The following is a 56164-nucleotide window of genomic DNA, read 5'->3' as shown; positions in this document are numbered from 1 at the left end:
CCACACCCGGCCCACGCCCGCGCCCACCGCACCCACGAGGCCCTCCAGCGGATCAGCGACCGCCACGCCGGCAACGACAACCAGCGGGGCCGCTGGGCACACCCGTACGTGCTGGACCCGTGGGAGGCCGTCGCCCTGGTCACCGCGTTGGCCGCCGGCGGAGCGGAGCGGGAGCCGGCCGAGGAGCCGATCGACGCCGCCGACCTCACCGCCGCGCTGACCCTGCTGCCCCACGTCCGCGCCGAGCTGGACGCCCTGGAGGCGGGGCTGCTGACGCTGGCCCGCGACCGCGGGCTGACCTGGCAGGCGATCGCGTACGGCCTGGGGCTGGGCAGCGCGCAGGCGGCCCGGCAGCGCTACGAGCGGGTCGCCGCCCGCTCCGCCGAGCAGAGCGCCTGACGGCCGCGCTCGACCGTGTCAAGATCGTGCTCGTCAGTGCTAGATCGCACTCGAACACGGATGTAGTGGCCTCGACCGTGGCGGAGGCCACTGGATCGTGGATCCAGCACGATCTTGCGGCGCGGGGCGGCGCGGGGCGGCGCGGGGCGGCGCGGGGCGGCGCGGGGCGGCGCGGGGCGGCGCGGGGCGGCGCGGGGCGGCGCGGGGCGGCGCGGGGCGGGGCGGCGCGGGGCGGGGCGGGTAACGCGATCATGATCGGAAATGCTCCGGCGGCGGTGGCGCGGTGAGCCCCGGTTCCCGATGACAGTCGTCGGTCACGGCCGGATCCGTCACGCCGACCTGGCCGAGCGGTCCCGCCAACGCCTGAGCGAACTGGCGGGCACCGCGCCGGCCGGGTGGGGGCTGCTGTTCGTCGTCGACGAGCGTGACCACCGGTGGACGTTGTACCTACCCGACCCCGAGTTCACAGTCCTGTTCGCGTCGGCCGCGCAAACCCTCGACCTGGCCACCGACCTCTTCCGCACCAAGTTCCCGTGCTGGAACGATGGGTGGTCCATCAGCTGAGCCCACCGGTCCTCGGCGGCCCGCCGAGGTCGATGGCGTGCCGGCAGGAGCTCACCCGACGGCCCAGGCAAGCAGCGGCGGCATGTGGCCAGGGTGGCGGTCGCGAGGATGGTCCGAACGTTGGTCCTCACGGGCCGTCACGACGGCGCGGAGTATCCGGCGGCCGCCGGATACTCCGCGCCTTGCCATGCCGACTGGACAATACTCAGTGATGGGTAGTGCTGGTCAGCGTCGCCGGGACTTCAGCACAACCAGTCCGACAACGCCACCGACCAGGGCCGCAACTGAGACGACCAGCAATACCCACGGCAGGGCATCTCTCCGTTCGCCCGTGATCAGCTCATACCCGGCCCAGGCGATGACCCAAGGCGACACGGAGGCCAGGTACCAGTAGCTGCTTTCAGCAACGCTCATCTTCTTCCGTGCCGGCAGCCGAGCGGATCCCAAGACTCATACTCCAATCGGTCACCAATAGCGCGATGATGCGGGCAATCTCGTCGCTTCGCAAGTCACAAAGTAGGCTTGTACGGCAGGGACCCGAGGAACCCCAAACCTGCACCGAACCCTGCGCCAATCGCTCTCTCACCAACAGCATTACCCCAGTCGACTGGCTCGCCATCCTCGTAATCACCGAGCGCAGCCTGCGTGAAGCCTGCGACACCACCGCCCACCGCGCCTGCGATCACTGGATTACCACCAGACAGACCCCAAGCGGCCACTCCCGCCAAGGCGCCAACTGCGCCACCGGCGAGCGCCGTCTTCCAGCTCAAGCCGGTGGGGTCGACATAGCTTACAGGGTTATCGCCTGCGTAGGCGTAACGGTTGCCATGCTCCGGGTTACCGACGAAACTCAGGCTGTCCTGCTGGGTGAAGCGCCCCTGCGTCGGGTTGTACCACCGCTGGCCGAGTTTGGTGAACCCGGTAGTCAGGTCATACGTTCCGCCGGTGTACCGGATTAGGTTGGTCTGGCCGAGGTTGTATTCGTCGGTCGTGGTGCCGTTGCCATACGGGTCGTAGCGGTAGGTGGCCGAGACGGTGCCGTTGGCTTTGACAATTGCCACCGGCGAACCGAGCGCGTCCAACACGTAGGCGTAGTCGACGTTGTTGATTCGCAGGCCTAGCGGAGTACCGATGCCGTCCCGCTCGACGTAGGCCGTCGATCCGTTTGCCGTCCAGGACTGCAGCCACGGCATACCGTGCTGGTCCTCAATGCCGTACTGCATGGTGGCCGAGGCGTTCTGCACCAGCTCGACCTGGTCGGTGCCAGCGTAGGTGTAGGTGCCGGTGTTCGCGCCGGTCATCTGCTTGGCCGAGTTGTAGGTCAGCGGGTTTACCGTCGGGCTGCTGACGCGGGTCTGGTTGCCTCGGCCGTCGTAGGTGTTGTAGGTGGTGGTGATCTGGTTAGCGGTGTTGTAGGTCAGGGTTTGGGTGGTGGTGCCGTCGACCTTGACGCTGGTGCGGTTGCCGTTGCTGTTGCTGTTGTAGGCGTAGTCGTAGGTCTTGCCGTTGAAGTTGGTGGCCTTCGTCAGCCGGTTGGCCTTGTCGTAGCTGAACTCACTGATCGCGCCGCTGATCTCGTCCTTCTGCCACTGCCGCAGCCCGGTGTCGTTGCCCGTGGCGGTGGAGCAGGGTTGACCGGAGACGTACTTGGCGTGGCAGTAGGTGACGTCGAAGACCTTGGTCGGGCTGGCCGAGTTGCGGGTCGCGGTGATCCGTAGCGGCCGGTCGGACTTGTCGTAGGTCGTCTTGGTCCACAGCGCGTAGGTGCTGTTGGTTTCGTTGGTGGCGAAGTACGTGTTGGTGCGGTTGCCGTTCTTGTCGTAGAGGAAGTTGTAGCGGGTGCCGGTGGCGGTGTCCATGCGGACCAGCCAGTTGCGGGTGTTGTAGTAGTAGCGGGTGGTGCCTCGGCCGTCGGTGAGCTCTTCGAGGTTGCCCGCCGGGTCCGGCAGATACTTGAGCAGGCTGCTGCCGGGGCTGGTGCGTTCCCGGACCCGGTTGAGGGTGTCGTAGGCCCAGGGTGGTGGTGCCGGTGGCGTCGACGCGGGTGAGCAGGTTGCCGGTGCCGCCGTGCTCGTAGGTGACTGAGGGTTGGGTGCCGCAGCCGGTGTAGTCGATCTGGGAGACCCGGTCGTCGAGGCTGTAGGTGTAGGTGGTGGTGCAGCCGTCGGAGGCGGTCTTGAGCCGCCCGTACGAGTCGTAGGTGAAGGTTTTGACCGCCACGTTGTTGCCGGTCGGTGGGGTGAGCTTGGTGACCTGCTTACTGGTGTCGTAGGTGTAGGTGGTGGGGTTGCCGGTGTTCGCCGGGTCGGTGGAGGTCTTCACCGTGCCGTCGCCGTTGTAGTCGACGTCAGCCTTCGCGGCCATCGCGTCGGCGGTAGAGGTCGGGTTACCGGCGCCGTTGTAGGTGTAGGTGCTGCTGTTGCTCCTCGCCGGCACCGCCCCGGCCGCCTGGGGTCTGCTCTTCGTCCCCGATGCCCGCGGCCGACCGGTGGACGCTCTACTCACCCGACCCCGAATACACCGCCATGCTCGCCCCGGCCGCCGCCAGCGGCACGCTCGAACTCGAGTTCGCGGTCCTCGCCACCAAGTTCCCCGGATGGAACTCCGGCTGGCGACTCTGACCGTCCGCACCGTGCCGGTGGTCGACCGGCACGACGTCCTCTCACCCGGACCGGACAGGTGACGGCGCCGACCCTCTGCTCCCACATGCCGGGATCACGGGAAACGGCGAATCGGCTCTCCCGCAGCCCACCGTCTTGAGGCAGCGCCCCAGGTGCAAGCCTAGATCAACTTCTTAGCGTTGTTTTTTCTCGCTGGAAGCTACGGCCGGCCCAGGTGCCGACGCGGTGCGGGTTGGCGTACCGACTGGCCCGCAGGCCGGGCGCGGCCCGGCCGACGTAGACCGCGCCGCCCGGCACGCGCCCGTGGAACAGGTCGCCCAGCACCCGCACCCGCCGTGGTGCGCTCATCGCGGCGGGGCCTCGGCGAGGTCGGCGGCGAGCCAGTCCCGCCAGATACGCAGCTGCTTCATGCTGAGGGTGACGGCCACCGCGGTGGTGCCATCGCCGATCTCCAGGTCGAAACCGCGCTCGTACTCGAAATCGGACCAGTCGATGTACCGGTCGTCGTTCTCGGCGGGCCAGTAGGCGCGGGCGGGGCGGCGCGGGGCGGGGCGGGGCGGGGCGGCGCGGCGCGGCGCGGGGCGGCGCGGCGCGGGGCGGGATCGGCATGCCGCGCGTGCGACGGCCGCGGGGCGGGCACACTGTGCGCACGACGAGGAGGCACCCATGGAGCGCGCGGAGATGCTGACGTACTGCCTGGCCAAGCCGGGAGCGTGGCTGGACCGGCCGTGGGAGGGCGACGAGGTGGTGAAGGTGGGCAGCCGGATCTTCGCGTTCCTCGGCAGTGGCGAGGGAAAGCCGACTGTCGGCATCAAGTGCGGGCCGACCCGGGAGGTGGCCGACGAGTGGCTGCACCGGCACCCCGACGACGCCCGGGTGATGGCCTACATCGGCAGGTCCGGGTGGAACACGCTGCGCCTCGACGGCGGGATCGACGATGAGGAACTGACCGAGGCGGTCGACGCGTCGTACGACATGGTGGTGGCGAAGCTCCCCAAGCGGGAGCGTCCGACGGCCTGAACCGCCGCGGCGCCGGCGGCCAGCGCCGACGCCACGGCACAGCTCAGCGCGGGACGACCCGCTCGGCGGCCCACTCCCGCCAGGTGGTCAGCCGGTCCGCCGCGGTGGCGAGCTGGTCGGCCACCGGGCCGGGGCCGGTCGAGCCGGGGGTGGTCCGGGCGGCGAGGGCCGAACGGACCGAGAGCACGTCGCGCACCGACGGGTCGAGGTGCTCACTGATGGTGCTCAGGTCGTCGTCGGAGACGTCGTTCAGCTCGCACTCCCGGGCCGCGCAGAGCGCCACCAGGCGACCGGTGATCTCGTGCGCGTCCCGGAACGGCACGTTGCGCCGGACCAGCCAGTCGGCGACCTCGGTGGCCAGGGAGAAGCCGACCGGCGCGGCGGCGACGAGACGGTCCACCCGGACCGTCATCGTGGAGATCATCCCCGCCAGGGCCGGGAGCAGCAGCTCCAGGGTGTCGACGGCGTCGAACGCCGGCTCCTTGTCCTCCTGCATGTCCCGGTCGTAGGTCATCGGCAGGCCCTTGAGCATGGTCAGCACGGTCACCAGGCCGCCGACCAACCGGCCGGACTTGCCGCGGGCCAGCTCGGCGATGTCCGCGTTCTTCTTCTGCGGCATGATCGACGAACCGGTCGCGAACGAGTCGTCCAGCTCCACCCACCCGAACTCGTGCGAGGTCCAGAGCACGACCTCCTCGCCGAGCCGGGACAGGTGCACCCCGATCAGGGCGGTGGTGAACAGGAACTCGGCGACGAAGTCCCGGTCGGCGACGGCGTCCATCGAGTTGGCGAACGACGTCCGGAAACCCAACTCCTTGGCCACGGCCACCGGATCCAGCGGAAGCCCCGAACCGGCGAGGGCACCCGCGCCGAGCGGGCTGACCGCCGCCCGGTGGTCCCAGTCGCGCAACCGCTCCAGGTCCCGCAGCAGCGGCTGCACGTGGGCGAGCAGCCAGTGCCCGAACGTGACCGGCTGAGCGTGCTGGAGATGCGTCATGCCCGGCGCGGCCGTGTCGACGTGCCGCTCGGCCTGCTCCACAAGCGCCTCGGCCAGCTCGACGAGCCGGCTGGCCACGCCCCGGGCGTGGTCCCGCAGGTAGAGCCGCAGGTCCGTGGCGACCTGGTCGTTGCGGGAGCGGCCCGCGCGCAGCTTGCCACCGAGGCTGCCGAGGCGCTCCAACAGACCGCGCTCCAGCGCGGTGTGCACGTCCTCGTCGTCGACCGTGGGGCGGAAGGACCCCGAGGCGCACGCGGCCTCCAGGTCGTCCAGGGCCGCCAGGATCCGACCCAACTCCTCGGGGTCGAGCAGGCCGGCGCCGGCCAGGACCCGGGCGTGCGCCCGGGAACCGGCGATGTCGTACGGGGCCAGGCGCCAGTCGAACTGCACGCTCACCGACAGTCGGGCCAGAGCCTCGGCGGGGCCGCCCGCGAAGCGACCACCCCACAGGCTCGTCCGGTTGGTGGCTGCGCTGTTCTCGGTCAGGCTCTTGTCGTCCACGTCGCCCATCATTGCTCTAGTTGCCTTTCGCTCGCGACTGCGGGGCGCACTCGCCGCGCTCGCTGACTCCTCGCGCTCGCACGTGTCACCGTCCGGCACCGCCGACCCGGGCGTCCCGCGCGGCGGCCATCCGGCTCGGAAGGCCCCACAGCCGCACGAAGCCCTTCGCCAGGGACTGGTCGAAGGTGTCGCCGGTGTCGTAGGTGGCCATCCCGAAGTCGTAGAGGCTCGCCTCGGAGCGCCGGCCGGTGACGGTGGCCCGACCGCCGTGCAGGATCATCCGCACCTCGCCGCTCACGTGCCGCTGCGCGTCGTCGATGAACGCGTCGAGCGAGTCCTTCAACGGCGAGAACCACAGACCGTCGTACACCAGCTCACCCCAGCGCTGGTCCACGCCCTTCTTGAACCGGGCCAGGTCCCGTTCCACGGTCACCGCCTCCAACTCCTGGTGGGCGGTGATCAGCGCGATCGCGCCGGGCGCCTCGTACACCTCGCGGCTCTTGATGCCCACCAGGCGGTCCTCGACCATGTCGAGGCGACCCACGCCCTGGGCGCCCGCGCGCCGGTTCAGCTCCAGGATCGCCTGGTACGGGGTGACCGTCTCACCGTCGATCGCCACCGGCACGCCACCGTCGAAGGTGATCACGACCTCGTCGGGGTCGCGGTCCTGCGCCGGGTCCGCGGTGTACGCGTACAGGCCCTCGACGGGGGCGTTCCAGATGTCCTCCAGGAAGCCGGTCTCCACCGCGCGACCGAACAGGTTCTGGTCGATCGAGTACGGGGACTTCGCCGACACGTCGATCGGCAACCCCTTCTCCTCGGCGAAGGCGATCGCCTTGTCCCGCGTCCACGCGAAGTCCCGGGCCGGCGCGATGATCCTCAGGTCGGGGGCGAGCGCGTTCAGCCCCACCTCGAACCGGACCTGGTCGTTGCCCTTACCGGTGCAGCCGTGCGACACGATCGTGCCGCCGTGCGTACGCGCCGCCGCCACCAGGTGCTTGACGATCAGCGGGCGGGACAGCGCCGACACCAACGGGTAGCGGTCCATGTAGAGGGCGTTGGCCCGGATCGCCGGCAGGCAGTAGTCGGCGGCGAACTCGTCACGCGCGTCGACGACCTCGGCCTCGGCGGCGCCGCAGTCCAGGGCGCGCTGCCGGATGGCGTCGAGGTCCTCGCCGCCCTGCCCGACGTCGACCGCCACCGCGATCACCTCGGCCCCGGTCTGCTCGGCCAGGTACGGAATGGCGACGGAGGTGTCCAACCCTCCGGAGTACGCGAGCACGACCCGCTCGGTCATGGCGTACCGCTCCCCTCGGCGTTGTCCTCCCGGCGGGCCCAGCCGGCGAGCTTGTCACCGAGCGCGGCCCCGCCGTCGGCCGTCCGGGCCACCACGAGAATGGTGTCGTCGCCGGCGGTGGTGCCGACGATCTCGGGCAGGCTGGCCCGGTCCAACGCGCTGGCCAGGTACTGGGCCGCGCCCGGCGGGGTACGCAGCACGGCGATGTTGCCGCTGGAGTCGACCCCGTTGAGCAGCTCGCGCAGCAACCGCAGCAGCCGCGCCGGCGCGGCCTCGGCGTCGCGCAACGGTCGCTGACCGTCCTCCGGGATCAGGTAGACGGCCGGCCCGTCGCCGCCGCGCACCTTGACCGCGCCCAACTCCTCCAGGTCCCGCGAGAGGGTGGCCTGGGTGACGACGACACCGTCGGCGGCGAGCAGGTCGGCCAACTCGGTCTGCGACCGGATCGACCTGTCGCGGATCAACTCCACGATCCGGGCGTGCCGGGCCGCGCGGGTCAACGGCCCGGTCATCGTCGCTCTCCGGTCGCCGTGTCGCCGGTCGCAGTGTCGCCGGTCGCGGCGTCACCGGTCGCGGCGTCACCGGTCGCGGCGTCCAGCAGGAACGCCAGCAACGCCTTCTGCGCGTGCAGCCGGTTCTCGGCCTGGTCGAAGACCGCGCTCTGCGGCCCGTCGAGCACCTCGTCGGTGATCTCCTCACCACGGTGCGCCGGCAGGCAGTGCAGCACGATCGCGTCCGGTGCGGCCTGACCGAGCAGTTCCTTGTTCACCTGGTACGGCAGGAACGGGGTGATCCGGTCCAGCCCGTCGGACTCCTGCCCCATCGACGTCCAGGTGTCGGTGGCCAGCACATCGGCGTCGCGTACCGCCTGGGCCGGGTCGGTCAGCACCCGTACCGACCCGCCGGTGTCGGCGGCGATGCGGGCCGCCCGGTCCACGACGGCCGGATCGGGCGCGAAGCCGTCCGGCCCGGCGATCCGCACGTGCATGCCGGCCAGCGCCCCGGCCAGCAGGTACGACTGCGCCATGTTGTTCGCGCTGTCGCCCACGTAGGCAAGCGTGCGGCCGGCCGTGCCGCCGCACCGCTCCCGGACGGTCAGCAGGTCGGCCAGCAGTTGGCACGGGTGGAAGCCGTCGGTGAGCGCGTTGACCACCGGCACGGTGGCGCCGGCCGCGACCTCGGCGATCCGCTCGTCACCGTGGGTACGCAGCACGATCGCCGCGACGTAGCGGGACAGCACACGTCCCGCGTCCGCCAGGGACTCGCCCCGGCCGAAGTGGGTGACCTGTGTGTCCACGACCAGCGGGTGCCCGCCCAACTCGGCGATCCCGACGTCGAACGAGGTCCTGGTCCGCAGACTCTGCTTGTCGAAGAGCACCGCCACCGAACGGGGGCCGGCCAGCGGCCGGTGGCCGAAGCGGTCCGCCTTCATGCGCGCGGCCAGGTCGAGGACCGCGGACTGCTCGGCCGGCGAGAGGTCGTCGTCGCGCAGGAAGTGCCGGGTCATGCTGTCGTCCCCGTGGTGGTCGTGGTCGTGGTGGTCGGCATGGTCGTCGGCGTCGAGATCGTGGAGGATTTCGGCCCCTGGAGGGGCGCTTTCCCTCCAAGATCTGCGGCGGTTCCGGCTGCGGCCGGGGCCGTCGCGTCCAGGGCGGCGGGAAGGGCGGCGACGAAGGCGTCCGCCTGGGCGGCGGTGAGGATCAGCGGTGGGACCAGCCGGAGCACGCCCGGCTGCACCGGGTTGACCAGGAAACCGGCCTCCCGCAGCGCCTCGGCGAGCACCGGCGCCACCGGCGCGGTGAGCGTCACGCCGAGCAGCAGCCCGGCGCCCCGTACGCCGTCGATGAGCGGGTGACCCAGCGCCTCGATGCCGCGACGCAGCCGCTCGCCGACCCGCTTGACGTTGTCCAGCAGGCCCTCGTTGGCGATTGTCGCCACCACGGCGAGCGCCGCCGCGCAGCTGACCGGGTTGCCGCCGAACGTGGTGCCGTGCGAGCCGGGGGTGAGCAGGTCGGCGGCCCGGCCGAACGCCAGCGTGGCCCCGATGGGCAGCCCCCCACCCAGCCCCTTGGCCAACGTGACCACGTCCGGCTCCACGCCCTCGGCCTGGTGCGCGAACCAGTGCCCGGTGCGCCCGATGCCGGTCTGCACCTCGTCGAGCACCAGCAGCGCCCCGTGCCGGGCGGTGATCCGCCGGGCCGCGGCCAGGTAGCCGGCCGGCGGGACGACGACGCCGTTCTCACCCTGGATCGGCTCCAGGATCAGCATCGCGGTGGCGTCGGTGACGGCCGCCTCGAGGGCGGCCACGTCGCCGAAGTCGACGTGGGTCACCTCGCCCGGCAGCGGCCGGAACGGATCGGCCTTGGCCGGCTGGCCGGTCAGCGCGAGCGCGCCCATGGTGCGGCCGTGGAAGCCGCCCCGGGTGGCCACCACGTGCGTACGCCCGGTACGCCGGGAGAGCTTGAACGCCGCCTCGTTCGCCTCCGCGCCCGAGTTGGCGAAGAAGACCCGGCCGGGCCGGCCGGCGAGCGCCAACAGCAGCTCGGCCAGGGCCACCGGCGGCTCCGCGACGAACAGGTTGGAGACGTGCCCGAGGGTCGCGACCTGCTTCGACACCGCCGCCACCACGGCCGGGTGGGCGTGACCGAGGGCGTTCACCGCGATGCCGCCGACCAGGTCGAGGTATTCGCGGCCGGCGTCGTCGACCACCACGGCACCGGCACCGGAGACCAGCGCCAGCGGCGGCGTGCCGTAGTTGTCCATCATGGACTGCTTCCAACGCTGCGCCAACGTGCTCACGACGCGACCATCCCGTCTCCTGGCACCACCATCGTCCCGAACCCTTCCGAGGTGAACACCTCTAACAACGTGGAGTGCGCCACCCGACCGTCGACGACGTGCGCGGCGGGCACTCCCCCGCGCACCGCCCGCAGACAGGCCTCCATCTTCGGCACCATGCCCGACTCCAGCCTCGGCAGCAGCTTGGCCAGGTCGTCCGCGACGATCTCGGAGACCAGGCTCGTGGTGTCCGGCCAGTCCGCGTACAGGCCGGCCACGTCGGTGAGCACGACCAGCTTGCGGGCCCGCAACGCGATGGCCAGCGCGGCGGCGGCGGTGTCCGCGTTGAGGTTGTGCAGCACCCCGTCCGCGTCCGGCGCCACCGTGGAGATCACCGGAATCCGACCGGCGTCGATCAGGTCGGTCACCGCCGACACGTCGACCGACTCGACGTCACCGACCTGGCCGACGTCGACAGGCAACCCGTCCACGTACGCCGGGCGGCGCACCGCGGTGAACAGCCGCGCGTCCTCGCCGGACAGGCCCACCGCGTACGGGCCGTGCGAGTTGATCAGCCCGACCAGCTCGCGGCCCACCTGCCCGACCAGCACCATCCGGACCACGTCCATCGCCTCGGCGGTGGTCACCCGCAGGCCACCCCGGAACTCGCTGGCGATGCCGAGCCGGCCCAGCATGGCGGAGATCTGCGGACCGCCGCCGTGCACCACCACGGGCTTCAGGCCGGCGTAGCGCAGGAAGACCATGTCGGCGGCGAACGCCCGCTGCAACTCGGGGTCGGTCATCGCGTTGCCGCCGTACTTGACCACGACCGTGGAACCGGAGAAGCGCGCCAGCCAGGGCAGCGCCTCGATCAGCGTCTCCGCCTTGACCTGGGCGCGGGCGAGGTCGCTACTGAGACTCATGAGGAGTACGCCGAGTTCTCGTGCACGTACGCGTGGGACAGGTCGTTGGTCCAGATCGTCGCGGCGGACGAGCCGGCGTGCAGGTCGATCCGGATGGTCACGTCGCGCCCGGTCAGGTCGACCTTCGAGCGGTCCTCGGCGGCGGCGCCGCCCCGGCACACCCACACCCCGTTGACCGCCACGTCCACCTCGTCCGGCTCGAAGGCGGCGGCGGTGGTGCCGACCGCGGCGAGGATCCGACCCCAGTTGGGGTCGTTGCCGAACAACGCCGTCTTGACCAGGTTGTTGCGGGCCACCGAACGGCCCACCTCGACCGCGTCGTCCTCGTCGGCCGCGCCGACCACGTCGATGGCGACCTCCTTGGTGGCGCCCTCGGCGTCGGCCACCAACTGCTGGGCCAGGTCGTGACAGGCCTCGGTCACGGCGGCGGTCAACTCGGCAAGCGTCGGCTCGATGCCGCTCGCGCCGCTGGACAGGAGCAACACCGTGTCGTTTGTGGACATGCAGCCGTCGGAGTCGACCCGGTCGAAGGTGACCCGCGTCGCGGCCCGCAGCGCCTCGTCCAGCGTCGCCGGCCCGGCCACCGCGTCGGTGGTGAGCACGCAGAGCATGGTGGCCATGCCCGGCGCGAGCATCCCGGAGCCCTTGGCCATGCCGCCGACGGTCCAGCCCCCACCAGGGGCCACAGTGGTCTTCGGGCGGGTGTCCGTGGTCATGATCGCCTCGGCGGCGGCCTGTCCACCAGCACGGGACAGCCCGCGGATCGCGGAGCGGACGCCCGGCAGCAGCTTCGGCATCGGCAGCCGCTCACCGATCAACCCGGTCGAGCAGACCGCCACCTCGCCGGCACCGAGGATCAGTCGTGGACTCACCGAGGTCAGCGCGGCGGCCGTGTGCTCGGCGGTGGCGTGGGTGTCCTGGAAACCGGCCGGGCCGGTGCAGGCGTTGGCGCCACCGGAGTTGAGCACCACGGCGCGTACCACACCACCCTGCACGACCTGCTGCGTCCAGCGCACCGGCGCGGCCTTGACCCGGTTGCTGGTGAACACACCTGCGACACCGGCGTCCGGGCCGTCGTTGACCACCAGGGCGACGTCCGCGCCACCGCCGGCCTTGAGACCGGCGGCCACCCCGGCCGCCCGGAACCCGCGTGGGGTGGTAACGCTCACGGTGTGACTCCCCAGATCGACAGGCCCGTCGTCTCCGGCAGGCCGAGCATCAGATTGGCGTTCTGGACGGCCTGACCGGCGGCGCCCTTACCCAGGTTGTCCAACGCGCTGAGCACGATCAGGCGACCCGAGTCGACGTCCACGGTGGCCTGCAGGTGACAGGAGTTCGAGCCGAGGGTGGCGGCGGTGTGCGGCCAGCGGCCCTCCGGCAACACGTGCACGAACGGCGCTTCGGCGTACGCCCGCGCCAGCACCTCTTGCGGGTCGACCCCGCGTGCCGGCACGGCCGTGACCGTGGCCAGGATGCCGCGCGGCATCGGGGCCAGGACCGGGGTGAACGACAGCCCGGTCGCGCCGGTGGCCTGCTTGATCTCCGGTACGTGCTGGTGGGTGCCCACCCGGTACGGCGACAGGTCCCCCATCACCTCGCTGGCCAGCAGGTGCGCCTTCGTCGACCGGCCTGCGCCGGAGGTGCCGGAGGCGGCGACCACCACCACGTCGGCGGGGCTGGCCGCGGCGTCGGCGATCAACGGCGCCAGCGCCAGGGTGATCGCGGCGGCGTAGCAACCGGTGTTCGCCACCCGGGTGGAGCCGGCGATCAGCTCCCGCTGGCCGGGCAACTCGGGCAGGCCGTAGGTCCACTGCCCGGCGTGCGTGCCGCCGTAGTACTGGGCCCAGGCGTACGGGTCGGCGAGCCGGTGATCCGCGCCCAGGTCGACGATCCGCACCTCGTCGGGGAGCTGGGCCGCGAGGGCGGCCGACTGGCCGTGCGGCAGCGCCAGGAAGACCAGGTCCGCGTCGGCCAGGGTCGCCGGGTCGGTCTCGCCGAGCACCAGGTCCAGACCGGTGAGCTGCGGGTGCACCACGTCGACACGGTGCCCGGCCTGGCTGTGCGCGGTGGCGGCGACCAGGTCGAACTCCGGGTGCCCGGCGATCAGGCGCAGCAGCTCGCCCCCGGCGTAGCCGCTCGCACCGGCGACCGCGACTCGAATCCCCATACTCACCTCCGCATGACTATGCAGCGAAGATTAACAAGGACGACTCACGAGTGCAAGTTCATGCAGAGCAGTGCATGCTAATGAACAGACCGGCTGAACGGTGACGTATCCCCGGTCCCGGCGAGCGAGGACCTCCATGCTTCTGACTCCTCGGGCTGCGGAGAGCCGATCTCCGTCCTGGAGGAGCGGGTGTGGCAGGCGGGCCAGCCAGGGAACCTGGACACCGAACCCCGATGTGAAGATGGCCTCGACAAGACCACCCGCACACCGGGATTCGGTGTCGTGTTCCACTGCGACAACTTCAGGTCTGGAACCAACCCAGCCTCACCTTGCTACTGCACCGTCGCCCCGAGCGGCTAGCGCCGCGTTGATGAATGCCTCAGGTACAGCGTACCCACCGCGAGGACCAGGGAAAGACAGCCTAGTGTCCCTGTGATCCACACCTGGTGCTGCTCATGCGGACGAAACAGTGGGGGAACGGACAGGATGAACGCGCCTGCCGCCAAGGCCATTCCGATGAGTAGCACCGCGGGAAGCAGGTTAGACATATTGCGCATGTCAAATCCTTACTTGAAGCAACTTGCGATTGCTGTGATGGAAGCACCGCCGATAGTGGCGTAGGCAGCGATGCAGGCAATACAGAACGGGACACCGACACCCGCCGCCGCGGCCGCACAAGCACCCCAACAGGCGGCGGCAATGATGCCCGCGAAGACGCCACTGATCCCGAGCACTGCCGCGAGGCAGGACCTCGTGCTCTGGGCTTCGTGCGACGAATCCGTCAAGCTGCTCTTCTGCAACTGAGCATCAGACATGTAGGGCATGTCCGTGTCCTGGCTGCTGAGGAGTTTGCCATCGCTGTAGCTGGTGATGTTGAAGTTCCCGGCGGCGTTCTCGCTGACGTACGTCTCGGTGTACTGGACGATACTGCTTTTCTCGTCGAAGAGGACAGTGAAGTTACTCGTCAGGCTGTAGCCGGCGCCGACGGGCACGATCGCGGCCGTGTAGGTGCCCTGCTCGGACGGGATGGCGTAGACCTTGGTCTCTGACGTCTTGAGCGCACTCTTCGCGACGCGAGGGGTGACCACACGGCTCTTCAGCGCCGTGGCCACATCGGCCATGGCTTTCGCCCCGTCAACCCTGGTGGCCACCGTCTTCGTCTCGCAGGCCTTCTCGGCGGCACTCTGGTTCTGCTCGACGGACACCGAGTTTGCCGCCACGGCACTCCGGTTCCGCTCGGCGGGCGCCGAGTTCGCCGGCACGACCGAGGCCACCACAAGTGCCGTCGTCGCGACGAGTGCGGTCGTCGCTGTACGCAGCAACTCCCAGCGTCCGAGTCTCACGATCCTGTTCATTGTGCCTCCCCAGGCCTAACCATAAAAGCCACGCCGTCGACGACGGAAAGCGATTGCGGTGTGGAAAGACGTACGCATGGGTCGCAATTTCCCGCAATAAGGTGACAGCTTGCGAGCAAAATGCCAGCGACCAATCAGTCGTTAGCGCAGACGGGCTGCGCCCACCTGTAGTCGCCGATCACTCATGCGAACTGGTCTGCCAAATCCGCCCCCGTTTTGTGTGACCCCAGCCACGGTACGGAGTTTGATGGACCCAGTCAAATATTTCTATATCTTGGTGCGGCTCTGTCCTAGTTGATGTTCGTCCGCGTACCCAACTCTCACGGTGTTGAGGATGCGGTGGGTGTCCGAAGCGGATCCGCTGATTTCGGCGGTCGATCCGCGAGCCGAGCCCGCGGGCGTGTGGCTTCCCGTTGGGTAGCACCGCGCAGATTGTGCGCCGGCAACAGTGCCGCTCGAAGGCTGGTCGCGTCGGTCCAGGCGGCCAACACCGCGGGCGGCGAAATCACGAACTTCCCCGTTCAGGGCTCTGACATCCGGTCTCCTGATCATCTGATTCTGCGGGCCGGCCGCGGCCGGCACCTCGACCGCTACCGCGGCGCCACCTTCGAATAACGATCCAGTGTCGGATTCGGATCACAAATTCCGGCAGGAATTCTCGTCCGGAATTCGACCTCCGACACGCGCCACACCGCCGACGACGATCGCGCGACGGCTGTCGGCTCCGCCGGAAAATTGGCCCTGGCACACAATTTGTGAGTCGTTTTCCCCGGGTTGGCTGCCGACGTACGCGAGAAAGGCCCCGACCCGGTGTGAGACACCAGGTCAGGGCCCATTTCGTTGGTCCGCCGCCAAGGGACTCGAACCCCGAACCGCGGATCAGGAGATCGCGGGGCGGGGACGAGCCGATCCGGTTACGCGCCGCGCAGGGTCGCGCCGAGGCGTTCCGCCGCGACGGCGACCGCCGCGTCCCGGGCCGCGACCGCCTCCTCGACGGTCAGCGTCCGGTCCGGTGCCCGGAAGGTCAGCTTGTACGCCAGCGACCGGCGACCGGCGCCGAGCTGCGCCCCGGAGTAGACGTCGAACAGCCGCACGTCCTCCAGCAGCGCACCGGCGCCCGCCTCCAGCGCCCGGCGCACCTGCTCCGCCGGGACCGAGTCGTCCACCACCAGGGCCACGTCGATGAGCGCCGGCGGGAAGCCGGACACCGTCGGCGCGGATGTCACCGGAGCCGCCGGCAGCGCGTCGAGGTCCAACTCCATCGCGCAGGTGCGCCGGGGCAGTTCCAACGTCGCCGCCACCACCGGGTGCAGCTCGCCGGCGTACCCGACGACCGCGCCGTCGACCCGCAGCTCGGCGCAGCGGCCGGGGTGCCACGGCGCGTGCTCGGCCGCCCGCACCTCCACCCGCTCGCCGGTGACACCGGCGGCGTCCAGCACGTCCCGCGCCGCCTCGATCGCGTCCGCCCAGCCGGCCGGTCGACCCGGACCCCACCAGCCGGTCGGGTCGAGGTCACCGGCGAGCACCGCCGCGACGTGCACCGGCTGCGCCGGCACCACCGCGTCGGCGGCGGCGAACTCCGCGTCGGTGGGACGCCGGTCCACGCCCATCGCCGGTGGGCTGCCCGCGCCGACGCGCGGGTGGAAGACCGCCCCAATCTCGTAGAGGGCGAGATCGCGGTGACCCCGGCCGAGGTTGCGCTTGAGGATGCCGAGCAGCGGGCCGAGCAGCGTGGTGCGCAGCAGCGGCTCCTCCTCGGACAACGGGTTGGCCAGCCGCACCGCGGGTCGGCGCGCGTCGTCGGCCGGCAGGCCGAGCTGGTCGGCCAGCTCCGGCGACACGAACGGGTGCGCGAGCACCTCCACGTACCCCCGCTCGGCCAGCGAAACGGCGACGGCCCGGCGGCGACGCTGCCGCGGGGTCAACCCGCGGCCGGGCGGTGCGGTCGGCAGCACCGACGGCACCCGGTCGTACCCGTCGAGGCGGACCACCTCCTCGACCAGGTCGGCCGGGTCGGTCAGGTCAGGCCGCCAGGTCGGCGGGGTGACGCTCAGCGCCGTCCCGGCGCCGCTTGCCACCCCGACCGCGCCCGGGTCCTCGGACAACCGGTCCGCGCCCTGCGCGACCGTGCAGCCGACCCGCTCCAGCAGGGCGACCACCCGCGCCGGCGGGTACTCGACACCGACCCGCCGGGTCGGCAGGTCCGCCGGCAGGCTGATCGGGGTACGCGGCCGGACGTGGTCGATGTCGAGGATCTCCGTGCCGGGGGTGCCACCGCCGTGCTCGGTGAGCAGCCGCACGGCACGCTCCAGCGCGACGAGCGCCACGGCCGGGTCGACGCCCCGCTCCCAGCGCTTCGCGGCCTCGCTGAACAACTTGTGCCGGCGGGCCGTCCGCCCGACCATCGCCGGGTCCCAGTGCGCGGCCTCGAAGAGCACGGTGGTGGTGTCGGCGACGACCTCGCTGGTCTCGCCGCCCATCACCGCCGCCAGGGAGATCGGACCACTGTCGTCGCAGATGACCATGTCGTCGGCGGTGAGCACCCGGTGAACGCCGTCCAGGGTGGTCAGCTTCTCCCCCGCCTCGGCGCGGCGGACCACGAGTGGCCCGGCGATCCGGTCGGCGTCGAAGGCGTGCATCGGCTGACCCAGCTCCAACATCACGTAGTTCGTGATGTCCACCGGCAGCGAGATACTGCGGATGCCGGCGGTGACCAGCCGCTGCGCCATCCAGGACGGCGTGGGCGCGGTCGGGTCCACGCCCCGGACCAGGCGGGCGGTGAACCGGTCACAGCCGACCGTGTCGCGGACCTCCACCGGGTACGCCGGCGTCTCGGTGCCGCTCGGCGCGGGCGCCAGGGCCGGGTCCCGCAGCGGCACGTCGAACGCGTGCGACAGCTCCCGGGCGAGACCCCGCAGGCTCAGCGCGTACCCCCGGTCGGGGGTGATCTCCAGGTCGAGCACGACGTCGTCGAGGCCGACCACCGAACGCGCGTCGTCGCCCGGCTTGGCCGTCACGTCCGACCCCAGCACGATGATGCCGGAGTGGTCGTCGCCCAGACCCAACTCCTTCGCCGAGCAGATCATGCCCGCCGAGTTGTGCCCGTACGTCTTGCGGGCGCCGATGGCGAAGCCGCCGGGCAGCACACCGCCGGGCAGGATCACCACCACCCGGTCACCCACGGCGAAGTTACGCGCCCCGCAGACGATCTCCTGCGGCTCGCCGGTGCCGTTGGCGGCGCCCACGTCGACCCGGCAGAACCGGATCGGCTTCTTGAAACCGGTGAGCTCCTCGATCTCGCGCACCTCACCGACGACGAGCTGACCGGTGACCGTCTCGGCCAGGTCCACTGCGGACTCGACCTCGATGCCGAGGTCGACCAGTGCCTGTTCCAGGTCACCGGTGGGCAGGTCGGCGGGGAGATCGACGTACTCCCGAAGCCAACTGACAGAAACTCGCATGACGTCAGACCACCGTTCCCGTGTCTCGTACCCGCATCGCCTACGCCTCGGTCCCGAGCGCGCGGCTGAACCGCACGTCGCCCTCGAAGAGATGGCGGATGTCGCTGACCCCGTGCCGGACCATCAGGGTCCGGTCGATGCCCATCCCGAACGCGAAGCCGGAGTAGACCTCCGGGTCGACGCCGCAGGCGCGCAGCACCCGCGGGTTGACCATCCCGCAGCCACCCCACTCGACCCACTGTGGGCCGTCGCGGTGCTCCGGGAACCACACGTCGAACTCCGCCGACGGCTCGGTGAACGGGAAGTAGTGCGGCCGCCACCGGGTCTTCGCCTCCGGGCCGAACATCGCCCGGGCGAAGTGGTCGAGCGTGCCCCGCAGGTGCGCCATCGTGATGCCCTTGTCGACCACCAGGCCCTCGGCCTGGTGGAACACCGGGCTGTGCGTGGCGTCGATCTCGTCGGTGCGGTAGACGCGGCCGGGCACGATCACGTAGATCGGCGGCTTCCGACTGAGCATGGTGCGGGTCTGCACGGTGGAGGTGTGCGTACGCAGCACCAGGCCGGAGCCCTCCGGTGCGATGTGGAAAGTGTCCATCAACCCGCGCGCCGGGTGGTCGGCGGGGATGTTCAACGCGTCGAAGTTGACCCACTCCAGGTCGACCTCGGGCCCCTCGGCCACCTCGTAGCCCATCCCGACGAAGAGGTCACTTATCGACTCCATCAGGACGCTCAACGGGTGCCGGGCACCCCGCGGACGCCTGTCGTAGGGCAGGGTGACGTCCACCCGCTCCTCGACCAGCACCCGCTCGGCCTGCTCGCGCTCCAGCACCTCGGCGCGGTCGGCGTACGCGGTCTCGATCGCCCGACGGGCCTCGTTGACCCGCTTACCCGCGTCGGACTTCGCGGCCGGCGGCAACGCGCCGATCTCCCGGCGCGCGAGCGAGACCGGGGACCGGTCCCCCAGGTGCACCGAGCGCAGCGCGGTCAACGCGTCCGGGTCGGCGGCGGCCGTGAACGCCTTCGTGGCGTCCGCGACAGCCTCGTCCAGGGCGGCGGGGTCGAGCAGGGCGACCTGCTTCGGGTCGTACGGATCGTTGCGGTAGCTCATGGCGTACGGGCACTCCCTCACGGCGGCGCCAGCCCTCCACGGGCGGCTAGGCGAGTCTACGGACGCGCGGCTGTGCCGCAGCCCGCCGGTAGGAGTTGTGCAGGGAGCAGGTCAGGCCCGCCGCCCGCCGACACCGGCGGGCTGGCTAAAGGAACGCCGTGTCGCGTTCATGGGCGGACGCTCTCCCCTGCTGTCAGTCGCGCCGGGCACGGTCACCGTCAGCGCTGTGCTCTCGCTGAAGCGTACAGGCACACCGCCGCGGCGGCAGCCAGGTTGAGGCTCTCCGCGCGCCCGTACAACGGCACCCGCACCCGGGCGTCGGCGGCGGCCGTCAACTCCTCGGGCAGGCCGTGGGCCTCCGAGCCGAACAGCCAGGCGGTGGGCCCGACGAGCCGGCCGTAGTCGGTCAGGTCGTCCAGGTCGCTGTCGCCGTACCCCGTGGTGGCGAAGATCGACAGCCCGGCGGCCCGCAGCGCGTCGACCACTTGGGCCGGGTCGGGCGCGCGCACCACGTCGACGTGGAAGAGGCTGCCGGCCGAGGCCCGCACACACTTGCCGTTGTACGGGTCGACGGCGTCGCCGGCGAAGACCACCGCGCCCGCGCCGGCCGCGTCGGCGGTACGCAACACCGTGCCCGCGTTGCCCGGGTCCCGGATCTCGGCGAGCACCGCCACCAGCCGGGGCGCGTTCTCAAGGGCCTGCTGAAGCGACACGTCGAGGTGCCGGCAGACCGCGACCAGCCCCTGCGGGGCGACGGTCTCGGTCAACGCGGCGACGGCCTCGTCGGTCACCTCGGAGACCGGCACGTCGGCGCGGGCCGCCGTGGCGGCCAACTCCGGATACCTGTCGAGCGCGGCGGGCGTACCGAAAAGCTCGGTGACCACCCCCGGCCGCGCCAGGGCCTCGCGGACCGCCTGCGGTCCCTCGGCCAGGAACCGGCCGGTGGCGTCGCGGTCGCGCCGGCGCTGCAACCGCCGGGCGGCGACAACCCTGGGGGTACGGGGAGTGAAGGCCATGGTGTGCGCTCCTCCGGCACGATCGAGGCGCCCCCCGGACGGCGGTGCCGACACGGGAGACGCCTCGCTCTGGTGCGTGGGGATCAGGCGGCCTGAGCCGCCGCGCCGCCGGTGCCCTCGGCCGTGACCGCGGCCCGGGCCAGCTCGACGATCGCCGCGAACGAAGCGGCGTCGTTGACAGCCATGTCGGCCAGGATCTTGCGGTCGACCTCGATGCCAGCCAGACGCAGGCCCTGGATCAGCCGGTTGTAGGTCATCCCGTTGGCCCGGGCGCCCGCGTTGATCCGCTGGATCCACAGCTGCCGGAAGTCGCCCTTGCGGTCGCGACGGTCCCGGTAGGCGTACTGCATCGAGTGCAGCACCTGCTCCTTGGCCTTGCGGTACAGCCGGGAGCGCTGACCGCGGTAACCGCTCGCGGTCTCCAGCAGGGTACGACGCTTCTTCTGGGCGTTTACAGCCCGCTTGACGCGTGCCATCTCAACTCCTTAAAACGTAAAGGTGGCGCGCGTCAGCGGCCGAGCAGCTTCTTGATGCGCTTGACGTCAGCCTTGGCCACCTCGACCGTGCCGGTCAACCGGCGGGTACGGGTGGAAGACTTACCTTCCAGCAGGTGGCGCTTGCCGGCCTGCTCGGCCACGATCTTGCCACGGCCGGTCACCTTGACCCGCTTGCCCATACCCGTGTGGCTCTTCATCTTCGGCATGTGGAACGTCTTCTCCCCTGTTACTCGCCGCTGGTGTCGGCAGCGAGGCCGGTGTCACCGGCTGTTGCGGTCTCGCCGGCCGTTGCGGTTTCGCCGGCCGCCGCGGTCTCATCGGCTGCCGGAGCGGCGGACTCGTCCGCTGCCCGGTCCCGAGGTGCACCGCGGGACGCCGTGGCGGCGACCGCGGAGGCCTTCACGGCCCGCAGCGGAGCGAGAACCATGATCATGTTTCGGCCGTCCTGCTTGGGAGCGGCCTCGACGTATCCCAGGTCCGTGATCTCGGATTCGAGCCGGCGCAGGAGCCGGTAACCCAGCTCCGGGCGGCTCTGCTCGCGACCGCGGAACATGATCGTCACCTTGACCTTGTCGCCCGCCTTGAGGAACCGCACCACGTGACCCTTTTTGGTCTCGTAGTCGTGCGGGTCGATCTTCGGCCGAAGCTTCATTTCCTTGATGACGGTCTGCTGCTGGTTACGCCGCGCTTCGCGCGCCTTGAGTGCGCTCTCATACTTGAACTTGCCGAAGTCCATGAGCTTGCACACCGGCGGGCGCGCCATCGGCGCGACCTCGACCAGGTCCAGATCGACGTCCGCGGCCAGCTGAAGGGCGCGCTCCAGCGGGACGATGCCCACCTGCTCACCCTCGGGGCCGACCAGTCGGACCTCACGTGCCCGGATCTGCTCGTTCACGCGTGGTTCGACGCTGATGGGGCCTCCTCGAGTCGTTTCTGCTCAGGTACCGACCCCGGCGGCTCCCAGGTGGGAACCGACCTGGAAAGCAGAAGGCCCCGGCGCATGCCAGGGCCCGCTCGACCGGTCGGCGTGATCACAGGATCACACGTCCGGCGCCGGGACGTGCCCGGAACCGGTGACCGGACCCGGCCACCGTAGCGGCGACTCGGGTGGGAGCAGGCGCTCCGCTTTCAAGGCTGCCTGCTCGCATGCGGAGACAGCCTGGTCGACTCGGTAACACTACACCCGCGCCCCGGCCGCCCCCAAACCGGGCACACCCGAGCCACGCTGGGCCTCCGCACCCGCCACCCGCCACCCGCCGGCTAGCGGGTGGCCGGGGTGCGCCGACGACGACTCGCCGGCGGGGGTCAGCCGCCGACGGGTCGCGGGTGGCCGGGTTGCCGCCGACGGCTCGCGAGTGGCCGGGTTGCCGCCGACGGCTCGCGAGTGGCCGGGGTTGCCGCCGACGGGTCGCGGGTGGCCGGGGTTGCCGATGACGGCTCGCCGGTGGTCGGGGGTTGCCGCCGACCCGCGGTGGCCAGGGTGTGCCGGCAACGGCTCGCGGGTGGTTGGGGGTTGCCGCCGACGGGTCGCGGGTGGCCGGGGTTGCCGATGACGACTCGCGGTGGCCGAGGTGGCTCCTCGCGTGCCTGATGGCCCAAGGGTTGGCGCTGTTGGTCAAGATCGATGCACTTTCACCGAAAGTGCTGCCTCAGGGCGGGCTGAGGCAGCACCTTCGGTGATGTTGCTCGGATCTTGGGGCGCTGGGATGTGCGGTAGCTGCGCGAACCCGGGGGAAGGCGTCGTGGTCGGGGTCAGCGACGGGTGGCGCGCTCGGCAAGGTGGGCCTGGTGCGCCTCATGCAGTCGGCGCAGCGCGCGGACCCCGTCGACGGCAAACTCCTTGTCGGCAGCCTGTAGGGCGATCATCGGCAGCAGGTCGTCGTCGTGCAGCTCCAGGCTGGCCCACGGCGCGCCCCGGTCGAAGCGCACGCCCCGGACGACCTCCCAGGGCAGCTCGTAGGAGCTGATGACGTTACGGACCCGGACGCTCCGTGCGTCCGCCTCCACCCGCGGACGGGTGAACAGGAGAAAGCCGAGAGCACCGAAGACACCGAGGCCGATCATGGCGATCTGGTCGCCGCGCTGGAAGCTGCCGTAACCGTCGCCGGTCGGGCCACTCAGCGACGTGGCGACCAGACCGAACACCACCACCAGGGCAGCCGCCGCGGACCAGCAGACCACGCGGATGCGGCGGGGCTTCAGGCGGACCAGCTCGGTTTCACTCACCCCACCAGTCTGCCACCACACCCGCCCTTCAAACGCGCCACCCGCCGAGCCACCACCCCGAGCCACCACCGCCCAGGCCCAGACCCCCCACCACCGGTCACCCGCCGCACCTCACGACCAACAGCACCCCTTCACCCGGCCACCCGGCCACCCGGCCACCCGGCCACCCGGCCACCCGGCCACCCGGCCATGATCGTGCTCGAACCAGGATGTAGTGGTATCGGCGGCGGCGGAGGCCACTACATCAACGATCGAGCACGATCTTGTGCCTCGTCGGGCACGGCCGTTTCGCGCACACGCGCGTCACACCCGCCCACCACCTCGGGCCTATCCGGGCGGCCATCAGGCGCACCCGCGCGTCGGACCCACGCGTACCCGATAGATCCACTCAAGGTCAGTGAAACGGGGGTGTCCCCGACGCGCGGACACCCCCGTTTCAGCGAAACCGAGTTGATCAACCGTCGGCGCCGCGGCGCGGACCGGGGAGACGCGTCAGAGGCGGCAGGCGTGGATGTTGGTGACGAGGATGGCGCGGGCGCCCAGCTCGTACAGCTCGTCCATGATGCGGTGGACGTCGTCCCGGAGCACCATCGCCTGCACCGCCACCCATCCCTCGCGGTGCAGCGGCGACACCGTGGGCGACTCGATGCCGGGGGTGAGCCCGCTGGCCCGTTCCAGCAGACCGGCCGGCACGTCGTAGGCGAGCATCACGTAGCGGCGGGCGACCAGCACACCGTGCAGGCGGCGCAGCAGCTGCGCGGCCTGCGGGTGGGCCGGCGCGGCGGCGCGGCGGACCAGCACCGCCGAGGAGCGCAGCAGCGGCTCGCCGAACACCACGAGGCCCGCCTGACGCAGGGTGGCACCGGTCTCCACGACGTCCGCGATCACGTCGGCGACACCGAGGCGTACGGCGTTCTCCACCGCGCCGTCGAGGCGGATCACGTCGGCCTTGACGCCCGCCTCGCCGAGGTGCCGCTCGACCAGCCCGGGGTACGCGGTGGCGATGCGGTGCCCGCCCAGGTCCCGCACGGAGGCGATGTCGTCGGGGCGGGCGGCGAAGCGGAAGGTGGCCTGACCGAAGGCGAGGTCGACGACCTCCTCCGCCGGCGCGGCCGAGTCGATCAGCAGGTCGCGGCCGGTGATCCCGAGGTCGAGGTCACCGGACCCGACGTAGGTGGCGATGTCCTTGGGGCGCAGGTAGAAGAATTCGACGTCGTTGGCCTCGTCGCGGCAGACGAGGTCCTTGGGGTCGGTGCGCTGGCGGTAGCCCGCCTCGCGCAGCATCTGGGCGGCCGGCTCGGCCAGGGTGCCCTTGTTGGGAATGGCGACACGCAGCATGACGGGAGTGCTCCTTCGATCCGGATGGCGATCAACGGGTGGGGGGCACTCACAGATGTCGGTAGACGTCCTTGAGGTCGAGACCGCTGGCGAGCATGAGCACCTGGACCTGGTAGAGCAGTTGGGAGATCTCCTCGGCGGTGCGCTCCGGCCCCTCGTGCTCGGCGGCCATCCACGACTCGGCGGCCTCCTCGACGACCTTCTTGCCGATGAAGTGCACGCCCTTTTCCAGGGCGGCGACGGTGCCCGAGCCCGGGGTGCCGGCGGCGGCCTTGGCCTGCAGCTCGGCGAACAACTCCTCGAACGTCTTCACGGTGGACGATTCTTCCAGCCGCCGGGGCGACGCCCCGCGTCCGGGTCCGCCGAAATCCAGCAAGCGGACAATTCCCTATCAACATGGTGGGAAAAATCCCCAAGCAGACTTGTCGATACCTCTACGCTGTCGGCCATGGCCAGCAGCTCACGTCTCCTCGCGCTCACCCTCGCCGGTGCGGTCGTCGTCGCCACCGTCGGGTGCGCGCCACAGAAGGAGTCCCCCACCCCGACTGTCACCGCGGCGTCCTGCGCCAAGGACAGCCTGCCCACGCGTACGCCGGGCAAGCTCACCATCGCCACCGACCAGCCCGCGTACGAGCCGTGGTTCACCAAGGACAAGCCGGACAACGGCGAGGGCTTCGAATCCGCCGTCGCGTACGCGGTGGCGGAGAAGCTCGGCTACGCCCGCGCGGACGTCGCCTGGACCCGGGTCAAGTTCGAGACCGCCGTCGCGCCCGGGCCGAAGAACTTCGACTTCGACATCAACCAGTTCTCCATCACCGAGGAGCGCAAGCGGGCTGTCGACTTCACCGCTCCGTACTACCTGGTCCGGCAGACCGTGATCGCGTTGAAGTCGTCCAAGATCGCCGGCCGGAGGTCGTTGGCGGAACTCCGTGACGCCAAGCTCGGCGCCCAGGTCGGCACCACCAGCCACCAGGCGATCGTCGACGTGCTCAAGCCGACCAGGAAGCCACAGGTCTACAACAACAACGACGACGCCAAGAAGGCCCTGCAGAACGGGCAGATCGACGGTCTGGTGGTGGACCTGCCGACCGCCTTCTACATGACCGGCGCGGAGCTCACCGACGCGACGATCGTCGGACAGGTGCCGCAGGTCGGCTCGCCCGAGGCCTTCGGGCTGCTGCTGGACAAGAACTCACCGCTGACCTCCTGCGTCACCGGCGCGGTCGGTCAGCTCACCGAGGCGGGCACGCTGAAGCAGCTGGAGCAGAAGTGGCTCGCGCAGGTGGCGGGGGCGGCCGAGCTACAGTGACCCTGCTCGATCACGTTCCCTCCGCGGCGCAGCGGCGGCGCTCGGCGTACCGGAATCGGCAGACCGTCTACAGCGTGCTGGTCGCGGCCTGCTCCACGGCGGCGCTCGGCACGCTGCTGATCGTCGCGGTGACCGGCGCGCCCGGCTGGGACCGGGTCCGGCAGTCGTTCCTGGACCCGGGGATCGCCTCCGACGCGCTGCCGGCGGTGCTGGTCGGGCTCTGGCTCAACGTCCGGCTGCTGGTCTGCTGCGCGGTCGGCGCGCTGCTGCTCGGTCTGGTGATCGCGGTGCTGCGGACGCTGCGCGGCCCGGTCTTCTTTCCGGTCCGGGCGCTGGCCGCCGGCTACACCTACACCTTCCGCGGCCTGCCGCTGATCATCGTGCTCTACCTGCTCACCCTCGGCGTGCCCGGCCTGCGCCTGCAGGGCATGCCACCGGTGCTGGTGCTCGGCGGGCTTGCGTTGATCCTCACCTACGGCGGTTATCTCGCCGAGGTTTTCCGGGCCGGCATCGAGTCGGTGCATCCCAGCCAACTCGCGGCGGCCCGTTCGCTGGGCCTGACCTACCGGCAGACGATGCGGCACGTGGTCCTGCCGCAGGCCGTCCGCCGGGTGGCGCCACCGCTGCTCAACGACGTGGTGGCGTTGCAGAAGGACGTCGGGCTGGTCTCGCTCGCCGGACCGATCGACGCGGTCCGGGCCGCGCAGATCGCCACCGCCCAGTCGTTCAACTACACGCCGTACGTCGTGGCGGGGGTGCTGTTCGTGCTGCTCGCGATCCCGCTGATCGCGGTCACCGACTGGGTGACGCTGCGCGCGGCCCGCCGACAGTCGGGAGGCTGACCATGACACTGCTGCGCTGCCGGGGCCTGCGCAAGGAGTTCGCGGGCGCCGTCGTGCTCGACCAGCTCGACCTGACCGTCGCCGAGCACCAGGTGGTCGCGCTGATCGGCGCCTCCGGTTCGGGCAAGTCGACACTGCTGCGCTGCGTGAACCTGCTGGAGGACCTCGACGACGGCACCATCGAGTTGGACGGGGAGGACATCTCCGATCCCCGGGTGGACCCGGACCGGGTCCGCCGCCGGATCGGGATGGTGTTCCAGGCGTACAACCTCTTCCCGCACCTGAGCGTGTTGGACAACATCACCCTCGCGCCGCGGCGCGTACACCGGCGGGCCCGTGCGGAGGCGGAGGCCCAGGCCCGGGAGTTGCTCGACCGGGTGGGTCTCGGCGCCCGGGCGGACGCCTACCCGGATCGGCTCTCCGGCGGGCAGCAGCAGCGGGTGGCGATCGTCCGGGCGCTGGCGAACTCACCCCGCCTGATGCTGCTCGACGAGATCACCTCCGCGCTGGACCCGGAACTCGTCGGTGAGGTGCTGGCGATGATCCGGGACCTGAAGGCCGACGGCATGACAATGGTGCTGGCCACCCACGAGATGGGCTTCGCCCGGGAGGTCGCCGACCAGGTCTGCTTCCTCGACGCCGGACGGGTCGTCGAGAGCGGCCCGCCGGAGCAGGTGCTCGGCGAGCCGACCCAGCCCCGCACCCGGCAGTTCCTGCACCGGATCATCGAGGCCGGTCGGCTCTGAGGGCCCGCCCGCAGAGCCGACCGAGGCGGCGTCAGCCGCTGAACCCGACCCGCTGGGCGTTGCCCGCCGCCACCGTCCGCACGGCGAGCGCGGCGTCGAGCGCGGCCACGGTCGCGGCCCAGCCCTTGTCCTCGGCCGAGCCGGGCAGACCGGCCCGGTCGCGGGCCTGCTCGATGGTCTCCACGGTCAGCACCCCGTGCGCCACCGGCTTGCCCTCGTCCAGCGCCACCCGGGTCAGCCCGTCGGTCACCGAGCGGCAGACGTAGTCGAAGTGGGCGGTGGAACCGCGCACCACCACGCCGAGAGCGACCACCACGTCACAGCGGCGCGCAAGGGCCTGGGCCACCACCGGCAACTCGACCGAGCCGGCGACCCGGGCGACGACCGAACGCGCCCCGCACGCCTCGGCGGCGGCCACCGCCCGCTCCAGCATGTGGTCGGTCAGGTCACCGTGCCACCGGGCCGCCACGATCCCGACGGTCAGCCCCGCGGCGTCCACCGCGTCGACTCCCGGCTCACCGAAACCCGCCATCGTCATGCTCCGATCTCGTCGTTGGCGACCGGGCGCCCCAGGGGCGCCTCGGACACCTCGTCCAACTCGTCCAGCAGGTGACCCATCCGGTCCCGCTTGGTGCGCAGATAGCGCAGGTTCTCCGGGTGCGCGCCGGCCGGCAACCCCTCCCGGCCGGTGATGGTCAACCCGTACCCCTCCAGCCCGGCCCGCTTGGCCGGGTTGTTCGTCAACAGTCGCATCGAGCGCACGCCGAGGTCGTAGAGGATCTGGGCGCCGGTGCCGTAGTCGCGGGCGTCGGCCGGCAGGCCCAGGTCGAGGTTGGCGTCGACGGTGTCGCGGCCGGAATCCTGCAACTGGTACGCCTGCAGCTTGTGCAGCAGCCCGATGCCGCGCCCCTCGTGACCCCGGACGTAGAGGACCACGCCCCGGCCCTCGCGACCGACCCGGGCCAGCGCGGCGTCCAACTGTGGCCCGCAGTCGCAGCGCAGCGAGCCGAACACGTCACCGGTGAGGCACTCCGAGTGCACCCGGACCAGCACGTCGTGGCCGTCGCCGAGGTCACCGAGCACCATCGCGACGTGTTCGGCCGGATCGTGCGCGGCGCGGTAGCCGAGCGCCCGGAACACCCCGTGCCGGGTGGGCATCCGGGCGTCCGCGACCAGCTCGACCTGCTTCTCGGTACGCCGCCGGTAGGCGATCAGATCGGCGATGGTGATCAGCATGAGGCCGTGCTCGGCGGAGAACTTCTCCAGGTCCGGCAGCCGCATCATGGTGCCGTCGTCGTTGACCAACTCGCAGAGCACACCCGCCGGGCGCAGCCCGGCCAGCCGGGTCAGGTCGATCCCCGCCTCGGTGTGCCCGGGTCGCCGCAACACCCCGCCCTCGCGGGCACGCAACGGCACCACGTGGCCGGGCCGGGCCAGGTCGGTCGAGTCGGTCGCCGCGCCGGCGAGCAGCCGACTGGTGTGCGCCCGGTCGGCCGCCGAGATGCCGGTGCTGATGCCCTCCCGGGCGTCCACGGTCACCGTGTACGCGGTGCCGCGCCGGTCCTGGTTGGTGTGGTGCATCGGCGGCAGGTCGAGGCGGTCGGCCTCGCTCTCGGTCAACGCCACGCAGACGTACCCGGAGGTGTAGCGCACCATGAACGCCATCAGCTCCGGCGTGGCCAACTCGGCCGCGAAGATCAGGTCGCCCTCGTTCTCCCGGTCGGCGTCGTCGACCACGACGACCGGCCGCCCGGCGGCGATCTCCGCGATCGCCTGCTCGATATCCCCGAAACTGGTCATGCCGCCACTCCGCTTCGTTCCGTGGCGTCATGACCCACCAGGGGGCTGAGCCTGCTGATTCGCTCGCTCATGCCACGGCCTCCGTGTAGATGGGACGGACGGGCGCCGGCCGGGTGGCGCGCGAGGTGCGCCACCAGGCGGCGAAGCCCCAGGCGCAGATGGCGCCGTAGACCAGGTACATGGCCGCCGACGGATAGAAGCCGCCGCGCAGCAGCAGCGGCACGCCGACCGCGTCCACCGCGATCCAGAGCAGCCAGAACTCCACCCAGCCACGGGCCATGCCGTAGGTGGCCAGCAGGCTGCCGGTGAGGATCCAGGCGTCGGGCAGCGGACCCCACGAGCCCAGTGCCTTGAGCACCGGGTACGCCGCGGCGGTGCCGACCACGGCGGCCAGCAGCAGCATCAGCCGCTCCCGCCCGGTGGCCCAGCGCGGGACGACAGCCGCCTGACCGGCGTCGGCGCGACTGTTGCGCCGCCAGCGCCACCAGCCGTAGACGCTGACCGCGAAGAAGAACACCTGCCTGCCGGCCTGCCCGTACAGGTCGTGCTCCTGCGGGGTGGCGAACACCCCGCCGAGGAAGACGGTGAGCAGCAGCGCGTTGCCGACCATGCCGACCGGCCACGCCCAGACCAGCCGGCGCAGCCCGAGCACCGCGGAGATCAGCCCGAAGGCGTTGCCGACGATCTCCCGGGCCAGCACCGGCGAGCCGGCCACCTGCACCTGGGCGTCCAACAGCCAACTCAGCGGACCCATCAGGCCACCTCGCCCTGGTTCGTGCTCGCCCCGCGAGCGTCGGTGAGCCGGTCGCCGAGCAGCCGTTCGACGTACTTGGCCAGCACGTCGACCTCCAGGTTGACCGGGTCGCCGACGCCCTTGGCGCCGAGCGTGGTCAGCGTGAGCGTGGTCGGGATCAACCCGACGGCGAACTCGTCCGTGCCCACCTCGGCCACGGTCAGCGAGACGCCGTCGATGGTGATCGAGCCCTTCTCCACCACGTACCGGGAGAGTGCGGCGGGCAGTCGGAAACGGACGGTCTCCCACTGCTCGGCCGGCTCCCGGGAGATCAGCTCGCCGACGCCGTCGACGTGGCCCTGCACCAGGTGCCCGCCGAGCCGGCTGCCGAGGGCGGCGGCCCGCTCCAGGTTGACCGGGTCGCCGACGTTCAACGCGCCCAGCGCGGAGCGGCGCAGCGTCTCGCCCATCACGTCGGCGGTGAAAACCCCGTCGGTGACCTCCACGACGGTCAGGCAGACGCCGTTGACCGCGATGGAGTCGCCGTGCCGGGCGTCGGACGTGACGAGCGGACCGCGAACGGCGACAAGCGCCGAATCGCCCGCCGTCGCCGTGACCCGGACGATCTCGCCCAACTCCTCGATAATGCCGGTGAACATGTCAGCCCTCCCTTTTGCGGGGCAAAGCGGTGATCCGGAGATCCGGACCGATCTGCGTAACGTCGACGAACTCCAGATCGATGGCCTCGGCGATGGTGGTCACTCCCGCGTCGACGAGAGCTGTCGGGCCGGCGCCGAGCAACCGGGGCGCGACGTAAGAGACGATCTTGTCGATCAGGCCGGCCCGCAGGAACGCGCCGGCCAGTCGGGGGCCGCCCTCCAGCAGCACCGCGCGGACCCCGCGCTGGTGCAGCGCCGCGAGCAGCGCCGGCAGGTCGACCCGGCCGTCCGGGTCGGCGCCGACCTCGTCGGCGGTCGCGATCCACGTCCGCGCGGCGCCGTCGCGGACCAGGGCGTCAGCCGGGGTACGCCCCGAGCTGTCCACGACCACCCGCAGCGGCTGCCGGATGGCCAGGCTGCCGTCGCGCAGGTTCCGGGCGGTCAACCGGGGGTCGTCGGCGAGCACGGTGCCCACCCCGGCGAGCACCGCGTCGACGGTGCCGCGCAGCGCGTGCACGTCCATCCGCGCCGCCTCCGAGGTGATCCACATGCTGGTGCCGTCGGCCGCGGCGGAGCGCCCGTCGAGCGTGGCGGCGTACTTCCAGATGACGTACGGCCAGCCGCGGCGCATCGAGGTCAGCCAGGCGACGTTGCCGGCCTCGGCCTCCTCGCCGCGTACCCCCAGATCGACCCGGACCCCGGCGGCGCGCAGGGTGGCGGCGCCCCCGGACGCGACCGGGTTGGGGTCGGGCACGGCGATGACCACCCGGGAGACCCCGGCCTGGACGAGCGCGGAACTGCAGGGGCCGGTGCGACCGGTGTGGTCGCAGGGTTCCAGAGTGACGACGGCGGTGCCGCCCTTGGCGCGTCGCCCGGCCTGCGCCAGCGCGACGATCTCGGCGTGCGGCCCGCCGGCGTACGCGTGGAAGCCCTCACCGACGACCTCGCCGTCCTCGTCGAGCAGCACACAGCCGACCACCGGGTTGGGACTGGTGGTGCCGAGCCCGCGTGCCGCCAACTCGATCGCACGCCGCATCGCCTCGTCGACGGAGACGCTGGCCATCGCCCTGTCCTGCCCTCTCACTCGCCGGTCCGCGCGCGGGCGGTCAGGGAGGCTGCGGCCATGGGGCCGCGGGCAGGCGGTGGCGGATCCGGGAACGGCGCGAGCCGCCCGCGGATTTCCGGGAACGGCACAGCCGCCCCCGGAGGGTCGGCGCGGCACGCTGAAGCCAGCGGCCGGCTCGGACCCGTCCGTCCCGCGCGCTGTCTCCCATCCGGACTGTCTGGGGGCGGACGAACCGCTCCCAACCGTCGGCCCCGGATTTTCACCAGGTCCACCGGACAGCAGAGCCGTCCGGGTCGCGGGCTGACCACGGTTGGACCGTGGATCACCGCCGGTTCGGAATTTCACCGAGTCCCGCCAGCGCGTGGTGGGTACAGGGCAGTCTTACACGCCGACGGGGGTGCGTCGCCACCCAGGCGAGCTACTTCACAGGGCTGTCATGCTCACGTGACACCGCGGCGCCGGTCCACGGCGACGTACGACCCCGGTTGGCTCTTGGCCACCGTCTTCATCTCCGAGGCCACCGCGATCGCCTCCAGGGGGTCGGTGAACCGCTTGCCGGCGTCGGAGAGCGACACCCCGATGGAGAGCGTCACCAGGGCCGCCCGCCGGATGTTGCCGCGTCGATCCTTCAGCTCGACGAAGCCGCGCTCCCGGTCGGTCGGGTCGTAGAGCGTGTCGGCGGCGTTCTCGAAGTCGACGACCGCCCGGGACGTCAGGGGGCGCACCTGGTCCGGGGCGCAGACGATGACGAAGTCGTCGCCGCCGACGTGACCGAGGAAGGCCGGTGGCAGCCCGACGCCCACCACCGCCCGGTGCAGGCTGCGGGCCAGCGCGGAGATGAAGTCGTCGCCACGCACGAAGCCGTACCTGTCGTTGACGCTCTTGAACCGGTCGATGTCGACGTAGCCGACGGCGTAGTCGACGCCGTTTCGGACCCGGTCGCTGATCTCCCGACGGATCCGGCTGTTGCCGGGCAGCCCGGTCAGCGGGGAGACCTCCCGGAACTCCTTGTTGCGGCGCAGGGTGGACGAGACCCGGGCCACCAGCTCGGCGGTGTCGAACGGCTTGACCAGGTAGTCGTCGGCGCCGGCGCTGAGCCCGTGCACCTTGTCGACGGTCATCCCCTTGGCCGTCAGCATGATCACCGGCAGGGCGGAGGTCATCGGGTCGGCGCGCAGCCGCCGGGTCAGCTCCAGCCCGTCGATGCGGGGCATCATGAGGTCGACGACCGCCAGGTCCGGTCGCTGGCGCTCGATGATCTCCAGGGCCTCCTGGCCGTCGCTGGCGTGGATCACGTCGAAGCCGTGCAGCCGCAGGTTGAACTCGACGAAACGAGCGATGTCCTCGTCGTCGTCGACGACGAGGATGATGTCCTTGCGGTCGACCTCGGGCTCCACCTCAGGCCCCGGGAGCCGCGCGTTCCGCGAGTGCCCGCAGGTGTCGTACCGCCTCCGCCGGGTCGGCGGCGCCGTACACGGCGGTGCCGGCCACGAACGCGTCGGCGCCGGCGGCGGCCGCCTGCTCGATGGTGTCCGCGGCGATCCCGCCGTCCACCTCGATGCGCAGCTCCAGGTGCCCGGCCGAGACGTGCCGGCGGGCGGTACGCACCTTCTCCAGCAACTGCGGGATGAACCGCTGCCCACCGAAACCGGCCTTGATCGTCATGATCAGCAGGGTGTCGAAGCTGGGCAGCAGGTCCAGGTACGGCTCGATCGGGGTGTCCCGGTCGATGGCCAGGCCGGCCTTCGCACCCGCCGAGCGCAGGTCCTTGGCCAGCGCCACCGGGTCGTCGGCCGCCTCCGCGTGGAAGGTGACGTTGTACGCCCCCGCGTCGGCGTAACCGGGGGCCCACCGGCGCGGATCCTCGATCATCAGGTGCACGTCGAACGGCATCGCGGTGACCGCCCGCAGGCTCTGCACCACAGGCAACCCGATGGTCAGGTTCGGCACGAAATGGTTGTCCATCACGTCGACGTGCAACCAGTCCGCGGCGTCCTCGACGGCACGGACCTCTTCGGCGAGGTGGGCGAAATCGGCGGCCAGGATGCTCGGCGCGACGATCGGCGGCGGTACGGTCACGGGGCCAGTGTACGAACGCGGTCACCCGTCACCCGCATCGCGGCACCAACTCCGACGCGTTGTGATGCGACAGTGACCAGTGGTGCAGAATTAGGCGCTCCGGACTGCCGAATCCGGACGAACAGACATGAGTGGCTGGCCGATCGACGGAAACGCGACGACACTCCAAGCGGGACAGTGCCGAAGGGCGCTCACCCGCCGGGGTTTCGCCGCGGGGCGCGGTGACCGGCCGCCAGCTCCCGGAAGGGCGGACGATGCGACGGTGGTTTCCAGCGCTGGTGCTGGCCGGCGTCACGACGATGCTGCTGGCCGGCTGCGCGCCGGCGCGGGGCGCGGACGGTGATCTCACCGACGACTGGCCGGCGCTGCGGGAGCCGACGCCGTTCACCCCGGCCACCGACACCTGCCTGCCCCGGATCACCGCGGTCGTGCAGGCCAGCACCTACGAGACGGTGGACTGCGCGCGCAACCACCTGGCCGAGGCCATCCACGTCGGCGCCTTCGTCGGGCCCGACGCGCTGACCGAGACCCGGCCGGAGCCGGGCTCGTCGGCGCTGCGCACGGCCCGCGCCGAGTGCGACCAACGGGCCCGGGATGTGCTCGGCGGCGACTGGCACACGGCCCGACTCACGCTGTCCCTGGCACTGCCCTCGGCGCCGGCCTGGGCCGGCGGCGCGCGCTGGTTCCGCTGCGACCTCAGCGAGACCGGCAGCATCGACAACACCCGCCCGGTGAACCGCACCGGCAGCCTGCGCGGCGCGTTGATCGGCGACAGCCCGCTGACCCACCGCTGCTTCGACCCCAAGCTGATCGGCGACAACCTCAACTACATGGCGCCGGTGCTCTGCACCGAGCCGCACCGCGCCGAGTTCGTGGGCGTCTACCAGGAACGGGACACCACCTGGGCCGAGTTCGCCCGCACCGCCGTGCAGGCTCACCGACGCTGCATGGAGTTGATCGCCGCGTACGCCGCCGTGCCCAACAACAAGGACCTGCCGTACCGGGCCGGGTCCATCTACTACCCGCCGTCACAACGGGAGTGGGAGGAGGGTGACCGTGGGGTGCGTTGTTTCCTGTGGAGCGACGACCGCAAACTCACCCGCTCGATGCGCGGCGCCGGCCCCGAGGGACTGCCCGCCATCTGAGCACGGGTGCCGTATGCTGCTGCGCCGTGGCGCTACCGACCGGCTGGGTCCGGCCGGAGGCCACAGTGGCGGGAGGTCAGGGATGCGACGGTGGTGGACGGCGTACGCCGGGGGTGCGGCCCTGGCCCTGATGCTGGCCGGGTGCAGCGCACCCGCCGGCGTCGACCGTGACCTCGTGGACGACTGGCCGGCGCCCGTCGCGGCGCAGCAGTTCGTGCCCGCCGCCGACGTCTGCCACCTGACCGCTCAGCAGGTCGGCTTCCTGACCGGCTACAACCCGACGGCGTGCACCGAGTCGCACCTGGTGGAGACCATGCACGTCGGCACGTTCACCGGCGCGGACGCCACGCCGGGCACGCCCCCGCAGCCCGGCTCGGCGGGCATGCGGGCCGCGCAGGCCGGGTGCGACACGGTAGTCAACAAGGCGGTGGGCGCCGACTGGCGTTCCGGGCGGATCGGCCTGACCGTCGTGCTGCCGTCGCCGCAGGCCTGGGCGGGCGGCGCCCGCTGGTACCGCTGTGACGTCAGCGAGATCGCCAGCATCGACGACACCACCGTCGGCCCGCGCACCGGCAGCCTCCGGGGCGCGCTGTCCGGCAAGGCGCCGCTGGCGTACCGGTGCTTCAACCCCAAGCTGGTCAAGGACGACATCGACGAGATGGTGCCGGTCTCCTGCACGGCCAAGCACCACGCCGAGTTCGTCGGGGTCTGGCAGGCCCCGGCGGTCACCTTCGCCGAGTTCTCCCGCACCGTCAAGAAGACCCACCGGGCCTGCCAGACGATGATCGCCAAGTACGCCAAGGTCCCGGACAACTCCCAGCTCGACTTCCGCGCCGGCACGATCTACTACCAGCCGTACGAGGAGGAGTGGAAGAACGGCAACCGCGGGGTGCAGTGCTTCCTCTGGATCTCCGACCGGAACCTGACCCGCTCGATGCGCAACGCCGGCACCAAGGGTCTCCCGATCACCTGAGCGTCCGCGTCCGGCCGGTCGGGTGACCGGCCGGACGGGGGCCGTCAGCCTCGCCGCAGGACGGCGAGGAACATCGCGTCGGTGCCGTGGCGGTGCGGCCAGAGCTGCACCGTCGGTCCGTCACCCAGACCGGGCATGCCGGCCGGCAGCAGCGGCCGGGCGTCGACGAAGTCCACCGCGACGCCACTGCGGCGGGCCGCCTCGGTCACCGTCACGTGCGTCTCGACCGTGTGCGGCGAGCAGGTGACATAGGCGACCAGGCCACCGGGGCGCACCGCCCGCAACGCCGCACCCAGCAACTCCCGTTGCAGCCGGGTCAGCGGCGGCAGGTCGGACGGTTGGCGACGCCACCGCGACTCCGGCCGGCGTCGCAGCGAGCCCAACCCCGTGCAGGGGGCGTCCACAAGCACCCGGTCGAAGTGCTGCTCCGGCAGCTTCGGGTCGGCGCCGACGTCGCGGCCGTCCATGGCCAGCACGGTCACCGGCAGGTCGCGGGTGGCCAGGGACACCAGCCGGGCGCGGTGCTCGGCCACCTCCACCGCGGTCACCCGCGCACCACGCTGCGCGGCCAGCGCGCCGAGCAGGCCGGCCTTGCCGCCCGGACCGGCGCACAGGTCCAGCCAGCGCCCGTCCGGGCCGTCCAGCGGCGCGTCGGCGAGTGCCGCGGCGACCAGCTGGGAGCCCTCGTCCTGGACGTGGGCACGGCCGTCGACAACCGCCGGGATGTCGCCGGGCGCGCCGCCGGGCAGATAGACGGTGTACGGCGAGAAGGCGCCGGGCGCCCCACCGACCTGGTCGGCCAGCTCGATCGGGTCGATCAGGCCCGGCCGGGCGCACAGGTGCACCGGCGGGCGCTCGTTGTCCTCGATCAGGAGCCGGGCCGTCTCACCGAGATCGCCGTCGAGCGCCTCGGAGAAGGCCCGCACGATCCACTGCGGATGGCTGTACGCCACCGCCAGGTGCCCGACCGGGTCGGTCTCCATCGGTGGGGCGAGTTTCGCCACCCAGGCGTCCGCGTCGCGGCTGGACACCTCGCGCAGCACCGCGTTGGCGAAGCCGGTCGCGCCCGGTGCGACCGAACGGACCAGGTCGACTGTCGACGACACCGCGGCGTGCGCGGGCACCCGCGTGTGCAGGAGCTGGTACGCCCCGAGCCGCAGCGCGTCGCGCACCGGTGGGTCGATCCGGGCCACGTCCCGGCCGGCGGCGTCGGTCAGGATCGCGTCCAACGTGCCCAGGTTGCGCAGGGTGCCGTAGGTCAGCTCGGTGGCGAAGGCCGCGTCCCTACCGAACAGCCCCTCCTCCCGCAGGATGATGGGCAGCACCAGGTTGGCGAACGCGTCGTCGCGGTGCACCGCGGCCACCGCCTCGTACGCCGCGCGGCGCGGGCGGTCCAGCGGTGGCCGAACCGGCCGGCGGTCCCCGCCACGACCCGCGGGCGGGCCGGAACGGGTGGGGCGGGTCCCCTCCGGGGCTGTCACGCGAAGTCCTCTCCGGTGCCGACCCGGACGCCGCGCGCCCAGTCGGTCGCGCCCATGGCCCGCTTGCCCGCGGCGCGGACCTCACCGAGGCGCACCGGCACGGTCGCCGTGCCGGCCAGCACCCGCGACTTCTCCACAAGCAACTCCCCCGGCTTCAGCTCGGGGCCGTCGGGCACCGGCACGACCGGGCCGAGCTTCACCCGCTCGCCCCGGAACGTGGTCCAGCCGCCCGGGGCCGGCGTGCAGGCCCGGATCCGGCGGTCCACGGCGAAGGCCGGGTCGGCCCAGCGCACCCGGGCGTCGTCCACGGTCAACTTCGGCGCCAGCGAGACCCCGTCGGCGGGCTGCGGCTCGGCGCGGGCGGTGCCGTCGGCGATCGCGTCGAGCACCGCCACCAGCAGCCCGGCACCGGAGTCGGCGAGCCGTTCCAGCAGGTCACCGGAGGTGTCGGCGGGCCGGATCTCGTCGGTGAGGGTGCCGTAGACCGGGCCGGTGTCCAGGCCCTCCTCCAACTGGAAGACGCTGGCCCCGGTCAGCTCGTCCCCGTGCAGCACGGCGTGCTGCACGGGAGCGGCGCCACGCCACGCGGGCAGCAGCGAGAAGTGCAGGTTGATCCAGCCGTGCCGGGGGATCTCCAGGGCGGCCGGCGGCACCAGCGCGCCGTAGGCGACCACCGGCACGCAGTCCGGTGCGAGCGCGCGCAGCCGGTCGAGGAACTCGGGCTCGCGGGGGCGGGCCGGCGTGAGCACCTCGACGCCGTGCGCGTCGGCCCACTCGCCGACCGGGGAGCGGGACAGGCCACGCCCACGCCCGGCGGGGGCGTCCGGCCGGGTGACCACGGCGAGCAGGTCGTGCGAGGAGGCGGCGACGGCGGCCAGGGCGGGAACGGCCACGGCCGGCGTGCCGGCGAAGATCACACGCATCGGGGTCACCGACCCAGACCGAAGGGGTCGCTGATGTGCGGGCTCAGCTTGACCGTGGGTGGGGCCGCCGCGTCGTACCAGTCGGCCTGACGGATCGCCTTCATGGCTTCCTTGCGCCCCTCCTGGTCCAGCCGGTCCAGGAACAGCACCCCGTCGAGGTGGTCGGTCTCGTGCTGCACGCACCGCGCCATCAGGCCGGTGCCGACGATCTGCACCGGGTCACCGAAGGAGCTGAAGCCCTTGGCGATGACGTTCTGCCGACGCTTGGTGTCGAAGTAGAGCCCGGGGATCGACAGGCAGCCCTCCGGGCCGTCCTGCTCCTCCTCGTCGGGAAACTCCAGCACCGGATTGATCAGGTGCCCGAGGACGTCGTCGACGTCGAAGGTGAACACCCGCAGACTCACGCCGAGCTGCGGCGCGGCCAGGCCGGCGCCGTTCTGCTCACGCATCGTGTCGGTCAGGTCGGCGACGAGCCGACGCAGCTCGGCGTCGAAGTCGACCACCGGATCGGCCGGCGTGCGCAGCACCGGATCCCCAAACAGACGGATGGGCTGAACGGTCACGCGGGATGGCTCCTTCAACAGGTGGACGGGCATTGCGTACCAGTCTACGGAGTGCCCGGCCGCGCGCTGGCCGGCGTACCTCGATCGGCCACCGCCGGTGTGCCGAGCGTCACCGGCCGGCTGCCGGGCACCGGCCGCGCGCGCCCGGCGGCGACCCCTCGCCGACGTCCGGGCAGTTCGGGGGCGAGCGTCAACTCCGCATCGCGCACCTGGCCGTCGCCCGGCTCAACAGGTCACGTACCCGCTCGACGTCGGGGTGGCCGAGGTCGTCGAGGATGCCCAGCGCCCGCCGCCAGGTGCGGACGGCACCGGCCGTGTCCCCCGCCGCGTGGCGGCTCTCGCCGAGCCGGGACAGGGTGTCCGCCTCGTCGTAGCGGTCGCTGATCCGCCGGTACAGGCCCAGCGCCCGCTGGTAACAGCGAATCGCCGCGCGGTGGTCACCCAACCGGGCGTGGATGAAGCCGAGGCTGTCCCAGGTGTTCGCCTCACCATGCCGGTCGCCGGTCGGGCGCAGCAGCGCCAACGCCTGCTCGCAGTGCGCGAGCGCGGGCCCGTACTGACCGAGCTGGGCGTGTGCCCAACCGACCGCGTTGCGGGCGCTGGCCTCCCCGGCCGGGTGGCCGGCGTCCCGGTACAGCGTCAGGGCCCGCTGGCCGTGGTCCAGCGCCTCGGCATAGCGGCCGAGACCGTCGAACATCGCGCCGAACGCCCGGTGGGTGCGCGCCTGCCCGGTGTGGTCACCCAACGCCTCGAAGATCACCAGGGCCTGCCGGTAGTTGCGGGCCGCCTCCTCCACCCGACCCAGCCGGGAGAGCACCCGGGCCAGGTCGCGGTGGGCGTTCGCCTGCCCGAGCCGGTCGCCCGCCCGCCGGGCCCCGGCCAGGGCGCTCCGCTGGGCGACGGCCAGGTCCGTCCACCGCCCCCGCCGTTGCAGGAAGTCCACGAGTGTCCAGGCCAGCTGCCAGGCGTGGCCGTCGAACCCGGCACGTCTCGCGTGGGCCACCGCCGCCAGCAGCACCGGGTACTCGATGGTGAACCAGGCGAGCGCCTGACCGTGGTTGGTGATCGCCTCGGGCAGCACGCCCGGTGGGGCGGCGTCCAGGGTGACCGGATCCCGGCCCGGTTGCAGCAGCAGCGCGGCCGCGTGGGCGGTGTGCAGGTAGTGATCCAGCCCACGCCGGATCGCGGCCTGCCGGGCTTCCGCCGGCTCGAGACGTTCCGCCAGTTCCGTCGCGTACGCCCGGAGGAGGTCGTGCGCGCCGAACCGGCCGGGGGCCTGCTCGGTGACCAGGTGGGCGTGGGCCAGCTCCGCCAGCAGTCGAGGCACCTGGCCCCGGGGCAGCCCGGCCAGGCTGGCCGCCGCGGCGACCCCCAGCTCCGGCCCCGGATGGCAGCCGAACAGCCGGAACAGGCGCGCCGCCGCGGGCGTCAGGCTCCGGTACGACCAGGAGAAGACCGCCTGCACGTCGCTGCCGGCGTCGCCACCGTCGAACGAGTCCAGCGGGTGCGGCGCCTCGCGCAGCTCGTCGGCGAGGGTGGCCAGGCCGAAGGCGCGATTCGCCGCGCCTCTGGCGGCGAGCACCGCCAACGCCAGCGGCAGCCGCGCACACCGCTCGATGATCTCGTCCACCGCCTGCGGTTCGGCCGCCAGCCGGTCGGCGCCCAGCCGCCGGGCCAACAGTTGCCACGCCTCGGCGGTGCTGAGCAGGCCGACGCCGATCGGCCGGGCGCCGTCGGCGGCGATCAGACCGGCGAGCTGGTTGCGGCTGGTGACCAGGACCAGGCAGCTCGGGCTGCCGACCAGCAGGGGACGGACCTGGTCGATGTCGCGGGCGTTGTCGAGCAGCACCAGCATCCGGCGGCCGGCGAGCAGGCTGCGGTAGAGGCCCACCTGCGCGGGCAGGTGGGTGGGGATGCGTTCGGGCGGCACCTCGAGGGCCTCCAGGAACCCCCGGACCGCCTCGACGGCCGTCACCACCGCTCCGGAGGCGTCGAACCCGCGCAGGTCGACGTAGAGCTGGCCGTCCGGGAAGCGGTCGGCGACCCGGTGCGCCCAGTGCACCGCCAGCGTCGTCTTGCCGACCCCGGCCGTGCCGGACAACGTCATGACGGTGGCCGTCGCCAGGCCGTCCTCCCCGGACCCGCCGGGGCTGGCGCACGCCGCGTCGAGTTCGGCGAGCTGGGCGGCACGCCCGACGAAGCCCGGCAGCGCCGGGGGCAGTTGGCGGGGCACCGGGAAGCGGGCCGCCGGCGTACCGGGGCGCGGGCCACCGGCCCTGGCTCGTCCGGCACCGGCGCTCGCCCGTCCGGTCGTCGCGTGGTCCCGGTTCGGGCTTCGACGGCGCTCCTCGACCCGGTCCCGTGCCGTGGCGAGCACACCCTGCTCGGCGGGGGTTGCCCCGAGCAGCCGGATGAGCGCGTCGAACCGCTCCGGTGGAGGCAGGATGTTGCCGGCGAAGTACTCCCCGATGATCCCGCGCGACCAGCCGGTCTTCGCGGCCAGTTGCCGGTAGGTCAGCTGGGTCTCGCCCTGTTGACGGGCTTCCCGACGACGCAACTGGCGCAGCAACCCGGCCAGCTCCTGCAGTGTCTGCGCCTCCGCGCCGCCGCGGGCCACCTCGAACGCCGCGGACGATCCCGGTGCCGCCGGTCGAACGGAAGGTACCCGTTGGTCGGACATGCGGCTCCCACCCCCCGGTCACCCGGCCGCCCCGGATGCGCACGGGCAGGCTAATTCCGCCCCAGCGCCCTTCGATAGGCGAGCGCCGATGTCTGACAGTTCCCTGTCGGACGGTCGACCGTCCGGCGGTGTCCGGCGGTGTCCAGTCCCGTCCAGGATGCGCCGCGTCGAGCCGACGTCCCATGCCACCGTCCTGGTGCGGGTTCGACCCCGCTCCACACACCCTGGGGGAAGAGGTACTGATGATCCGTCCACATCTGACCGTCCGGCGGTCCCCGTCGCTGCTGCGTCGCGTCGCCGTCGCCGCGTTCGGCCTCACGCTGCTCGCCACGGGCGTGTCCGCCGCACCGGCCACCGCCGCACCCGGAGGCAAGGCCGCCACCACCGGATCGTTCGTCGACAGCACGCCTGTGCCCGGCGGCTTCGCCTCCTGGTCGGAGCTGCTCAAGCTGCAGGAGCGCATGAACACCGCCGCCGCGCGGATCACGAAGGCCGCCGAGCGCAGCGCGACCTCCGGCTTCGCCGGAATCGTCGCCGACCCCACCACCCGACAGCTCCAGGTCTACTGGAAGGGCGAGCCGCCGGCCAACCTGATGGCCACCACCCGGGCCACCGTCGCCACCAAGGTGCTGTCCGCCCCGTACTCACAGCGGGAACTCTTCGCCGCGGCCGACCGGCTGCGGGCCAAGGCCGGCAACCAGATCACCACTGTCGGACCGCGCGCCGACGGCGCCGGCCTGCTCGTCGGCACCCAGGACGGTCTGCTCGGCGCGTCGGCACTCGCCGGTGTCCCGGTGACCGTGCAGACCGGCGTCGCCGCCGCGCCGGCGACCCGGTGGGACGACTCGCCGCCGTGGTGGGGTGGCGCCGCGTGGCGCAACACCGCCACCGGCGGTGGCTGCTCGACCGGCTTCGGTGTCTACCAGGGCGGGGTGACGCGGGTGCTCTCCGCCGCGCACTGCGCCAACCTGAACGTCCTGGCGACCGACCCGACCGGGCAGACGATCGGCACCGTCACCACCCGTAACGTCAGCACCGACACCCTGCTGCTCAACGGCAGCGGGGGCGGCCGGGTCTTCAACAACAGCACCACTGCGGCCGGCGCGGTGGTCAGTGAGTTCAACAACCAGGTGATCGGCGCGACGCCCAGCCAGGTCGGCAACTGGGTGTGCTCCTCCGGCGCGTACTCCGGGACCCGCTGCTCGATCCAGGTGAAGGCCCGCAACCTGTGCATCAACGTGCGCAACTTCGGCACTGTCTGCGGTCAGGTACAGGCCGAGAACACCACCGGCACCAACGCCGTCGGTCAGGGTGACAGCGGCGGCCCGGTGGAGATCGTGAACGCGGCGAACACCCTCCAGGTCTGGGCGACCGGAACCAACACCGCCATCGACGACACCAACACCACGGTGCCCTGCACCGGCTACGTGACCACCGGCCGGGTGTGCGCCTGGCGGTTCTACTACGAGGACATCCTCTCGGGGATGGCCGGCGTCGGCGCCTCCGGCGTGGTCCTCGGCTGAGGCATCGCCTCGACGCGACGAGTGAACAGGTGGCCGGGCCGGCGCGCACCCCGCGTGCCGGCCCGGCCCACCGCTGGGCTCAGGGCGTGTGTCAAAGTCCTCGGTTCGGCCAGGGGCTTTGACACACGCCCTAGACGCCGGCGGCCGGATCCCCGGCGAGCACCGCGTCACCGCGCAGCAGCGCGGGCTCGGGCAGCGGCAGGTGGATCTTGTGCGCCGCCTCCCAGTCGTAGACCAGGCCGGGGCGGACCTGGGCGGCGAAGTAGTCGATCGCCGTCATGCCCCCCACGACCGGCTCGTCGACCTCCGCGACCAGTTGGGCGGGGACCAGCGAGAACCCGTTCTGCAGGGCGGCGCTGAGCCGGCGGTGACCGTCGACGACGAAGAAGTACTCACCTGTGAAACCGATCTTCAGCGGTTCGAGGGCCTCGTCGCCGGCCTCGGCCACGTCGCCGACGAAGTCGGTGTCCCACAGACCCCGCAGGGTGGCGATGTCCTCGGTCGGGTAGACGCGGGCCGGGTCCAGCAGCAGCAGCGGCGGCCCGTCGCGCAGCACCTCGGCGCCGAGCGTGCCCTCGTACGCGGCGACGATGTGCTCGATCACCTCGGTGGCCGACGCACGTGTGGTGTCGCAGATCAGGTCGTAGTTGCGCAGGCGGGCCTTGTCCACCCCGTACCGGACGATGAACCGGCTGCGCTCGCTGGCGCTGCGTTCCCGGAGCTTGGCCTTGGCCTCGTCCAGGGAGGCGTAGCTCTCCGCCGGCCCGGACGGGCGGGCGAGCACCCGGCGGGCCGCCTCACCCGGCTCGGTGATCATGTGCACCTTGAGCGCGTCGGTGAAGAAGTGCCAGGCCAGCCGGGAGTCCATGATGAGGCGCTCACCGGAGGCGGCGATGTCCCGCTGGAGCTGGTCGACGTAGCCGTCGACGGCCTGGTCGAGCTCGGCGTGCAGATTGAGCTGCAGAGCGGTCATCTGCCGCTGCTGCGCCATCTCGCGGTAGAGGTCTCCCACACTGACCCGGCGCATGCCGAGCCGCTTGGCGATCTCGACCGACACGGTGCTCTTGCCGCTGCCGAGGTCGCCGTTGAAGACGATCGATTGTCCAACGGTCACGACTGGTCCACCCCTGCTCACCGGCTCAAAGACATCATCGACATCGCGTCCGACCGACGCGTTCCCGCCATCGTCGCGCCATCCTGCGGCGGCCCCAGCTCGGCGCCTGTGACGCTCCGTCGCAACCTGGAGTCGTCGTACGCCTTGGCATGACGGGCGATGCTACCACTCCGCCGCCACCGCTTTGTCGGACGCGGTGTGCGAGGGCCGGCCGCGCGGGCCGGGGTCGCTGCCCGCCGGCACCCACCGGAACTGCTCAGAACAGGCTCAGCGGGTCGACCTGGAGACGAACCGGATCGGCGGCCTTGCGGGCGGCGCGGGCACCGGCGGCCGAGTGCAGCGCCTCGGCGAGCGCGGCAGCCCGGGCCCGGGGCACCCGGACCAGCATCCGTTCCCGGCCCTCCTCGGCCGGCACCGGCCCGAGCACCTCGGCGTCGTCGGGCAGCCGGGCCGCGCCGAGCAGGTCGGCCACCGCCTCGGCCGTGCCTGTGACGCTCGCCATCCGGACGGCCGGCGGGAAGCCCAACTCCCGGCGCTCGGCCAACTCCCGGCCGGCGAACCAGGCGGCGTCCCAGCGCAGCAGCGCCTGCACCGGGGCGAGCGCACCGTCGGCGACCACCACCACCCGGCCCGCCGGCGCCGGACGGGCCAGGGCCGCCGCCGCCAGCCAGCGGCGCAACGCCTCCTCGCCGGCCCGCAGGTCGGCCCGGGTCAGCAGGGCCCACGAGTCGAGCAGCAGCACCGCGCCGTAGCCGCCCTCGGCGACCGGTTCGGCGCCGGGCGTGGTCACCACCAGGGCCGCGCCGCCGGGCACGTCGGTCAGCACCTCCTCGCGCCCCGAGGTGCGTACCGGCACACCGGGGAACGCCCGACCCAGCTCCTCGGCGGTCCGCCGGGCGCCTGTCACCGCGGCCCGCAGTCGCCGTCCACCGCAGTGCGGGCAGGCGTACGCGGCGGCCACCCGGGCGCACCACCGGCAGGCCGGAGTGCCGCCGGCCGAGGGCAGCGCGAGCGGCCCGGAGCAGTGCTCGCAGCGGGCCGGGGTGCGGCACTCGGCGCAGGAGACCGACGGCAGGTAGCCGCGACGGGGCACCTGCACCAGCACCGGCAGGTCCTGCCGCAGGGCGTCGCGGGCGGCCGTCCAGGCCAGGCTGGGCAGTCGGGCGGTGGCGGCCCCCGGGTCGCGGGCCAGTTGCGGGTCGTCGCCGGTCGGCGCGATGGCCGGGATCCGAGCCCGTACGGTGGCCCGTTCGGCCACCACCTCCCGCGCCCAGCCGGTCTCCAGCAGCAGCTGCGCCTCGGCGGTGCGGGCGTACCCGCCGACCAGCGCACCGGCCTCGGCGAGCTGGACGCGGGTGAGCAGCACGTCGCGGGCGTGCGGGTAGGGCGAGCGGGGCTCGGAGTGCAGGTCGTCACCGTCGTCCCAGATGGCGACGAGGCCGAGCCGGTCCACCGGGGCGAACATCGCCGCCCGGGTGCCGATCACCACCGAGACCTGCCCGCGGCGGGCGGCGAGGAACGCCCGGTAGCGCCGGGCCGGACCGAGGGCGGCGGAGAGGCTGACGTGCCGCCCCGGGCCGAGCACGCCGGTGAGCGCGGCGTCCAGCCGCTCCAGGTCGCGGGCGTCGGGCACCACGACCACCGCGCCGCGCCCGCCGGCGACGGTGGCGGCCACCGCGTCGGCGTAGCGGGCCGCCCAGTCCTCGCCGGGCAGCGCCGACCAGACCGCGCGGGGCGCCCGGCCGTCGGTGAGCGCCCGCAGCAGCGCCGGGCCCGTCGGGTAGTCCCGCCACCCGCGCGGGTCGACCGCCCCCGCAGTCCCCGGAGCGACGGGCTCCGGCCGCACGGTCACGGACGCGGTGGGCTCCCGCCGCACGGTCGCCGGGTCGACGGTCCCGGGCTCCATGGTCGCGGACACGGTGGGCCCGGGCCGCACGGCCGAGGGATCGGCGGCCGGTGCGTCGGCGTCCGCCGGGGTGGACTGGTCGTCGCGGGGCTCCTTCTCGACCCGGGCGTGCCGGGGTGGGACGGCGAGCCGGAGCACGTCGGCGAGGCTGCCCGCGTACCGGTCGGCGACCGCGCGGGCCAGCCGGGCGATCTCCGGCGCCAGCACCGGCTCCGGCGAGACGACCTTCTCCAGGTACGCGAGCCGGCCGGTGTGCCCGGAGTCGTCGGCGCGGGACAACAGCCACCCGTCGACGAGCTTTCCGGCGAAGCGCACCTTCACGCGGGTGCCGGGCACCGCCACCGCGTCCAGCTCGGCCGGCACCAGGTAGTCGAACGGCCGGTCCAGGTGCGCCAGTCCGACATCCACGCAGACGCGCGCGACCGGCGACCCGTCCGCGGGTCGCCGGTCGCTACGCGTGGTGGCGGTCAGGCTCCCGCGGCCGACTTGAGGTCGGCGGCCCGGTCGGTGCTCTCCCAGGTCAGGTCCGGCAGCTCCCGGCCGAAGTGGCCGTAGGCGGCGGTCTGCTGGTAGATCGGGCGGAGCAGGTTGAGGTCCCGGATGATCGCGGCCGGGCGCAGGTCGAACACCTCGGCGACGGCCTTCTCGATCGAGGACACCGGCACCGTCTCGGTGCCGAACGTCTCGATGAACAGGCTCACCGGGTGGGCCTTGCCGATGGCGTAGGCGACCTGCGCCTCGCAGCGCTCGGCGAGGCCGGCGGCGACCACGTTCTTGGCGACCCAACGCATCGCGTACGCGGCGGAGCGGTCCACCTTGGACGGATCCTTGCCGGAGAACGCGCCGCCGCCGTGGCGGGCGTAGCCGCCGTAGGTGTCGACGATGATCTTGCGCCCGGTCAGGCCGGCGTCACCCATCGGGCCACCGATCTCGAACCGGCCGGTCGGATTGACGAGCAGCCGGTAGCCGTCGGTGTCCAGACCGAGGCTCTCCAGCTCCGGGGCGATCACGTGGTCGCGCACGTCGGGGGTGAGCAGCGAGTCCAACGAGATGTCCGCGGCGTGCTGGCTGGACACGACAACTGTGTTCAACCGGACCGGGCGCAGCCCCTCGTACTCGATCGTCACCTGGGTCTTGCCGTCCGGCCGCAGGTAGGGAATCGTGCCGTCCTTGCGCACGGCGGCCAGCCGGCGGGCCAAGCGGTGGGCCAGGGCGATCGGCAACGGCATCAGCTCGGGCGTCTCCGAGCAGGCGAAGCCGAACATCATGCCCTGGTCGCCGGCGCCCTGCGCGTCGAGCGCGCTCTCCGACGCCCCGGTACGCAGCTCGAAGGCGTTGTCCACGCCCTGCGCGATGTCCTCGGACTGCGCGCCGATGGAGACGCTGACGCCGCAGGACGCCCCGTCGAAGCCCTTCTTCGACGAGTCGTAGCCGATGTCGAGGATGGTGCGGCGGACGATCGTCGGGATGTCGGCGTACGCCTTGGTGGTCACCTCACCGGCGATGTGCACCTGGCCAGTGGTGATCATGGTCTCCACCGCGACCCGGCTGTGTGGATCCTCGGTCAGCAACGCGTCGAGGATGCCATCGCTGATCTGGTCGGCGATCTTGTCCGGGTGGCCTTCCGTGACCGATTCGGACGTGAAGAGGCGGCGTGTCACGGCACTCCTAAGCGTGTGAGGTCGTTCCGCGGCAGTCTAATCACCACTGCGGCCGGTGTAGGGACCGGTCGCGCTCTGTTCCACCCGTCAGGAGCGGACCGGCAAACGCGCCACGACGAGATCCCAGACGGTATCGGCCACGGCCTCCTTGGCCTGCTCGGGCAGCCGGCTGACCGAGCCGTCCGCGCCGACGACGGTCACCGTGTTGGTGTCGGCGCCGAAGACCAGGTCGGGGCCGACCTCGTTGATGACGATCAGGTCGGCCCGCTTCCGGGCGAGCTTCCCCCGGCCGTTGGCCTCGGCATCGCCGGTCTCGGCGGCGAACACCACGAGCAGCTGCCCCGGCCGTTTGCGCTGGCCGAGCTCCGCCGCGATGTCCGGGTTCGTGACGAGCTCGATGGTGGGCGCGACACCGTCGTCGGACTTCTTGATTTTGCCAGGCGCGTAGGTCGCCGGCCGGAAATCGGCCGGAGCCGCCGCCATCACCACCGCGTCGGCCTCGACGGCGGCCTTCAGCGTCGCCTCCCGCAACTCGGCGGTGGTGCCGACCCGGATCAGGTCGACGCCGGCGGGGTCGGCGAGGGAGACGTTGGCCGCGATCAGCGTGACCCGGGCGCCTCGGGCGACCGCCGCGCGGGCGAACGCGTACCCCTGCTTGCCCGACGAGCGGTTGCCCAGGAAGCGGACCGGGTCCAGCGGCTCCCGGGTGCCACCGGCGGTGACGACCACCCGGCGGCCGGCCAGGTCGGCGGGCGCGGACCCGCCCCGGGCCAGGACCCGACGGGCGACGGCGAAGATCTCCGCCGGGTCCGGCAGCCGACCCTTGCCGGTGTCGACGCCGGTGAGCCGCCCGACGGCCGGGTCGATGACCCGGACCCCCCGGGAGCGCAGCGTGGCGACGTTGGCCACGGTGGCCGGGTGCTCCCACATCTCGGTGTGCATGGCCGGGGCCAGCAACACCGGGCAGCGGGCGGTCAGCAGGGTGTTGGTCAGCAGGTCGTCGGCGAGCCCGTGCGCGGCCTTGGCGAGCAGGTCGGTGGTGGTCGGCGCGACCACCACCAGGTCGGCCTGCTGACCGAGCCGGACGTGCGGCACCTCGTGGACGTCGGTCCAGACGTCGTCGGCGACCGGCTGGCCGGAGAGCGCCGCCCAGGTCGGCGCCCCGACGAAGCGGAGCGCCGACGCGGTCGGCACGACCCGAACCCGGTGGCCCGATTCGGTGAAGAGTCGCAGCAGCTCACACGCCTTGTAGGCGGCGATGCCGCCGCCGACCCCGAGGACGATCGAGGCGGACATCGGCCGGCGGGAGCTTACGGCTGGTCGGTCGGCTCGGCGGTGAGCAGGCCCGCGTTGATCTCGCGCATGGCGATGGAGAGGGGCTTCTCCTGCGGGGTGGTCTCGACGAGCGGGCCGACGTACTCCAGCAGGCCCTCGCCGAGCTGGCTGTAGTAGGCGTTGACCTGACGCGCGCGCTTGGCGGCGAAGATGACAAGCGCGTACTTCGACGTCGTCTTCTCGAGGAGCTCGTCGATCGGCGGGTTGGTGATGCCTTCGGGGTTGGCGATGGATCCCACGAATTAACCTCTGCGTCTTTCGAGCCGCGCGCACGCGGTGCTGAGTCTCAACGGCGCCGGCGGTCAGCCGCGCACGCGCGACCAGGCCGGGTCCGGATAAGAAGAACCGAGTAAGCCTACCAGCTCGTCGACCACCCGCTCGGTGCGGTCGTGGGTCAGCGTGTGCGCGAAGGCGGCCGTCACGGCGGGGTCGGGCGCGTACCCGGGTGGGCTCAGCAGCACCAACCGCGCGGCGGGCAGGCGCGCCCGCACCAGCGAGGCGCCCGGCAGGTCGAGCGGGAGCAGCACCTGCTGCCCGGCGTCGAGCCGGGCCCGCAGCGGCGGGTAGGGCGTGCCCCGGCGGTATCCGCCGATCCGGGACCACTCCAGCAGCTCGCCGACGGCGAGCCGGCGATCGAACTCGGCGGGGGCGAGGAAGACGCGGTCGTCCCCGTCGATCTCCGACTCCCGGCGCGGGCGGGTGGTTGCCGGCACCGGGATCCACACGGACGGAGAACGCGCCCGGACCAACTCGACGACACTCTCCCTGCCGGAACCCGAAGGTCCAGCCAGGACAGTGAGCCGAGCAGCCGGGCGCGCCTCGTCATCCGTGCTCACTGCTTGTTTCTACACGCTGCCAGGTTCAGTTGGCGGCGAACTCTCCAAGCAGTGCCTTGCGCTGCTGCTCGCCGAGGCCACGCAGGCGACGGCTGTCGGCGATCTTGAGCTTCTCCATGATCTGGGTAGCCCGGATCTTGCCGATACCCGGCATGGCCTGCAGGACGGCCGAAACCTTGAGCTTTCCGACGACGTCGTCGCTCTCGGCGCGCTCGAGGACGGCACCAAGAGTGGTCTTGCCCTGCTTGAGCTGCTCCTTCAGCTGAGCACGGGCCTTGCGGATCTCCGCGGCCTTCTCGAGCGCGGCAGCGCGTTGTTCGGGGGTCAGTGACGGGAGCGGCACCAGTTCTCCTCAGGTCCCTATCGCGGCGGGCGGGGCGCACCGCCGCATCTGTGAAACGTGGTGTCGCTGTGAACCAAGGGGTCCATGGTTCCCAGCGCGGGGAAAACTAGCGGCCAACGGAGCTTTCGGCAACGTGGGGGCCGCATGATCACCGTAAGGTGACCGACCCGTCAGTCAGTCACCGGGCAGGCAGAACGGCCCGACAGTCGGCCAACACCCGGTCCGCGGCGGCCCGCAGGGCGTCGACATCGGGGCCGGCCGAGAGCACTTCCCGGGAGTACGACGGGAGCACCGAGGCGAGGCTCGAACCGAAGACGGTACGCAGATCGGCGGCACCCGCACCCTGCGCGCCGAGCCCCGGGGCGAGCAGCGGACCCCGCACGTCGGAGAGGTCGTGACCGGTGTCACCGATGGTCGCGCCAACCACCAGACCGAAGCTTCCGAGCGGAATCGCACCCCGGTTGAGCTGGGAAATCTCGTCGATCACGGTTTGCGCCACGGTCCGGCCGTCGGCCGTGCGCGCCCGCTGCACGGCCGCGCCCTCGGGGTTGGAAGTGAGGGCCAGCACGAACACTCCGCCGCCGTGCTCGGCGGCCAGCTCGAACATCGGCGCCAGCGAACCTACTCCGAGGTAGGGGCTCGCGGTGACCGCGTCGACATACATCGGGCTGGATGGATCGAGATACGCCGAGGCGTACGCGCGCACCGTCGAGCCGATGTCGCCGCGCTTCACGTCGAGGAGAACGAGCGAGCCAGCATTCCGTAACTGTCGGATAGTTGACTCAAGGATCTCCACTCCGCGGGATCCGAATCGCTCGAAAAAGGCCGACTGAGGCTTCACCACCGCAACCCGGTCACCGAGCGCCTCGACGACTGTCCGGGCGAACCGGTCCAGTCCCGAAACGTCGTCCGGGAGGCCCCAGCCGGCCAGCAGACCGGGATGCGGGTCGATGCCCACGCAGAGCGGCCCCCGCTCGCTGATCGCCCGGTGCAGCCGGGTTCCGAAGCTCTCCATCCGGTACTCCCTCTCTCCTGCCGGGCGGCGGAGCGCCTCCCGGGTGTCCGTTGACGAAGCGGTTCAGCCGGCCGCCACCGCCGCCGCCACCCCGGCCGTGATCCGGGCCAGGTCGGCGTCGTCGGTGACGTACGGCGGCATCGTGTAGACCAGATCGCGGAACGGGCGCAGCCACACCCCCTGATCGGCCGCGGCGACGGTGGCCGCGCCGAGGTCGACGTCGTGGTCGAGCTGGACCACCCCGATCGCGCCGAGCACCCGCACGTCGGCCACGCCGGGCGCACCGCGCAGGGGCTCCAGGCCGGCGCGCAGGCCGGCACCGACCCTGGCCACCTGGGCCGACCAGTCCCCGGCCCGCAGCAGCCCGATGGAGGCGTTGGCCACCGCGCAGGCCAACGGGTTGCCCATGAACGTGGGTCCGTGCGCCAGCACGCCGGCGGAGGAGATGCCCCGGGCGACCTCCGGGGTGCAGAGCGTCGCCGCGAGCGTCAGGTAGCCCCCGGTGAGCGCCTTGCCCAGGCACAGCACGTCCGGCGTCACCCCGGCGTGCTCGGCGGCGAACATCGCACCGGTACGGCCGAACCCGGTGGCGATCTCGTCGAAGATCAGCAGCACCCCGTGCGCCCGGGTCACCTCGCGCAGCGCCCGCAGGTAACCCGGATGGTGGAACCGCATCCCCCCGGCGCCCTGGACGACCGGCTCGACGATCACCGCGGCCAGTTCGTCGGCGTGCCGCTCGACGGTCTCCGCCAACGCCGCCACGTACGCGTCGTCCGGCGGGTCGGTGAAGCCGCCGGGCGGGACCGGGGCGAACACCTGCCGGGGCAGCACGTCACCCCAGAGGTGGTGCATGCCGCCCTCCGGGTCACAGACGCTCATCGGGTGGAACGTGTCGCCGTGGTAGCCGCCCCGCCAGGTCGCCAACCTGCGCCGCTGCGGTCGACCGACGGCCCGCTGGTACTGCAGGCACATCTTCACCGCCACCTCGACGCTCACCGAGCCGGAGTCGGCCAGGAACACGTGTTCCAGACCATCCGGGGTCAGCTCGACGAGGTTCCGGGCGAGCCGTACGGCGGGCTCGTGGGTGAGCCCGCCGAACATCACATGGCTCATCCGGCCGAGCTGGTCGGTCACCGCCGCGTCCAGCACCGGGTGCCGGTAGCCGTGGATCGCCGCCCACCAGGACGACATGCCGTCCACCAGCTCCCGCCCGTCGGCCAGCCGCAGCCGCACCCCCTCGGCGCTCTCCACCACGTACGGCGGGTTCGTCGGCGGCAGCGTGGCGTACGGATGCCAGACGTGGGCCCGATCGGCGGACAGGATCTCCTCGGGTGTCACGCGTACTCCTTCGTGCCTCAAGCGGCCCGGACGGCGGACGTCCTGCGGCCGGGTCGAACCTCGCCGACGCCGCCTCCCCCGCCGTCGCTTCTACGGCCGCCGCCTTTGCTCTGCACCCGCGGACGCGACACCCGGTGGCCGGGCGTCACGCTCCCGCTGGAGGCACGGCGTCCGGTAGCGCTCCGGGTGGTGCATCCACGGGTGCAGAGCAAAGGGGCCACGATGGGAGAGGGCTCCTCGGCGCGCAGCGGACTCGGTGCCCGACCGCGCCGGGCCAGCACCGGACCGGGGACAGTCACCGGCCCCCGACGGGGTCCGGTGCCGCCGTGGGGGCCGCCGCGCGGGCGGCGGCGCGGACCAGGGCCGGGCCCCGGTAGATGAAGCCGGTGTAGAGCTGCACCAGGGCTGCGCCGGCGTCGAACATCCGCGCCGCGTCGTCCGGGTCGAGCACGCCGCCGACGCCGATGATCGGCAGCCGACCACCGGTCTCCCGGTGGACGAAGTCGACCACCTCCCGGGCCCGTCCGGTGAGGGGCCGACCGGAGAGACCACCGGCCTGGGCGCCGCGATCGGCGTCCACAGTGGCCAGACCGGTCCGGGACAGCGTGGTGTTGGTGGCGATCACCCCGGCGGCGCCACGGGCCAGGCAGACCTCCAGCAGTTCGGCGATCGCCGCCTCGGTCAGGTCGGGTGCGATCTTGACCAGCACCGGCTTCTCCCCCACCAACGCGCCGAGCAGCGCGTCCAGGTGGGTACGGTCCTGCAGGGAGCGCAGTCCCGGAGTGTTGGGTGACGACACGTTCACCGCGAAGTAGTCGCCGTGGCCACGAAGCGCCCGGTACGAGGCGAGGTAGTCCTCGACCGCCTCGTCCAGTGGGGTCACCTTGGACTTGCCCAACGAGATGCCCAGCGGCACCCCGAGCGGGCGGGGCAGCGCCGTCAGCCGGGCGGCCAGCGCCGCGGCCCCGGCGTTGTTGAAGCCCATCCGGTTGACCACGGCCTCGCTGGCCGGCAGGCGGAACAGCCGCGGCCGTGGGTTGCCCGGCTGGGCGTGCGCCGTGACCGTACCGACCTCGACGAAACCGAAGCCCAGGGACGGCCAGGCCGGCAGCGCCGCACCGTCCTTGTCCATCCCCGCGGCCAACCCGACCGGGTTGGGGAAGCGCACGCCGAACACCGTGCGTGGCGCGCTGACCGCGTACCGCGCCCGCAGCGCGGCGAGCGCGGCCGGCCGCCGCGACAGAGCCGCCAACCGCCGCAGAGTCCACTCGTGCGCCGCCTCGGCGTCCCCACCCCCGACCCGAAACAACAGAGGCCGTACCGCCCGCTCGAACAGGGTCACTGGGCGGCCCGGAGGATGGCGTGCAGGTCCTGCAGGGGGCGTACCTGCATGTCGCCGCGGATGCGCGCCTCGATGCCCATGACCGCCGCCGCCGCGCCGGGGACCGTGGTGATGCAGGGGATGTCGGCGGTGACGGCCGCGCTGCGGATCTCGTAGCCGTCGGAGCGGGCGCTGGCACCCGACCCCTGCGGCGTGTTGATCACCAGCGCCACCTGGCCGCCGCCGATCAGCGACACCGCGTCGTCGCCCTCGCCCGCCTGGTAGTGCTTGCGGACCTGCTCACACGCGATGCCGTGCCGACGCAGCACCTCGGCGGTGCCGGTGGTCGCCACGATCTCGAAGCCGAGATCGGCCAGCCGCTTGATCGGGAAGATCATGCCGCGCTTGTCCCGGTTCGCCACCGAGACGAAGATCTTCCCGGCCGTCGGCAGCGACCCGTACGCGGCCGACTGGCTCTTGGCGAAGGCGTGCCCGAAGTTGGTGTCGATGCCCATCACCTCGCCTGTCGACTTCATCTCCGGGCCGAGCAGCGAGTCGATCCCCTTGCCGGCGCGGGTGCGGAAGCGCTTGAACGGCAGCACCGCCTCCTTGACCGCGACCGGCGAGTCGGCGGGCATCGTGCCCCCGTCCCCCGCAGCCGGGAGCAGGCCCTCGGCCCGCAACTCCGCGATGCGCGCGCCGAGGGCGATCCGGGCCGCAGCCTTGGCCAGCGGAACGGCCGTCGCCTTGGAGACGAACGGAACGGTCCGCGACGCGCGCGGGTTGGCCTCCAGCACGTAGAGCACGTCGTCCTTGAGGGCGTACTGCACGTTCAGCAGGCCGCGGACGCCGACGCCACGGGCGATGGCCTCGGTGTAACGGCGGACCTCGGCCAGGTGCGAGCCCGCCAGGGTGATCGGCGGCAGCGCGCAGGACGAGTCGCCGGAGTGGATGCCGGCCTCCTCGATGTGCTCCATCACCCCACCGATGTAGACCTCGCCGTCGGCGTCGCAGAGGGCGTCCACGTCGATCTCGATGGCGTCGTCCAGGAACCGGTCCACAAGCACCGGGTGGTCCGGGGAGATGTCGGTGGCCCGACCGATGTAGTCGCGCAGCGTCGGGTCGTCGTAGACGATCTCCATGCCCCGCCCGCCCAGCACGTACGACGGGCGGACCAGCACCGGGTAGCCGATCTCGTCGGCGATCGTCTTGGCCTCGTCGTAGGACGTGGCCATGCCGTGCGCCGGCGCGCGCAGCCCGGCCCGAGCCAGCACCGCGCCGAACGCGCCCCGCTCCTCGGCCAGGTGGATCGACTCCGGGGAGGTGCCGACCACCGGCACACCGGCGTTCTTGAGCCGCTGCGCCAACCCCAGCGGGGTCTGCCCGCCGAGCTGCACGACCACCCCGACCACACCGGGCCCGCCGGCCGCCCGACCGGACGAGTCCTCGGCGTGCCAGACCTCCAGCACGTCCTCGAAGGTCAGCGGCTCGAAGTAGAGCCGGTCGGCGGTGTCGTAGTCGGTGGAGACCGTCTCCGGATTGCAGTTGACCATGACGGTCTCGTAGCCGGCCGCCCGCAACGCCTGCACCGCGTGCACGCAGGAGTAGTCGAACTCGATGCCCTGCCCGATCCGGTTCGGGCCGGAGCCCAGGATCAGCACCTTCGGCCGGTCCGACGGCACGACCTCGGTCTCCAGGTCGTACGACGAGTAGTGGTACGGCGTGGTCGCCTCGAACTCGGCCGCGCAGGTGTCCACCGTCTTGTAGACCGGGCGCACGTCGAGGCGGTGCCGCAGGGTCCGTACGCCGTCCTCGGCGGCCAGCTCCGGGCGCAACGCCGCGAGCTGCCGGTCGGACAGGCCGGCCCGCTTGGCCCGGCGCAGCATCTCGGCGTCGAGCACCGGCGCGTCGACGATCTCGGCGCGCAGCTCGATCAGCGCGGCGATCTGGTCCAGGAACCACCTGTCGATCCCGCCGGACGCCTCGTTGACCTCGGCGATCGACGCGCCGAGGCGCAGTGCCCGCTCGACGGTGTAGAGCCGGCCGTCGTGCGGGATCCGCAGCGCGGCGAGGGTGTCGGCCAGGGTGACACCGGCCGGGTCGGGCTGCGTCCAGAAGCCCGCCGCCTTGGTTTCCATCGAGCGCATCGCCTTGTTCAGCGCCTCGGCGAAGTTACGCCCGAGGCTCATCGCCTCGCCCACCGACTTCATCGTCGTGGTCAGCTCCGGGTCGGCGCCGGGGAACTTCTCGAACGCGAACCGGGGGATCTTCACCACCACGTAGTCCAGGGTCGGCTCGAACGCCGCCGGGGTCTTCAGGGTGATGTCGTTGGGGATCTCGTCGAGGGTGTAGCCGATGGCCAGCTTGGCGGCGATCTTCGCGATCGGGAAGCCGGTCGCCTTCGAGGCCAGCGCCGAGGAGCGCGACACCCGCGGGTTCATCTCGATCACGACGATCCGGCCGTCGACCGGGTTGACCGCGAACTGGATGTTGCAGCCGCCGGTG

The 56164-nt window shown here is 72.1% G+C and carries 53 protein-coding genes and 1 riboswitch (2 of these 54 running past the window's edge); of the genes, 10 read left to right on the top strand and 43 right to left on the bottom strand.

What is annotated here, in order from left to right:
* Together ACGFH8_RS17180 and ACGFH8_RS17175 are read left to right on the top strand one after the other, a co-directional pair.
* Positions 1–399: the 3' portion of a DNA-binding protein gene (locus ACGFH8_RS17180; RefSeq protein ID WP_393367925.1), read on the top strand. 27 nt of this gene lie to the left of the window's left edge; only the last 399 of its 426 coding nucleotides appear in the window; its start codon lies beyond the left edge, outside the window; it ends in the stop codon at positions 397–399.
* Between the two features lie 261 nt (positions 400–660).
* Entirely contained in the window at positions 661–963 is a 303-nt protein-coding gene (locus ACGFH8_RS17175) for a hypothetical protein (RefSeq protein ID WP_393367924.1), read from the top strand.
* Between the two features lie 225 nt (positions 964–1188).
* On the opposite strand, the gene ACGFH8_RS17170 is transcribed toward ACGFH8_RS17175, so the two are convergent.
* A complete protein-coding gene (locus ACGFH8_RS17170) occupies positions 1189–1377 on the bottom strand; it encodes a hypothetical protein (RefSeq protein WP_393367923.1) in 189 nt (62 codons plus the stop codon).
* A gap of 95 nt (positions 1378–1472) precedes the next feature.
* Positions 1473–2822 (bottom strand): RHS repeat-associated core domain-containing protein, encoded by a 1350-nt coding sequence (locus ACGFH8_RS17165; protein ID WP_393367921.1) that lies wholly within the window; start codon positions 2820–2822, stop codon positions 1473–1475.
* A 612-nt stretch (positions 2823–3434) separates the two neighbouring features.
* Here ACGFH8_RS17165 and ACGFH8_RS17160 point away from each other — a divergent pair.
* Entirely contained in the window at positions 3435–3584 is a 150-nt protein-coding gene (locus ACGFH8_RS17160; protein ID WP_393367920.1) for a hypothetical protein, read from the top strand.
* 344 nt (positions 3585–3928) lie between these two features.
* Here the strand turns inward: ACGFH8_RS17160 and ACGFH8_RS17155 are convergent, their stop codons facing one another.
* Positions 3929–4252 (bottom strand): hypothetical protein, encoded by a 324-nt coding sequence (locus ACGFH8_RS17155; protein ID WP_393367919.1) that lies wholly within the window; start codon positions 4250–4252, stop codon positions 3929–3931.
* On the opposite strand from ACGFH8_RS17155, the gene ACGFH8_RS17150 reads away from it, so the two are divergent.
* Positions 4251–4604 (top strand): MmcQ/YjbR family DNA-binding protein, encoded by a 354-nt coding sequence (locus ACGFH8_RS17150; protein WP_393367917.1) that lies wholly within the window; start codon positions 4251–4253, stop codon positions 4602–4604. The genes ACGFH8_RS17155 and ACGFH8_RS17150 overlap by 2 nt on opposite strands.
* A 43-nt stretch (positions 4605–4647) precedes the next feature.
* Here ACGFH8_RS17150 and argH read toward each other — a convergent pair whose 3' ends face one another.
* The 18 genes from argH to ACGFH8_RS17060 form a co-directional block, all read right to left on the bottom strand.
* Positions 4648–6111 carry an argininosuccinate lyase gene (gene argH, locus ACGFH8_RS17145; protein WP_393367916.1) on the bottom strand — a complete coding sequence of 488 codons (1464 nt, stop codon included), beginning with the start codon at positions 6109–6111 and terminating at the stop codon, positions 4648–4650.
* Positions 6112–6187: 76 nt separating this feature from the next.
* Positions 6188–7399, bottom strand: a complete 1212-nt coding sequence (locus ACGFH8_RS17140) for an argininosuccinate synthase (RefSeq protein WP_393367915.1) — start codon at positions 7397–7399, stop codon at positions 6188–6190.
* Positions 7396–7911 carry an arginine repressor gene (locus ACGFH8_RS17135; RefSeq protein WP_393367914.1) on the bottom strand — a complete coding sequence of 172 codons (516 nt, stop codon included), beginning with the start codon at positions 7909–7911 and terminating at the stop codon, positions 7396–7398. Before ACGFH8_RS17135 ends, ACGFH8_RS17140 begins: the two co-directional genes overlap by 4 nt.
* A complete protein-coding gene (gene argF / locus ACGFH8_RS17130; protein WP_393367913.1) occupies positions 7908–8906 on the bottom strand; it encodes an ornithine carbamoyltransferase in 999 nt (332 codons plus the stop codon). The genes ACGFH8_RS17135 and argF overlap by 4 nt, the downstream gene beginning before the upstream one ends.
* On the bottom strand, positions 8903–10198 hold the full coding sequence (locus ACGFH8_RS17125) for an acetylornithine transaminase (protein ID WP_393367912.1): 1296 nt from the start codon (positions 10196–10198) through the stop codon (positions 8903–8905). Before ACGFH8_RS17125 ends, argF begins: the two co-directional genes overlap by 4 nt.
* The gene (gene argB / locus ACGFH8_RS17120; protein ID WP_393367910.1) at positions 10195–11100 is read right to left on the bottom strand and encodes an acetylglutamate kinase; all 906 of its coding nucleotides are present in this window, start codon (positions 11098–11100) and stop codon (positions 10195–10197) included. The genes ACGFH8_RS17125 and argB overlap by 4 nt, the downstream gene beginning before the upstream one ends.
* Entirely contained in the window at positions 11097–12269 is a 1173-nt protein-coding gene (gene argJ, locus ACGFH8_RS17115; RefSeq protein ID WP_393367908.1) for a bifunctional glutamate N-acetyltransferase/amino-acid acetyltransferase ArgJ, read from the bottom strand. The genes argB and argJ overlap by 4 nt, the downstream gene beginning before the upstream one ends.
* Positions 12266–13267, bottom strand: a complete 1002-nt coding sequence (argC, locus tag ACGFH8_RS17110; RefSeq protein WP_393367906.1) for an N-acetyl-gamma-glutamyl-phosphate reductase — start codon at positions 13265–13267, stop codon at positions 12266–12268. The genes argJ and argC overlap by 4 nt, the downstream gene beginning before the upstream one ends.
* A 566-nt stretch (positions 13268–13833) precedes the next feature.
* A complete protein-coding gene (locus tag ACGFH8_RS17105) occupies positions 13834–14622 on the bottom strand; it encodes a hypothetical protein (RefSeq protein WP_393367905.1) in 789 nt (262 codons plus the stop codon).
* A 914-nt stretch (positions 14623–15536) separates the two neighbouring features.
* Complete coding sequence (gene pheT, locus ACGFH8_RS17100) at positions 15537–18083, bottom strand: phenylalanine--tRNA ligase subunit beta (protein WP_393367904.1); 2547 nt, start codon at positions 18081–18083, stop codon at positions 15537–15539.
* Between the two features lie 40 nt (positions 18084–18123).
* The gene (pheS, locus tag ACGFH8_RS17095; RefSeq protein WP_393367902.1) at positions 18124–19191 is read right to left on the bottom strand and encodes a phenylalanine--tRNA ligase subunit alpha; all 1068 of its coding nucleotides are present in this window, start codon (positions 19189–19191) and stop codon (positions 18124–18126) included.
* A 218-nt stretch (positions 19192–19409) separates the two neighbouring features.
* Positions 19410–20207 carry a TrmH family RNA methyltransferase gene (locus ACGFH8_RS17090; protein WP_393367900.1) on the bottom strand — a complete coding sequence of 266 codons (798 nt, stop codon included), beginning with the start codon at positions 20205–20207 and terminating at the stop codon, positions 19410–19412.
* A gap of 83 nt (positions 20208–20290) precedes the next feature.
* Complete coding sequence (rplT, locus tag ACGFH8_RS17085) at positions 20291–20683, bottom strand: 50S ribosomal protein L20 (protein ID WP_007458417.1); 393 nt, start codon at positions 20681–20683, stop codon at positions 20291–20293.
* 32 nt (positions 20684–20715) lie between these two features.
* Complete coding sequence (gene rpmI / locus ACGFH8_RS17080) at positions 20716–20910, bottom strand: 50S ribosomal protein L35 (protein WP_110566082.1); 195 nt, start codon at positions 20908–20910, stop codon at positions 20716–20718.
* Positions 20911–20930: 20 nt separating this feature from the next.
* Positions 20931–21599 (bottom strand): translation initiation factor IF-3, encoded by a 669-nt coding sequence (gene infC, locus ACGFH8_RS17075; protein ID WP_393367899.1) that lies wholly within the window; start codon positions 21597–21599, stop codon positions 20931–20933.
* A gap of 857 nt (positions 21600–22456) precedes the next feature.
* Positions 22457–22930 carry a PH domain-containing protein gene (locus ACGFH8_RS17070; protein ID WP_393367897.1) on the bottom strand — a complete coding sequence of 158 codons (474 nt, stop codon included), beginning with the start codon at positions 22928–22930 and terminating at the stop codon, positions 22457–22459.
* Between the two features lie 492 nt (positions 22931–23422).
* Positions 23423–24268: an ATP phosphoribosyltransferase gene (hisG, locus tag ACGFH8_RS17065; RefSeq protein ID WP_393367895.1), complete on the bottom strand. Its 846-nt coding sequence runs from the start codon at positions 24266–24268 to the stop codon at positions 23423–23425.
* 49 nt (positions 24269–24317) lie between these two features.
* Complete coding sequence (locus ACGFH8_RS17060; protein WP_088947482.1) at positions 24318–24581, bottom strand: phosphoribosyl-ATP diphosphatase; 264 nt, start codon at positions 24579–24581, stop codon at positions 24318–24320.
* 135 nt (positions 24582–24716) lie between these two features.
* Between ACGFH8_RS17060 and ACGFH8_RS17055 the strand changes: the two genes are divergently transcribed.
* The 3 genes from ACGFH8_RS17055 to ACGFH8_RS17045 are packed head-to-tail and all read left to right on the top strand — an operon-like array spanning position 24717 to position 27165.
* On the top strand, positions 24717–25577 hold the full coding sequence (locus ACGFH8_RS17055) for a transporter substrate-binding domain-containing protein (RefSeq protein ID WP_393367894.1): 861 nt from the start codon (positions 24717–24719) through the stop codon (positions 25575–25577).
* Positions 25574–26419 carry an amino acid ABC transporter permease gene (locus ACGFH8_RS17050; protein WP_393367892.1) on the top strand — a complete coding sequence of 282 codons (846 nt, stop codon included), beginning with the start codon at positions 25574–25576 and terminating at the stop codon, positions 26417–26419. The genes ACGFH8_RS17055 and ACGFH8_RS17050 overlap by 4 nt, the downstream gene beginning before the upstream one ends.
* 2 nt (positions 26420–26421) lie before the next feature.
* Positions 26422–27165, top strand: a complete 744-nt coding sequence (locus ACGFH8_RS17045) for an amino acid ABC transporter ATP-binding protein (RefSeq protein WP_393367890.1) — start codon at positions 26422–26424, stop codon at positions 27163–27165.
* A gap of 31 nt (positions 27166–27196) precedes the next feature.
* On the opposite strand, the gene ribH is transcribed toward ACGFH8_RS17045, so the two are convergent.
* The 7 genes from ribH to rpe form a co-directional block, all read right to left on the bottom strand.
* Positions 27197–27697 carry a 6,7-dimethyl-8-ribityllumazine synthase gene (ribH, locus tag ACGFH8_RS17040; protein WP_357375587.1) on the bottom strand — a complete coding sequence of 167 codons (501 nt, stop codon included), beginning with the start codon at positions 27695–27697 and terminating at the stop codon, positions 27197–27199.
* A 2-nt stretch (positions 27698–27699) separates the two neighbouring features.
* Positions 27700–28965 (bottom strand): bifunctional 3,4-dihydroxy-2-butanone-4-phosphate synthase/GTP cyclohydrolase II, encoded by a 1266-nt coding sequence (locus tag ACGFH8_RS17035; protein WP_393367889.1) that lies wholly within the window; start codon positions 28963–28965, stop codon positions 27700–27702.
* 67 nt (positions 28966–29032) lie between these two features.
* On the bottom strand, positions 29033–29719 hold the full coding sequence (pnuC, locus tag ACGFH8_RS17030) for a nicotinamide riboside transporter PnuC (RefSeq protein ID WP_393367887.1): 687 nt from the start codon (positions 29717–29719) through the stop codon (positions 29033–29035).
* Entirely contained in the window at positions 29719–30357 is a 639-nt protein-coding gene (locus tag ACGFH8_RS17025; RefSeq protein WP_393367886.1) for a riboflavin synthase, read from the bottom strand. The genes pnuC and ACGFH8_RS17025 overlap by 1 nt, the downstream gene beginning before the upstream one ends.
* Position 30358: 1 nt before the next feature.
* Positions 30359–31420, bottom strand: coding sequence for a bifunctional diaminohydroxyphosphoribosylaminopyrimidine deaminase/5-amino-6-(5-phosphoribosylamino)uracil reductase RibD (ribD, locus tag ACGFH8_RS17020; RefSeq protein WP_393367884.1), 1062 nt, complete (start codon positions 31418–31420; stop codon positions 30359–30361).
* A gap of 195 nt (positions 31421–31615) precedes the next feature.
* Positions 31616–31786, bottom strand: a riboswitch (FMN riboswitch).
* A 77-nt stretch (positions 31787–31863) separates the two neighbouring features.
* Entirely contained in the window at positions 31864–32820 is a 957-nt protein-coding gene (locus ACGFH8_RS17015; RefSeq protein WP_393367882.1) for a response regulator, read from the bottom strand.
* Between the two features lies 1 nt (position 32821).
* Positions 32822–33502, bottom strand: coding sequence for a ribulose-phosphate 3-epimerase (rpe, locus tag ACGFH8_RS17010; protein ID WP_357375470.1), 681 nt, complete (start codon positions 33500–33502; stop codon positions 32822–32824).
* A gap of 254 nt (positions 33503–33756) precedes the next feature.
* Between rpe and ACGFH8_RS17005 the strand changes: the two genes are divergently transcribed.
* Together ACGFH8_RS17005 and ACGFH8_RS17000 are read left to right on the top strand one after the other, a co-directional pair.
* Positions 33757–34647 carry a septum formation family protein gene (locus tag ACGFH8_RS17005; protein WP_393367881.1) on the top strand — a complete coding sequence of 297 codons (891 nt, stop codon included), beginning with the start codon at positions 33757–33759 and terminating at the stop codon, positions 34645–34647.
* An 82-nt stretch (positions 34648–34729) separates the two neighbouring features.
* Positions 34730–35620, top strand: coding sequence for a septum formation family protein (locus ACGFH8_RS17000; RefSeq protein WP_393367880.1), 891 nt, complete (start codon positions 34730–34732; stop codon positions 35618–35620).
* A 44-nt stretch (positions 35621–35664) separates the two neighbouring features.
* Here the strand turns inward: ACGFH8_RS17000 and ACGFH8_RS16995 are convergent, their stop codons facing one another.
* From ACGFH8_RS16995 to ACGFH8_RS16980, 4 genes are all read right to left on the bottom strand, one after another.
* Positions 35665–37143: an RsmB/NOP family class I SAM-dependent RNA methyltransferase gene (locus ACGFH8_RS16995; RefSeq protein ID WP_393367996.1), complete on the bottom strand. Its 1479-nt coding sequence runs from the start codon at positions 37141–37143 to the stop codon at positions 35665–35667.
* A complete protein-coding gene (gene fmt / locus ACGFH8_RS16990) occupies positions 37098–38024 on the bottom strand; it encodes a methionyl-tRNA formyltransferase (protein ID WP_393367878.1) in 927 nt (308 codons plus the stop codon). Before fmt ends, ACGFH8_RS16995 begins: the two co-directional genes overlap by 46 nt.
* Positions 38025–38029: 5 nt before the next feature.
* A complete protein-coding gene (def, locus tag ACGFH8_RS16985; RefSeq protein ID WP_393367876.1) occupies positions 38030–38587 on the bottom strand; it encodes a peptide deformylase in 558 nt (185 codons plus the stop codon).
* Positions 38588–38777: 190 nt separating this feature from the next.
* Positions 38778–41267, bottom strand: a complete 2490-nt coding sequence (locus ACGFH8_RS16980; RefSeq protein ID WP_393367874.1) for an ATP-binding protein — start codon at positions 41265–41267, stop codon at positions 38778–38780.
* Positions 41268–41509: 242 nt separating this feature from the next.
* On the opposite strand from ACGFH8_RS16980, the gene ACGFH8_RS16975 reads away from it, so the two are divergent.
* The gene (locus tag ACGFH8_RS16975) at positions 41510–42790 is read left to right on the top strand and encodes a hypothetical protein (protein WP_393367872.1); all 1281 of its coding nucleotides are present in this window, start codon (positions 41510–41512) and stop codon (positions 42788–42790) included.
* A 130-nt stretch (positions 42791–42920) separates the two neighbouring features.
* Here the strand turns inward: ACGFH8_RS16975 and ACGFH8_RS16970 are convergent, their stop codons facing one another.
* The 11 genes from ACGFH8_RS16970 to carB form a co-directional block, all read right to left on the bottom strand.
* A complete protein-coding gene (locus ACGFH8_RS16970) occupies positions 42921–43904 on the bottom strand; it encodes an AAA family ATPase (protein WP_393367871.1) in 984 nt (327 codons plus the stop codon).
* Positions 43905–44160: 256 nt separating this feature from the next.
* Positions 44161–46218 (bottom strand): primosomal protein N', encoded by a 2058-nt coding sequence (locus tag ACGFH8_RS16965; RefSeq protein WP_393367869.1) that lies wholly within the window; start codon positions 46216–46218, stop codon positions 44161–44163.
* Between the two features lie 59 nt (positions 46219–46277).
* The gene (metK, locus tag ACGFH8_RS16960; protein ID WP_357812654.1) at positions 46278–47471 is read right to left on the bottom strand and encodes a methionine adenosyltransferase; all 1194 of its coding nucleotides are present in this window, start codon (positions 47469–47471) and stop codon (positions 46278–46280) included.
* 87 nt (positions 47472–47558) lie between these two features.
* Positions 47559–48767 (bottom strand): bifunctional phosphopantothenoylcysteine decarboxylase/phosphopantothenate--cysteine ligase CoaBC, encoded by a 1209-nt coding sequence (coaBC, locus tag ACGFH8_RS16955; protein WP_393367868.1) that lies wholly within the window; start codon positions 48765–48767, stop codon positions 47559–47561.
* A gap of 14 nt (positions 48768–48781) precedes the next feature.
* Positions 48782–49045 carry a DNA-directed RNA polymerase subunit omega gene (gene rpoZ / locus ACGFH8_RS16950; RefSeq protein WP_007075826.1) on the bottom strand — a complete coding sequence of 88 codons (264 nt, stop codon included), beginning with the start codon at positions 49043–49045 and terminating at the stop codon, positions 48782–48784.
* 63 nt (positions 49046–49108) lie between these two features.
* On the bottom strand, positions 49109–49642 hold the full coding sequence (locus ACGFH8_RS16945; RefSeq protein WP_393367866.1) for a guanylate kinase: 534 nt from the start codon (positions 49640–49642) through the stop codon (positions 49109–49111).
* A gap of 25 nt (positions 49643–49667) precedes the next feature.
* Positions 49668–49985: an integration host factor, actinobacterial type gene (gene mihF, locus ACGFH8_RS16940; RefSeq protein ID WP_030335662.1), complete on the bottom strand. Its 318-nt coding sequence runs from the start codon at positions 49983–49985 to the stop codon at positions 49668–49670.
* Positions 49986–50163: 178 nt separating this feature from the next.
* Positions 50164–51000, bottom strand: a complete 837-nt coding sequence (pyrF, locus tag ACGFH8_RS16935; RefSeq protein WP_393367865.1) for an orotidine-5'-phosphate decarboxylase — start codon at positions 50998–51000, stop codon at positions 50164–50166.
* Between the two features lie 63 nt (positions 51001–51063).
* Entirely contained in the window at positions 51064–52338 is a 1275-nt protein-coding gene (locus tag ACGFH8_RS16930) for an adenosylmethionine--8-amino-7-oxononanoate transaminase (RefSeq protein WP_393367863.1), read from the bottom strand.
* Between the two features lie 295 nt (positions 52339–52633).
* Positions 52634–53680: a quinone-dependent dihydroorotate dehydrogenase gene (locus ACGFH8_RS16925; protein ID WP_393367861.1), complete on the bottom strand. Its 1047-nt coding sequence runs from the start codon at positions 53678–53680 to the stop codon at positions 52634–52636.
* Positions 53677–56164 carry the 3' portion of a carbamoyl-phosphate synthase large subunit gene (gene carB, locus ACGFH8_RS16920; RefSeq protein WP_393367859.1) on the bottom strand. It continues 860 nt past the right edge of the window, so only the last 2488 of its 3348 coding nucleotides appear in the window; the start codon falls outside the window, past its right edge — the gene reads right to left on this strand; its stop codon occupies positions 53677–53679. The genes ACGFH8_RS16925 and carB overlap by 4 nt, the downstream gene beginning before the upstream one ends.

This window comes from Micromonospora sp. NPDC049175, assembly GCF_043197345.1.
Taxonomy (GTDB): domain Bacteria; phylum Actinomycetota; class Actinomycetes; order Mycobacteriales; family Micromonosporaceae; genus Micromonospora.
Note: the sequence above shows the minus strand (reverse complement) of the source record. Positions and strands in the feature narration are given on the sequence as shown.

What these genes read in the sequence shown, in the direction of transcription:
- ACGFH8_RS17175 (WP_393367924.1), top strand. Translation starts at nt 661, where the DNA reads ATGCTCCGGCGGCGGTGGCGCGGTGAGCCCCGGTTCCCGATGACAGTC.
- ACGFH8_RS17170 (WP_393367923.1), bottom strand. Translation starts at nt 1,377, where the DNA reads ATGAGCGTTGCTGAAAGCAGCTACTGGTACCTGGCCTCCGTGTCGCCT.
- ACGFH8_RS17165 (WP_393367921.1), bottom strand. Translation starts at nt 2,822, where the DNA reads ATGGACACCGCCACCGGCACCCGCTACAACTTCCTCTACGACAAGAAC.
- ACGFH8_RS17160 (WP_393367920.1), top strand. Translation starts at nt 3,435, where the DNA reads ATGCCCGCGGCCGACCGGTGGACGCTCTACTCACCCGACCCCGAATAC.
- ACGFH8_RS17150 (WP_393367917.1), top strand. Translation starts at nt 4,251, where the DNA reads ATGGAGCGCGCGGAGATGCTGACGTACTGCCTGGCCAAGCCGGGAGCG.
- ACGFH8_RS17155 (WP_393367919.1), bottom strand. Translation starts at nt 4,252, where the DNA reads ATGGGTGCCTCCTCGTCGTGCGCACAGTGTGCCCGCCCCGCGGCCGTC.
- argH (WP_393367916.1), bottom strand. Translation starts at nt 6,111, where the DNA reads ATGGGCGACGTGGACGACAAGAGCCTGACCGAGAACAGCGCAGCCACC.
- ACGFH8_RS17140 (WP_393367915.1), bottom strand. Translation starts at nt 7,399, where the DNA reads ATGACCGAGCGGGTCGTGCTCGCGTACTCCGGAGGGTTGGACACCTCC.
- ACGFH8_RS17135 (WP_393367914.1), bottom strand. Translation starts at nt 7,911, where the DNA reads ATGACCGGGCCGTTGACCCGCGCGGCCCGGCACGCCCGGATCGTGGAG.
- argF (WP_393367913.1), bottom strand. Translation starts at nt 8,906, where the DNA reads ATGACCCGGCACTTCCTGCGCGACGACGACCTCTCGCCGGCCGAGCAG.
- argB (WP_393367910.1), bottom strand. Translation starts at nt 11,100, where the DNA reads ATGAGTCTCAGTAGCGACCTCGCCCGCGCCCAGGTCAAGGCGGAGACG.
- argC (WP_393367906.1), bottom strand. Translation starts at nt 13,267, where the DNA reads ATGGGGATTCGAGTCGCGGTCGCCGGTGCGAGCGGCTACGCCGGGGGC.
- ACGFH8_RS17105 (WP_393367905.1), bottom strand. Translation starts at nt 14,622, where the DNA reads ATGAACAGGATCGTGAGACTCGGACGCTGGGAGTTGCTGCGTACAGCG.
- pheT (WP_393367904.1), bottom strand. Translation starts at nt 18,083, where the DNA reads ATGCGAGTTTCTGTCAGTTGGCTTCGGGAGTACGTCGATCTCCCCGCC.
- pheS (WP_393367902.1), bottom strand. Translation starts at nt 19,191, where the DNA reads ATGAGCTACCGCAACGATCCGTACGACCCGAAGCAGGTCGCCCTGCTC.
- ACGFH8_RS17090 (WP_393367900.1), bottom strand. Translation starts at nt 20,207, where the DNA reads ATGGCCTTCACTCCCCGTACCCCCAGGGTTGTCGCCGCCCGGCGGTTG.
- rplT (WP_007458417.1), bottom strand. Translation starts at nt 20,683, where the DNA reads ATGGCACGCGTCAAGCGGGCTGTAAACGCCCAGAAGAAGCGTCGTACC.
- rpmI (WP_110566082.1), bottom strand. Translation starts at nt 20,910, where the DNA reads ATGCCGAAGATGAAGAGCCACACGGGTATGGGCAAGCGGGTCAAGGTG.
- hisG (WP_393367895.1), bottom strand. Translation starts at nt 24,268, where the DNA reads ATGCTGCGTGTCGCCATTCCCAACAAGGGCACCCTGGCCGAGCCGGCC.
- ACGFH8_RS17055 (WP_393367894.1), top strand. Translation starts at nt 24,717, where the DNA reads ATGGCCAGCAGCTCACGTCTCCTCGCGCTCACCCTCGCCGGTGCGGTC.
- ACGFH8_RS17045 (WP_393367890.1), top strand. Translation starts at nt 26,422, where the DNA reads ATGACACTGCTGCGCTGCCGGGGCCTGCGCAAGGAGTTCGCGGGCGCC.
- ribH (WP_357375587.1), bottom strand. Translation starts at nt 27,697, where the DNA reads ATGGCGGGTTTCGGTGAGCCGGGAGTCGACGCGGTGGACGCCGCGGGG.
- ACGFH8_RS17035 (WP_393367889.1), bottom strand. Translation starts at nt 28,965, where the DNA reads ATGACCAGTTTCGGGGATATCGAGCAGGCGATCGCGGAGATCGCCGCC.
- pnuC (WP_393367887.1), bottom strand. Translation starts at nt 29,719, where the DNA reads ATGGGTCCGCTGAGTTGGCTGTTGGACGCCCAGGTGCAGGTGGCCGGC.
- ACGFH8_RS17025 (WP_393367886.1), bottom strand. Translation starts at nt 30,357, where the DNA reads ATGTTCACCGGCATTATCGAGGAGTTGGGCGAGATCGTCCGGGTCACG.
- ribD (WP_393367884.1), bottom strand. Translation starts at nt 31,420, where the DNA reads ATGGCCAGCGTCTCCGTCGACGAGGCGATGCGGCGTGCGATCGAGTTG.
- ACGFH8_RS17005 (WP_393367881.1), top strand. Translation starts at nt 33,757, where the DNA reads ATGCGACGGTGGTTTCCAGCGCTGGTGCTGGCCGGCGTCACGACGATG.
- ACGFH8_RS17000 (WP_393367880.1), top strand. Translation starts at nt 34,730, where the DNA reads ATGCGACGGTGGTGGACGGCGTACGCCGGGGGTGCGGCCCTGGCCCTG.
- fmt (WP_393367878.1), bottom strand. Translation starts at nt 38,024, where the DNA reads ATGCGTGTGATCTTCGCCGGCACGCCGGCCGTGGCCGTTCCCGCCCTG.
- ACGFH8_RS16980 (WP_393367874.1), bottom strand. Translation starts at nt 41,267, where the DNA reads ATGTCCGACCAACGGGTACCTTCCGTTCGACCGGCGGCACCGGGATCG.
- ACGFH8_RS16975 (WP_393367872.1), top strand. Translation starts at nt 41,510, where the DNA reads ATGATCCGTCCACATCTGACCGTCCGGCGGTCCCCGTCGCTGCTGCGT.
- coaBC (WP_393367868.1), bottom strand. Translation starts at nt 48,767, where the DNA reads ATGTCCGCCTCGATCGTCCTCGGGGTCGGCGGCGGCATCGCCGCCTAC.
- pyrF (WP_393367865.1), bottom strand. Translation starts at nt 51,000, where the DNA reads ATGGAGAGCTTCGGAACCCGGCTGCACCGGGCGATCAGCGAGCGGGGG.